General features: G+C 42.3%; 30 protein-coding genes, 1 tRNA gene and 2 pseudogenes. 18 read left to right on the top strand and 15 right to left on the bottom strand.

Annotated features, from left to right (window positions below; genetic code table 11):
• Positions 1-109: 109 nt before the first annotated feature.
• Positions 110-1,600: pseudogene (locus H6G32_RS20800) on the bottom strand (sensor histidine kinase); the annotation flags it as partial.
• A gap of 332 nt (positions 1,601-1,932) precedes the next feature.
• Here H6G32_RS20800 and tmk point away from each other — a divergent pair.
• From tmk to H6G32_RS20755, 8 genes are all read left to right on the top strand, one after another.
• Entirely contained in the window at positions 1,933-2,571 is a 639-nt protein-coding gene (tmk, locus tag H6G32_RS20795; protein ID WP_190461689.1) for a dTMP kinase, read from the top strand.
• A 32-nt stretch (positions 2,572-2,603) separates the two neighbouring features.
• On the top strand, positions 2,604-3,560 hold the full coding sequence (locus H6G32_RS20790; protein WP_190461687.1) for a DNA polymerase III subunit delta': 957 nt from the start codon (positions 2,604-2,606) through the stop codon (positions 3,558-3,560).
• A 1,021-nt stretch (positions 3,561-4,581) separates the two neighbouring features.
• The gene (locus H6G32_RS20785) at positions 4,582-6,153 is read left to right on the top strand and encodes a class I SAM-dependent DNA methyltransferase (protein WP_190461686.1); all 1,572 of its coding nucleotides are present in this window, start codon (positions 4,582-4,584) and stop codon (positions 6,151-6,153) included.
• On the top strand, positions 6,146-7,432 hold the full coding sequence (locus tag H6G32_RS20780) for a restriction endonuclease subunit S (RefSeq protein WP_190461684.1): 1,287 nt from the start codon (positions 6,146-6,148) through the stop codon (positions 7,430-7,432). The genes H6G32_RS20785 and H6G32_RS20780 overlap by 8 nt, the downstream gene beginning before the upstream one ends.
• A 212-nt stretch (positions 7,433-7,644) precedes the next feature.
• On the top strand, positions 7,645-8,085 hold the full coding sequence (locus tag H6G32_RS20775) for a type II toxin-antitoxin system VapC family toxin (protein WP_199328191.1): 441 nt from the start codon (positions 7,645-7,647) through the stop codon (positions 8,083-8,085).
• Positions 8,075-8,470 carry a DUF2283 domain-containing protein gene (locus H6G32_RS26480; RefSeq protein ID WP_199328190.1) on the top strand — a complete coding sequence of 132 codons (396 nt, stop codon included), beginning with the start codon at positions 8,075-8,077 and terminating at the stop codon, positions 8,468-8,470. The genes H6G32_RS20775 and H6G32_RS26480 overlap by 11 nt, the downstream gene beginning before the upstream one ends.
• A 15-nt stretch (positions 8,471-8,485) precedes the next feature.
• A complete protein-coding gene (locus H6G32_RS20760) occupies positions 8,486-11,593 on the top strand; it encodes a type I restriction endonuclease subunit R (RefSeq protein ID WP_190461683.1) in 3,108 nt (1,035 codons plus the stop codon).
• Between the two features lie 281 nt (positions 11,594-11,874).
• Positions 11,875-13,215 (top strand): pentapeptide repeat-containing protein, encoded by a 1,341-nt coding sequence (locus tag H6G32_RS20755; RefSeq protein WP_190461681.1) that lies wholly within the window; start codon positions 11,875-11,877, stop codon positions 13,213-13,215.
• Between the two features lie 100 nt (positions 13,216-13,315).
• Here H6G32_RS20755 and H6G32_RS20750 read toward each other — a convergent pair whose 3' ends face one another.
• From H6G32_RS20750 to H6G32_RS20730, 5 genes are all read right to left on the bottom strand, one after another.
• Positions 13,316-13,918, bottom strand: a complete 603-nt coding sequence (locus H6G32_RS20750; protein WP_190461679.1) for a cytochrome c oxidase subunit 3 — start codon at positions 13,916-13,918, stop codon at positions 13,316-13,318.
• 74 nt (positions 13,919-13,992) lie between these two features.
• The gene (gene ctaD / locus H6G32_RS20745; protein WP_190461677.1) at positions 13,993-15,660 is read right to left on the bottom strand and encodes a cytochrome c oxidase subunit I; all 1,668 of its coding nucleotides are present in this window, start codon (positions 15,658-15,660) and stop codon (positions 13,993-13,995) included.
• A 121-nt stretch (positions 15,661-15,781) separates the two neighbouring features.
• The gene (locus H6G32_RS20740) at positions 15,782-16,696 is read right to left on the bottom strand and encodes a cytochrome c oxidase subunit II (RefSeq protein WP_190461675.1); all 915 of its coding nucleotides are present in this window, start codon (positions 16,694-16,696) and stop codon (positions 15,782-15,784) included.
• Positions 16,697-16,790: 94 nt separating this feature from the next.
• Positions 16,791-17,408: a DUF2231 domain-containing protein gene (locus H6G32_RS20735; RefSeq protein ID WP_190461673.1), complete on the bottom strand. Its 618-nt coding sequence runs from the start codon at positions 17,406-17,408 to the stop codon at positions 16,791-16,793.
• Positions 17,405-17,905, bottom strand: a complete 501-nt coding sequence (locus H6G32_RS20730; RefSeq protein WP_190461671.1) for a DUF2231 domain-containing protein — start codon at positions 17,903-17,905, stop codon at positions 17,405-17,407. The genes H6G32_RS20735 and H6G32_RS20730 overlap by 4 nt, the downstream gene beginning before the upstream one ends.
• A gap of 1,210 nt (positions 17,906-19,115) precedes the next feature.
• Between H6G32_RS20730 and ovoA the strand changes: the two genes are divergently transcribed.
• From ovoA to H6G32_RS20705, 5 genes and pseudogenes are all read left to right on the top strand, one after another.
• On the top strand, positions 19,116-20,474 hold the full coding sequence (ovoA, locus tag H6G32_RS20725) for a 5-histidylcysteine sulfoxide synthase (RefSeq protein WP_190461669.1): 1,359 nt from the start codon (positions 19,116-19,118) through the stop codon (positions 20,472-20,474).
• Between the two features lie 84 nt (positions 20,475-20,558).
• Positions 20,559-21,537, top strand: a pseudogene (egtD, locus tag H6G32_RS20720) (L-histidine N(alpha)-methyltransferase).
• A 35-nt stretch (positions 21,538-21,572) separates the two neighbouring features.
• Positions 21,573-22,691, top strand: coding sequence for a mechanosensitive ion channel family protein (locus tag H6G32_RS20715; protein WP_190461668.1), 1,119 nt, complete (start codon positions 21,573-21,575; stop codon positions 22,689-22,691).
• A gap of 103 nt (positions 22,692-22,794) precedes the next feature.
• Positions 22,795-23,736 carry a phytanoyl-CoA dioxygenase family protein gene (locus H6G32_RS20710; protein ID WP_190461666.1) on the top strand — a complete coding sequence of 314 codons (942 nt, stop codon included), beginning with the start codon at positions 22,795-22,797 and terminating at the stop codon, positions 23,734-23,736.
• A 114-nt stretch (positions 23,737-23,850) separates the two neighbouring features.
• Positions 23,851-24,345: a DUF427 domain-containing protein gene (locus H6G32_RS20705; RefSeq protein ID WP_190461691.1), complete on the top strand. Its 495-nt coding sequence runs from the start codon at positions 23,851-23,853 to the stop codon at positions 24,343-24,345.
• A 204-nt stretch (positions 24,346-24,549) separates the two neighbouring features.
• On the opposite strand, the gene H6G32_RS20700 is transcribed toward H6G32_RS20705, so the two are convergent.
• The 4 genes from H6G32_RS20700 to H6G32_RS20685 form a co-directional block, all read right to left on the bottom strand.
• Positions 24,550-26,076, bottom strand: a complete 1,527-nt coding sequence (locus tag H6G32_RS20700) for a glycine betaine ABC transporter substrate-binding protein (RefSeq protein WP_190461664.1) — start codon at positions 26,074-26,076, stop codon at positions 24,550-24,552.
• A gap of 420 nt (positions 26,077-26,496) precedes the next feature.
• Positions 26,497-27,255 (bottom strand): ATP-binding cassette domain-containing protein, encoded by a 759-nt coding sequence (locus H6G32_RS20695; protein ID WP_190461662.1) that lies wholly within the window; start codon positions 27,253-27,255, stop codon positions 26,497-26,499.
• A gap of 369 nt (positions 27,256-27,624) precedes the next feature.
• A complete protein-coding gene (locus H6G32_RS20690; protein ID WP_190461660.1) occupies positions 27,625-28,113 on the bottom strand; it encodes a response regulator in 489 nt (162 codons plus the stop codon).
• Positions 28,106-33,820, bottom strand: coding sequence for an AAA family ATPase (locus tag H6G32_RS20685; protein WP_190461658.1), 5,715 nt, complete (start codon positions 33,818-33,820; stop codon positions 28,106-28,108). Before H6G32_RS20685 ends, H6G32_RS20690 begins: the two co-directional genes overlap by 8 nt.
• A gap of 603 nt (positions 33,821-34,423) precedes the next feature.
• On the opposite strand from H6G32_RS20685, the gene H6G32_RS20680 reads away from it, so the two are divergent.
• Positions 34,424-37,390, top strand: a complete 2,967-nt coding sequence (locus H6G32_RS20680) for a response regulator (RefSeq protein WP_190461656.1) — start codon at positions 34,424-34,426, stop codon at positions 37,388-37,390.
• Between the two features lie 251 nt (positions 37,391-37,641).
• Here H6G32_RS20680 and H6G32_RS20675 read toward each other — a convergent pair.
• From H6G32_RS20675 to H6G32_RS20665, 3 genes are all read right to left on the bottom strand, one after another.
• Positions 37,642-37,713, bottom strand: a tRNA-Gly gene (locus H6G32_RS20675).
• Between the two features lie 42 nt (positions 37,714-37,755).
• Positions 37,756-40,956 carry an efflux RND transporter permease subunit gene (locus H6G32_RS20670; protein WP_190461654.1) on the bottom strand — a complete coding sequence of 1,067 codons (3,201 nt, stop codon included), beginning with the start codon at positions 40,954-40,956 and terminating at the stop codon, positions 37,756-37,758.
• A gap of 45 nt (positions 40,957-41,001) precedes the next feature.
• A complete protein-coding gene (locus H6G32_RS20665; protein WP_190461652.1) occupies positions 41,002-42,495 on the bottom strand; it encodes an efflux RND transporter periplasmic adaptor subunit in 1,494 nt (497 codons plus the stop codon).
• 750 nt (positions 42,496-43,245) lie between these two features.
• Here H6G32_RS20665 and H6G32_RS20660 point away from each other — a divergent pair.
• The 4 genes from H6G32_RS20660 to H6G32_RS20645 all read left to right on the top strand — a co-directional run bounded on the left by H6G32_RS20660 (position 43,246) and on the right by H6G32_RS20645 (position 47,538).
• Positions 43,246-44,343 (top strand): RNA-guided endonuclease InsQ/TnpB family protein, encoded by a 1,098-nt coding sequence (locus H6G32_RS20660; protein ID WP_190461650.1) that lies wholly within the window; start codon positions 43,246-43,248, stop codon positions 44,341-44,343.
• Between the two features lie 522 nt (positions 44,344-44,865).
• On the top strand, positions 44,866-45,741 hold the full coding sequence (locus tag H6G32_RS20655; RefSeq protein ID WP_190461647.1) for an Npun_R2479 family HD domain-containing metalloprotein: 876 nt from the start codon (positions 44,866-44,868) through the stop codon (positions 45,739-45,741).
• Between the two features lie 87 nt (positions 45,742-45,828).
• Entirely contained in the window at positions 45,829-46,944 is a 1,116-nt protein-coding gene (locus tag H6G32_RS20650) for an ABC transporter permease (RefSeq protein WP_190461646.1), read from the top strand.
• Positions 46,945-46,977: 33 nt separating this feature from the next.
• Entirely contained in the window at positions 46,978-47,538 is a 561-nt protein-coding gene (locus H6G32_RS20645) for a Uma2 family endonuclease (RefSeq protein ID WP_190461644.1), read from the top strand.
• 279 nt (positions 47,539-47,817) lie between these two features.
• Here H6G32_RS20645 and H6G32_RS20640 read toward each other — a convergent pair whose 3' ends face one another.
• Together H6G32_RS20640 and H6G32_RS20635 are read right to left on the bottom strand one after the other, a co-directional pair.
• On the bottom strand, positions 47,818-48,843 hold the full coding sequence (locus H6G32_RS20640; protein ID WP_190461642.1) for an ABC transporter permease: 1,026 nt from the start codon (positions 48,841-48,843) through the stop codon (positions 47,818-47,820).
• Positions 48,844-48,942: 99 nt separating this feature from the next.
• Positions 48,943-50,595, bottom strand: a complete 1,653-nt coding sequence (locus H6G32_RS20635) for an ABC transporter substrate-binding protein (protein WP_190461640.1) — start codon at positions 50,593-50,595, stop codon at positions 48,943-48,945.
• Positions 50,596-50,975: the final 380 nt, after the last annotated feature.

Below are 50,975 nucleotides of genomic sequence, written 5' to 3'. Positions count from 1 at the left end.
AACATTCTCTCATTTAAAATGGATGTTTGAATGGTTTATCCGACACACTACCTTTGATTTTCCCACCCTTCAGATGTACGGAGCTTTTTCAAAAATCAAATATTAGTCCTATAGATAAGCCCAACCCCGTACCTTTACCCACTGGTTTAGTAGTGAAAAAGGGGTTAAATAATTGCTGTTGCACAGTTTCTGTCATCCCAGAACCATTATCAGCAATGCGAATAATTACTTGACTGTCGGCAGTAAGTTCTGTTGAAATATGAATCTGCGGTTTATTAGTGCTCAGTTGTGTACTGACAAAGAATTCTTCTAAAGCATCAATGGCATTGGCCAGAATATTCATCAACACCTGATTGAGTTGTCCGGCGTAGCATTCTACTAGGGGTAAGTTGCCGTACTCTTTAATTACCTTGATTTCTTGATTATTGGGATTGGATTTGAGACGACTTGCCAAAATCATCAAGGTGCTATCAATACCATCATGGATATCCACGGCTTTGATTTCTGCCTCATCCAAGCGGGAAAAGTTACGCAGAGATAGGACAATTTCTTTAATTCTTTCGGCGCCAATTTTCATCGAAGTGAGAGATTTGGGCAAGTCGGCGATCAGAAAATTTAAGTCGATGGCTTCTGTCTGGGTTTGAATTTCTGGGGTTGGCTGGGGATAGTGCTGCTGGTAAAGATGCAATAGTTGGATTAAACCTTGGATGTATTCAGTTGTCGGGGTAAGGTTGCCATAGATAAAGTTGACTGGGTTATTAATTTCATGGGCCACACCTGCTACCAATTGCCCCAGGCTAGACATTTTTTCGCTTTGCACCAGTTGGGTAGCTAGTTGCTGGGCTTCTTGGCGCAATTGAGCTTCAGACTGTCGCAAGATTTCCTCTGCTTGTTTGCGTTGGGTGATGTCGTGAACAATGACGACGTATTCTTGAAAATCTTGGTCTTTGCGGTCGGAGATGGAAACTTCCAGGGTTCTGATTTTATCAAATTTGTCGAGTAGGGTGTGTTCGCTTCGCTTGGCCCAATGTTCTGGATAGTTGACTAATTGGGGAAGCCATTGTTGTAGGTGATTTTCTAATAACGCCAATGGGTTGACACCAAAGAAAGATTCGGTTGCTGGATTTGCTTGGCGAATGATGCCTTGGTCATCTACGACTAAAATGCCATCTTGGGCAACGTTAAACAGGTGTTCAGCTGCTTCTCTTGCTTCTGTTAGTGCTACTACTTGGGGTAAACTTGTCCAGCAGGCGATCGCTACTCCCACAAATGCTACTATCATCAGCAGCACCACAACTAAATTCTCACCCCCCGCATTTGCCGCTTTGTTAAGCTTGACACCAAATAACCAGCCCACCCCAACTGCACTGCACAGCAAAAAAATCAGGATACTCACCTGAATCATAACTGGGTCTTTAATAATTACCAAAGAGCGCGAACGATATCGTCGCATCCACCAACTGAGATGGAACGGAGGAAAAGCTAGACGGCGGATTACCTGATCAATTCCTATCATGCCAATGGGAAATAGCAGCCCAATGATCAAGTTTTCCCAACCCCAGGCAAATCCACCTACAAGCAGTACTACAACTTCTAACACCTACAGCAGGTATCCAGACGAAAATAGCTTGTGAACCGAGAGCCGCATGAATTGCTGGCACTAAAGCTGTCCAGGAAATATGAGCTGTCAGACCAAAGCCCCAACTTTCAACAGCACTCAGGCTTCTAGTCAGGCGTGGGTAAGAAGGCTGGCTAAGAGAAACATGAGCGGGATGGGACATAATTGGCAATGCTGGGATATTGTAAGCTCATTTTATTAGAGTTCCCATGGCAGCAACTTTCTGAACAGCAACTTTCATCAAAGAGTGTTTGTTAGCTGATAGCCTAATGAAGCGTTAGTGAAAAAATCTATTGAAACTTTATTAAACAAGTATGGGTGGCAAATTAATTGTATTTGAAGGGGTGGAAGGCTGCGGTAAAACTACTCAAATGCAGCTTTGTTGTCAGTGGTTGCAAAGTTTGGGCGTCTGTGTGGTTGTAACTCGTGAACCAGGGGGGACAGAGTTGGGATTGCATCTGCGGCGTTTATTGCTAGAAAAATCAGAGGACAAACCGATTGCAGAGATGACAGAATTGTTATTGTATGCTGCTGATAGAGCGCAACACGTTGAACAAGAACTCAAGCCGAATTTGGCAGATGGGAAATATATTTTGTGCGATCGCTATACTGACTCTACCATTGCCTACCAAGGTTATGGCCGGGGCTTGAGTATGGAGATAATTAACCAGCTTAATTATATTGCCACTGGCGGTAAGACAAGTGATCTAACCATCTGGCTAGATGTAGATGTAGAGGTGGGACTGGCCCGCAAACGTGGTGGTGAAGTCGCACTAGACAGAATTGAACAAGAGACAATTGCCTTTCATCAGCGGGTTCAGCAAGGATATGCAGAGTTAGCGGCATCCCATCCAGGGCGGATTTTTCGGGTAGATGGCAGTTTGAGTCAAGATCAAGTGCAACAGATGATTAAGGAAATTTTAGGCGATCGCCTTCTATCTTCTGTGAGATAGGTTAACATCATGGGTCAACCTATAATTGACTCATGAGTGTTGACACATTTGCTCCCCTTGTTGGACAAAAACAAGCCGTAGAATTACTGACGCAGGCTGTGAGGCAAAACCGGGTGGCCCCAGCCTATATGTTTGTTGGGCCTGATGGTGTGGGGAGGAGTTTAGCAGCACGATGCTTTATAGAATTGCTATTTTTTGACCAGCAGCGCGACTTTAACACTCTACGCAACCGTGTGCGTCAAGGAAACCACCCCTCTTTATTATGGGTGCAACCAACATATCAATATCAAGGAAATCGACTAACAGCAGCAGAAGCAGCAGAAAAAGGGGTTAAGCGCAAAGCACCCCCTGTAATTCGTTTAGAACAAATTCGGCAAATTACCGAGTTTCTAGGACGTCCCCCTTTGGAAGCGCCGCGAAATGTGGTGGTATTAGAACAAGCGGAAACAATGGCGGAAGCAGCAGCAAATGCCTTGCTGAAGACTTTAGAAGAACCGGGACAGGCGACTTTGATTTTAATAGCACCGAACCCTGAGTCTGTGTTACCAACTTTGGTTTCTCGCTGTCAACGGATTCCTTTTTATCGCTTAGATGTGGCTTCTGTGGCCCAGGTACTTACACAAAGCGGAAATCAGGAGATTTTGCAGCATCCAGCGGTGTTAAATTTAGCGGCTGGTAGTCCGGGGAGTGCGATCGCATCTTACCAACAATTACAAACCATTTCCCCTGAATTACTTCAACAATTAACCAAAGCACCCACATCCTACCGCAGCGCCTTAGAATTAGCCAAAAAAATTGATAAAGATTTAGACACAGAAGCACAACTCTGGTTAATCGATTATCTCCAGCAATCTTACTGGCAACAAACCCATCAATCCACCATAATTAACGAACTAGACAAAGCTCGTAAATACTTACTTACTTATGCCCAACCGCGCCTCGTTTGGGAATGTACATTAATGGCACTATGTCAAATATCCCGTGGTTAGTGATTTGTATATTGGCGTTAATGCGTCAGGGTAAGCATTCTACCCGTAGGGTGCGTTCCCTAACGCACAGATTAAGATTTTCGGCGTTGCTGATTAAAAATATAAATATGTGTCACGCAAAGGCGCAAAGGCGCAAATAATCAAGCTTAAAAAGGTTGAATTTCGCAATTTCATATTGTAATTCAGCAACGCCAGATTTTCAATTTATCTGTAGGGTGCGTTCCCTAACGCACGAATTAAGATTGTCAATTTACCTGTAGGGTGCGTTCCCTAACCCAGAGATTAAGATTTTCAATTTACCTGTAGGGTGCGTCAGACTCGATAATCCGGTAACTATCAACAGATTGTTGATATTTGACGCACCCTACTAATGTTCCAGTTGCGGAAGTACTGAAATTGTGGCAATGTCTAATTTTTAGTAGTACAAAAAAAACTACTAACATCTTTTTTCAGGGATTTGCATAAAGATTTAATTTAGCTGTGATAAGTATACAGAGAACTCTAGCAATAGCAAGTCGTGACCTCTCTTTCAGCCGTTAAATGTTTTTCTCTGGAAAAAGATTAAACAGCTTAATAAGCAAAGGTCAATTTTTTGCTATCTATGGGTTATTTTTATTATTAAAAAACACTAATTAGTTTATCTAAAAATTATAATTTTGCGGTATTTACTGGAGTGTATTTACTGAAAGCCTAAGTAAAGTTTCATAACTTATTTGTGTTCATTACTCATAATTACCACTATTGTTTTGTGTTATATAACACTTATTAAATTAAGCCTTGAGGCAGATGACAATCAAACTTTTGGTGGTCAAATAGCCGGAAATTGACATTTTTGGCCGTCACCCCTGGCTATGGAGAAGATTTACCCTGAGCGAAGCCGAAGGGTAAAAAAATAAGCTGCCGGGCTTGGGTAAACAGAGACAGAATTTGCAACAGAAATACCTCAATTAATCGGAGGTAAATTTGTTTGTGGCGGGTATGTTTGCGAACTGCTAACCGTTGGTAAAAGTGGAGTAACTAAGTGGCAACAAAAGAGACTAAAACTTCGGCTTCGCTCAGTTCTAAGGCAAACGGTAATGGTAGCAAGTTGGGGTTTGAAGAGAAATTATGGCAAACTGCCGATAAGTTGCGGGGTCACTTAGATGCTGCTGAATATAAACACGTGGTTTTGGGGTTGATATTTCTTAAATACATATCAGACGCTTTTAACGAACTCTACGAGAAATTGTCCCAGGACGAATACGCAGAACCTGAAGACAGGGACGAATACAGCGCTGAGAATATCTTTTATGTTCCCAAAGTTGCGCGGTGGTTGCATTTCCAGAGTAACGCCAAAAACCCACTAATTGGGCAGTTAATTGATGAGGGGATGGATGCAATTGAGAAAGAAAACGCTTCTTTGAAAGGGGTATTACCGAAAGAATATGGTAAACCTGCTTTAGATAAACGGTTGCTGGGGGAGTTGATAGACCTAATTGGGACTATTGGGTTAGGAGATGCGGAAAGTCGCAAAAATGATGTTCTCGGAAGAGTTTATGAGTATTTTTTAGGACAATTTGCCAATGCAGAGGGGAAGAAGGGGGGACAGTTTTACACTCCTCCGGCGGTGGTGAAGGTGTTAGTTGAAATGTTGGAACCCTACAAAGGGCGAGTTTATGACCCCTGCTGTGGTTCTGGCGGAATGTTTGTGCAGTCGGAGAAGTTTATAAAAGCACATGAAGGCAAGATTGGGGATATTTCTATTTATGGCCAAGAGTCTAACCCCACGACTTGGAAATTGTGCAAAATCAATTTAGCCATTAGGGGTATTGATGGCAATTTGGGGGCAAAAAATGCTGATAGTTTTCGCAATGATTTACATAAAGATTTAAAAGCAGATTATATTCTGGCGAATCCCCCTTTTAATATGAGCGATTGGGGAGGGGAAGGATTACGAGAAGATGGGCGTTGGACTTACGGCACAACCTCGGCAGGTAATGCCAATTATGCTTGGATTCAACATATCATCAGCCATTTAGCACCTCATGGTTATGCGGGGTTTGTATTGGCTAATGGTTCCATGAGTTCTAATCAATCTGGTGAAGGGGAGATTAGAAAGGCTTTAATTGATGCTGATTTAGTTGATTGCATGGTGGCGTTACCAGGGCAGTTATTTTATAACACGCAAATTCCCGCTTGTTTATGGTTTTTGACTCGGAATAAATCAGGGGGTAAGTTCCGCAAGCGCCGAGGGGAAACTTTATTTATTGATGGGCGCAAGTTGGGGGTTTTAATTGATAGGGTTCATCGGGATTTGACGGAGGAGGAGATAAAAAGAATTGCCGAAACTTATCATAATTGGCGGGGAACTGGGAAGGAAAAATATATAGATGTTCCTGGTTTTTGTAAAGGTGCAAGTTTTGCAGAAATTCAGGGACATGGTTATGTGTTAACACCGGGGCGGTATGTGGGGGCTGAGGAGGTGGAGGAGGATGATGAGCCGTTTGAGGAAAAGATGGAACGGTTAACGCAGAAGTTAGAGGAGCAGTTTAGGAAGTCGGCACAGTTGGAGAGGGAGATTAGAGCAAATTTACGGGGGTTGGGATATGAATAATAATTTTCCTCATAGTTGGCAACAAATAGCGTTAGAAAGTTGTATGGAGGCCATAATTGATTATCGCGGCAAAACACCCCAAAAAACCTCCTTTGGAATTCCCTTAATTACAGCAAAAATTGTAAAAGGTGGGCGAATTAATGACATAGAAGAATATATTGCAGTTAAAGACTATGATTCTTGGATGCGTCGCGGTATTCCTAAACTGGGTGATATTGTTATGACTACTGAAGCACCACTTGGAGAGGTTGCACAATTAGATAATGCAAAAGTTGCACTTGCTCAACGATTAATAACGCTTCGTGGTGATTCAAAACTTTTAGATAATAATTATTTAAAATTTTTAATGCAGTCAGCATTTGTTCAAAATCAACTTCATGCTAGAGCTACAGGAACAACTGTTCTAGGTATTAAACAGAGTGAGTTACGTAAAATTTATTTAATTGTTCCCCCCCTCAACGAACAAAAAGCGATCGCACAAATCCTCTCCTCTCTGGATGACAAAATCGAACTGAACCAACAGATGAACGAAACCCTAGAAGCAATGGCTAGGGCAATGTTTAAGTCGTGGTTTGTAAATTTTGACCCTGTACGCGCCAAGATGGAAGGGAGACAACCCGCAGGTATGGATGCAGCAACGGCGGATTTATTCCCTGATGAGTTTGAGGAGTCGTCTTTGGGTTTAATTCCGAAGGGGTGGAGGGTTGGAACGATTGAAACTGAATGCAAGTTAGTAATGGGACAATCACCAAAGTCAGAATTTTACAATACAACTGGTGATGGATTACCATTTCATCAAGGAGTTACTAACTTTGGAGCACGTTTTCCTACTCACAAAAATTTCTGTACTGTCTGCGAGAGAATCGCAAATAAAGGAGATATTCTCTTTAGTGTTCGCGCTCCTGTTGGTCGAATTAATATTGCTGATAAACAGCTTATTATAGGTCGTGGTCTTGCAGCAATTAGGCATAATCAAGACTATCAATCATTCCTGTTGTATCATTTAGCTCATACCTTTAAAGAAGAAGATTCTATAGGTACTGGCACAATATTTGCATCTGTAACTAGGAAAGACTTACAGGAAGTGAAATTAATTATTCCTACAGATTTAATTATTAAATTTTTTGACGCACAAATTCAAGTTCTAGATAATAGAATTTCTCATAATGGGCAAGAATCTCGTACACTTACCGCTATTCGAGATAGTCTATTACCAAAATTGATATCAGGACAAATCCGGGTTAATGAAGCAGAAAAAACTATAGAGAAAGTAGCGTAATTACTTCACTAATGAACCTCATTAATAAATGCCTTAAGAGACTTAATCGTTAAAATTTTTGATGCACAGATTCAAGTTATAGATCATAGAATTCCTGAAGATGAGCTAGAGTCTAATATACTTGCCACTATCGGAGATATCCTATTACCTAAATTGAAAACAGGAAAAATATGCATTAAAGAAGCAGGGAGGATAATTGAGGATAAATTATAATGAGAGTATATCTTGACACTAGCGTCTACAATCGCCCCTTTGATGACCAAACGCAAGCCAAAGTCTTTTTAGAAACACAAGCAGTGTTGATAATTTTACAAATGGTTGAAGATAAAGACATTGAATTAGTCAGTTCTCCTATTTTAGAATATGAAAATAGCCGTAATAGTCAAATATTACAACAATATAGTATGAACCGATATTTAAAAATGGCTACTCTAACACAACCTAAAACCACAACAGTACAAGAACGAGCAGAAAAACTAGAAATGGATGGAATTAAAGCCTTAGATGCTCTTCACGTTGCTTGTGCAGAAATGAGTAAATGTGATTATTTTATTACTTGTGATAAACGATTAATCAATCGTTGTCAAACTTTAGCTATAGTAAAAACAGTTAACCCGATTGATTTTATTCTAGAGGTGGAAAATGAAAATTAAAGTTCCTAATGACCAACAAATGCTTCAAGAAGTATTAATGATATTAATGAATCATTTAGAACCTACTAAATTTCTCCGATTTGTGGCAGCCTATAATCTAGGAAAAGGTAATTATTTAGAATTTAAAGATAAACAATTTGAAAATGAAACAGTAGCTAGTTTATCCCAAAAAATAGATGCTGAACAAAACCTTGAATCTAATAATTATACAAATGCCCAATATAACGCTGATATTGATGAATTAAAAATTCGTTGGAGTCATGCAGAAATCAAAGAAAGTGATTCTGTAAGTCCTGGTGTGACTCTTGATTATGACACAGAAGGTAATGTTATAGGAATTGAAATTCTCAATGCTTCCCAAAAAATTAAAAACTTTAACCGCTAGAATAAAATTTAAAATATGCAGAATTTCGCAGAATCCACAGTCGAACAAGCCACCCTAGACTGGCTAGAAGAACTCGGATACACCCCCCTTAATGGTGCTGAAATCGCCCCCGACATACCCCACAGCGAACGCCAAGAGTATAACGATGTTGTCCTTATTAATCGCTTGCAAACCGCCTTAGAAATTATTAACCCCCAGATTCCCTTTGACACAATCCAAGACGCAATTAAAAAAATTACCCGCACCGAAACCCCCGTCTTAGAAGAAAATAACCGCCGCTTTCATCAATACCTCACAGAAGGGGTAGATGTTGAATACCAACAAAACGGACAAACTCATTATAAAAAACTTTGGTTAATTGATTTTAATGAAATTGATAACAACGATTGGTTAGCAGTTAATCAATTTACCGTCATTGAAAATAAAAATAATCGCCGCCCTGATGTCATCATCTTTATTAATGGTTTACCCATCGCTGTAATTGAACTCAAAAACGCTGCTAAAGAATACGCCACCATCAAAGGTGCATTTAATCAACTGCAAACTTATAAAAAAGATATCCCCTGTTTATTCCCCTATAACGAAATTCTCGTCATCTCCGATGTTGTTAATGCCAGAGTCGGAACCTTAACCGCAGATTGGGAACGGTTTATGCCTTGGCGTTCAGTTGATGGTGAAAATATCTTTCCTAAAGGACAATCAGAACTAGAAACTATTATCAAAGGCATCTTTAATAAAACTACTATATTAGATATTCTCCAATACTTTATCGTTTTTGAAGTTGACCAAGACACGATTATTAAAAAAATCGCCGGCTATCACCAATACCACGCTGTTAATAAAGCCATTACTGCTACCATCAAAGCCACCCGTTTAAATGGTGATCAAAAAGTTGGCGTAGTTTGGCATACTCAAGGCAGCGGTAAAAGCCTAACTATGGCCTTCTATGCAGGGAAACTCATTCAAGAACCAGACATGAGAAACCCCACCCTGGTTATCCTCACCGATAGAAACGACCTTGACGACCAATTATTTAATACCTTCTCATCCTGCGCTGATTTATTACGCCAAACCCCTGTTCAAGCAGAAAATAGGGAAAGTTTAACAGCATTACTCCAAGTTGCAGCGGGGGGAATTGTTTTTACCACCATCCAAAAATTTGCCCCTGAGACAGGTAACGAATATCCGGAACTTTCCCCCAGACGCAATATTGTTTTAATAGCCGATGAGGCACACAGAAGCCAATACGGTTTAAAAGCCAAAGTCGTTCAAAAAGATGATGAGGCTTATATTAAATACGGTTACGCTAAATATTTAAGAGAAGCCCTCCCTAATGCCTCTTTTGTGGGGTTCACTGGTACACCCATTACCCAAACTGATAAAAATACTGCTGCCCTGTTTGGTAATTATATCGATATTTACGATATTCAACGGGCTGTGGAAGATGAAGCCACGGTCAAAATTTATTATGAGGGACGACTGGCTAAACTAGATTTGGAACCAACAGAGCGTCCGAAAATTGACCTGGAATTTGAGGAAATCACTGAAGACGAAGAACTCACCAGCAAGGAAAAGCTCAAAAGCAGATGGGCAAGATTAGAAGCTTTGGTGGGTGCAGAAAAACGCATTGCTCAAATTGCTAAAGATATCGTCGCACATTTCGAGAATCGCACCGCAGCACCGGAACTCAGAGATGGTAAGGGGATGATTGTTTGTATGAGTCGCAGGATTTGTGCAGACTTGTATAATGCCATCATTCAACTTAAACCAGAATGGCACAGTGAGGACGATAGCCAAGGGTTTCTCAAGGTGGTGATGACTGGTTCCGCAGCTGATGAAGCAAAAATGCAACCCCACATCCGCAGTAAAAAACGCCGCAAAGATTTAGCTAAACGCTTCAAAAAAGCTGATGATTCTTTTAAATTAGTCATAGTCCGGGATATGTGGTTAACCGGCTTTGATGCCCCAAGTCTGCACACTCTGTATGTAGATAAACCGATGCAGGGACACAATTTGATGCAAGCGATCGCTAGGGTAAATCGCGTCTTTAAAGACAAGCCAGGGGGGTTGGTGGTTGACTACCTGGGCATTGCTGAACAACTCAAGGAGGCACTCAAAGACTACACCGAAAGCGATAGAGGGGAAACAGGCATTCCCACAGAACTTGCTTTAGCTGTGTTGCAAGAAAAATATGAAGTGGTGCAAGGGATGTATCACGGCTTCAACTACCAGAAGTTCTTTACAGGTAAGCCCACAGAACGAGTATCAATGATTCCCGCTGCCCTGAATCATATCTTAGGGCTGGAGGACGGTAAACAACGCTATATCAAGGCTGTAACTGAATTATCCCAGGCTTTTGCCTTAGTTAGCAGTACCGATGAGGCGATCGCTATTCGGGATGAAGTGGGATTTTTTCAAGCTATCAAAGCATCAATGGTGAAACATACCACAATTAACGGCAAAAGTCCAGAAGATGTTGATGCAGCAGTGCGTCAAATTGTCTCGAAAGCGATCGCTAGTGACCAAGTAATAGACATCTTTGCCTCCGCTGGACTGAACAAACCAAATATCGCTGTCCTCTCCGATGAATTTCTCGAAGAAGTGCGGGGTTTACCCTACCGGAACGTGGCATTAGAAGCCTTACAAAAATTAATCAATGACCAAATCAAAGCCAGTTCTCGCAAAAATTTGATTCAATCTCGTTCTTTTCGAGAAATGTTAGAAAACACCATCAAAAGATACCAAAATCGTGCTATTGAAACCGCCCAAGTCATCAACGAATTCATTGAACTAGTCAAAGCCATGAGGGAGGCACAGAAACGGGGTGAAAACTTAGGACTAACTGAAGATGAAACTGCTTTTTATGATGCCCTGGAGGTGAATGACAGCGCCGTTATCAGCCTGGGAGATGACACCCTGAAAGCGATCGCTCGTGATTTGGTAAAAGCCATCCGTTCTAATTTAACCATTGATTGGACGGTGAAGGAAAATGTCCGGGCTAAATTACGTGTGACAATTAAACGATTACTCAAAAAATATGGCTATCCACCCGATAAACAGGAGAAAGCAACGGCAACAGTTTTGGAACAAGCGGAGTTGTTATGCAAAGACTGGGTAGCTTAGATGACGGCATTCTTAAGGGAAATGTCACACTTGGAAGTTCAAAAATGCAATGGTGCAACCACCTACCTCACTCGCCGTATGCACCACCCAATACAAGCTAGGAAATCTACCAACAGAAGCAATATAGCAGTCCTAAATCATTTGTGAACACAAAGATACCCGACTTCTCTAAGAAGTCGGGTATCTGACTCACTTTATGTTCACAAATCAAATAGGATTGCTATAGCAATCAAAACATTAACATAAAAGAAAACTTAACCCAGTAAATACAAATTCTCTCTATGAACCATGACTTCTCTAATCAAAAACTCAGAGGGCGTTCTTTCAAAGGTCAAAACCTAGAAGGTGCAAACTTTACTTATGCAGATATTAGAGGTGCAGATTTTACTCAAGCTAATCTAACAGGTGCAGACTTTAGCCATGCCACAGCGGGACTACAAAAGCGTTGGGCTACTTTTTTACTCTGTACTTCCTTCTTGATATCTGGAGTTTCAGGATTTTTATCACCCTTCGTTGGAGTATTGATAATATATCTTATATTTTTTAATATTTCAGTCCAGGACGTGGTTATAGGCTGGACTATTTTAATAATAGTAATTGTTACTTCTATAAGTATCCTTCGCCAAGGATTAAATTCAGCCGGAGCCGTAGCCGTAGCCGTAGCCGTAGCCGTAGCCGGAGTCTTCGCCGGAGCCGGAGTCTTAGCCGGAGTCTTAGCCGTAGCCTTAGCTGGAGCCGTAGCCGTAGCCGTAGCCGTAGCCGTAGCCGTAGCCGGAGCCGTAGCCGTAGCCGGAGCCTTCTTCGGAGTCTTCAGCGGAGCCGGAGCCTTAGCCGTAGTCTTAGCCTTAGCCTTCTTCGGAATCTTCACCGGAGCCGGAGCCTTACTCTTAGCCTTAGCCGGACCCGGAGCCGAAGCCGGAGCCTTCACTGGAGCCGTAGCCGTAGCCTTAGCCTTAGCAGTACTGAGCGTCTACATTGCTTGGAAAGCGATGAGAGGAGATGAAAAATATTCTTTGGTTCGGAATATCGCTGTTGCTTTTGCAGCTTTTGGTGGTACAAGCTTTCGCGACGCAACTCTAACGGATGTTAATTTTATGGGGACTTTATTAAAAAACACAGATTTTAGAAAAGCTAATCTGACTCGTACCTGTTTCCACAAAACTCAAGAACTTGACCTTGTTCGCCCTGGTGTTAGCTATCTTCAGAACTCACAAGTACGCCAAGTGTTAATTACAGGTCAGGGACAAGGTAAAAACTTTGACCGTCAAGACCTGCGAGGTGTCAATTTTAAAAAAGCTAACCTAGCAGACGCCAGTTTTGTTGGTGCTGACCTCAGTGAAGCTAATTTACAAGATGCTGATTTATCTGGAGTAAAGTTAGTAAAGGCACAACTCAACAGCACGGATTTTACAGGTGCTACCCTGACAGGGGCATATATAAAAGATTGGGGGATTACCAGTGATACTAAATTTGATGGGGTGAGGTGTGAGTACGTTTATATGCAACTCCCCACCAAAGAGAACCCTGACCCCCTCCGCAAACCTGACAACAATGAAGAGGTATTTGCTGATGGAGAATTTGGAGACTTCATCAAACCAATTTTCGACACCCTCGACCTCTAGCATAACCAAGGTGTTGACCCCCATGCGATCGCTATTTTATTATTATTTAATATCAATAAAAAAATAAATCTTAAGGTGGGCATTGCCCACCCTAAAACACTTACTGCCAAACGTAGATGAGGAGAAACAAAACAATCCAAATGACATCAACAAAGTGCCAAAACAACGAAGTTGCATTAACGCCGTAGTGGCTTGTTTCGTAATTACCGGGAATGAAAGAACGCACCAAAATCATTAACTGCAACAACACACCGGTGAGAACGTGCAAACCGTGAAATCCTGTTAACAGATAAAACATTCCACCGAATGTCCCAGAAGTGAAGCCAAATTCTAGATGACTCCATTCAATCATCTGCCCAAGTAAAAAGTAGCTGCCCATCGCCATTGTTGCCAACAGATACAGACGAAACCCCTTTAAATTGTGGCGTTGTAGTTCCCGTTCTGCTAAATAAATCACAAAGCTACTGGCGACAAGAATAACTGTGTTGATTGCCGGTTCTTTAATTTCTAATCCTGAAACACCAGCCGGCAGCCAGTTAGGAGTTGTGGTTTTGTAGATGATATATCCAGCGAAGAAGCTGAGGAAAATCACGCTTTCAGAAAGTAGGAAGACGATGAAGCCAAACATTTTATTGCCTTCTTCATCATGTTCATGTTCACCACTTGCATGATGTAATTCATCGGGAATTAGAGAACTGTCCATTGGGGGAATTTTCCTTGTTTTGAAACGCAAAGTCACGCTAAGAGAAGCGCAGAGGGTACGCAGAGAACATTTCTTTATGAGTGACTTTCAAGGTTGGCTGTTAAGGGTTCAGATTTACCATAGCCGTAGGGTTCGCTGAGAATGATGGGGATTTCTTCAAAGTTCTCTACAGGGGGTGGAGAAGAAACTAACCATTCCAAACCAATTGCCCGCCAAGGGTTACTAGGTGCTTTCTCTCCTTGCATCCAAGAAATCACCATATTGAAAATGAAGGGCAAAGTTGACATCCCCAAAAGGAAGCCGCCGATGCTAGCGATGATATTCCAAAATGCGTATTCTGGAGCGTAGGAAGAAACTCGGCGTAACATCCCTTGTAAGCCTAAGGGATGCATGGGCAAAAAGTTGAGGTTTGTGCCGATGAATGCTAACCAAAAATGCATTTTTCCCCAGCCTTCTAAATACATCCGCCCTGTCATTTTGGGGAACCAGTGATAGATGGCTGCATATAAGCCCATGGTCACGGTACCGTAAAGGACATAGTGGAAGTGTCCAACTACGAAGTAGGTGTTGTTAACGTGAACGTCAACCGGCACAGATGAAAGCATAATTCCTGTGATACCGGCGAAGACGAACATTACTAAACCACCCAAAGCGAATAACATGGGGGTATCTAGTCGCAGTTTTCCGCCCCAGATAGTCGCCACCCAAGCAAATACTTTAATGCCTGTGGGAACTGAGACAAACATTGTTGTCAGCATGAAAATCAACCGCATCCAGCCAGGAGTGCCGCTAACATACATGTGGTGTACCCAAACAATGCCGCTGACTACGGCAATCAACATGGATGAAATGGCAACGACTTTGTAGCCAAATAGGGGTTTGCGGGAGTAAACCGGGAATATTTCTGAGAATATGCCGAAGATGGGCAGGATAATCACATAAACGGCGGGGTGGGAGTAGAACCAAAAGTAATGCTGGAACATTACTGGATTTCCTCCCTTGGAGGGATCAAAAAAGCCAGTACCGGCGGTTAAATCAAGGAGTAACATGACTGCGCCAGCTGTCAGCGCCGGTAGTCCGAAAAGTTGAATTATTTGAGCGCTAAATACTGCCCAAACAAATAGGGGCATTTTGAAGAAACCCATGCCTGGGGCACGCATTTTGACGATTGTCGTCACAAAGTTGACTGCCCCCATAATTGAGGACACGCCGGAGATTGCCACCGCTAATAGCCAGAGAACTTGACCATTAATCAAGTTACCTGTGGGGTTTTGTAAGCTTACTGGTGGATAAGACCACCAACCTGCTTGGGCTGGGCCACCAGGTACTAAGAAGCTACCCATTAACAAAATTCCCACTACCGGCACCATCCAAAAGGCGACGGCATTTAAGCGGGGAAATGCCATATCTCGCGCCCCAATCATTAAGGGTACTAGATAGTTAGCTAAACCAACTAATGAGGGAAATGTCCACAAAAACAGCATGATGGTGCCGTGCATGGTGAACATTCCGTTATAAACGGTACGGTCTATTAAGTCGGATTCGGGGGTAATCAGTTCTCCCCGAATCACCATCGCGAACATACCGCCGATGAGAAAGAAGAGGAATGAGGTAACGAGGTATTGGATACCAATTACTTTGTGGTCAATGCTAAAGCCGAAGTAGTCTTTCCAGTTGTTTGGAGGTGCATGGTGGGGTTTTTCACCATCAATACTCAGGCTTTCAATAGGAATATTAGTCATCGAATTTTGGATTTTGGGTTACTGATTTTAGATTGGCGAAAAAAGAGGTAGTCAATTTTAGATTTTGAATTTTGGATTTTGGATTTTTTTATTCCAAAATCTAAAATCGGCAGTCCAAAATCTAAAATTGGTTGACCAGGGTAGGTGCGGCAGGTGGAACTGTTACCCAACCTGTTTTTACTTTCTGGCTGGCTGCTTGGGCATATTCAGCAGCTGCTTGATTGTTTGCGGGAGTTAGCTTTTGGGTTGCAGCTTTTGCTAACCACTGCTGGTAATCTTCAGGTGATTGGACAACCACATCCGCTTGCATGGTGGCAAAATAGGTGCCGCTATATTGGGAGTCGGTGAGGTGATATTGACCGGGGCGGATGGGTGTGAATTCAAAATCAATCGTTTGATTGGGAATTATGTCTTGTTTGAGGCGGAATGCGGGGATGTAGAAGCCGTGCAGTACGTCTGCTGATTGCAGGGCTAAACGCACTCTGCGATCGCTTGGGAGATGCAATTCTGTACTGGTAACGTTGCTCTCTGGGTAGTGGAAAACCCAAGCCCACTGTTTAGCCAGTACGTCAATTTTTTCTACAGGTTCGCTTACAGCTGCCTCTTTGGAGGCTGCTAATGCTGTTTGTGTGGCTATGGGATTATGAACATGGAGATGTTCCGCTGGCCCTTGAATTCCCATTTGGTCATAGACTTGATAGCTATAGCTAGCAATCCACAGCACTAACATGATGGGAATGGCTGTCCAGACAACTTCTAGGGTGATATTACCTTCAATTGGGGGGCCGTCGCTGAGGTCATCTTCAGCCGCGCGATGGAAAATCAGGGAATAGGTGAGAGTAGCTGTCACTCCTAGAAAGATGAAGGCACCTAAGGTGACTAAGAAACTCAGCAAATCATCAATTAGTACAGATTCAGCTGCTGCTTGGGGGGGAAGCCAGGAATAAGCCTGCTGGCCAATCCAGTAGCTAAGACCAGAGATGGCGATCGCACCTACAATCAAGGTGGCAATATTTAAAGTCTTTCGGAGTGTCATAGTAGTCGTTGGTAATTGGTGAAGAGGTGATTGGGAAAAAGGTGATTGGGAAAAAGGAAAAAACTCTTACCCATTACCCATTACCCATTACCCATTACCTGAGATTTGTATTGATATCTTTGCCCAATCGCAGCAAACTATCTGCTGTGTTGTGGACGCCAAACTCAGCTGCTAATTGCGCTCCTAGTGTGCCGTGAATGTACATAACCAACATCACAGTCACCCCTACAAGCAGATAACTCCACTGCACTTGTCTATCTACTTGGTTGCTGATGTCCCGACTCCATACAAAGCGCTGCCATCCTCTCCAGACAGTCATACCAACAATCACTGCTAATAAGAAAACGCCGATTACACCATGCCAAATCATGGTTTCCATTGCCTGAAATCCCCAGGCACTCTTAACATCAGCTGGTGGAGTAGCCAGCAACATTTCATAAAAACCAGCCGCCACCGTGAAAAATGTAATGATGGATGCGGCTAACATGTTGTACCAGCCAACTTCAAAGAAATAGACCCGTTCAACAGAAATTGCCAGAAACTTGAAAACCCATTTGTCCAAGGGGAAAAGAACACCAACAATATCGAAGAGAATCCCAATAATAAACAAACCCAAAGTCAAATGGACTAAGTTGGGATGAATGGGAATAGTGTAAGGCAGTCCATTAGCGCCTAGTTGGCTACTCAATTGATCAATTAGTTCTGAATTCATGGCAAAAGACCGTCCTTAATTGCTTCCACAACTGGCACGGTATGCAGTCCATACACCCATACAAGTTGATCGCCGAGATATACTTGCATACTGACGATTAGGGTTAAAACGAAACCCGCTGCCATATAGTGAATTGGTAATTGGTGTGGGTTGCGGGTACGAAGTACATAGCGCCAAGCTGTAATCGCCGCGAGAATTCCCGAAAGCGACCAACCAATCAGAGTATGTTGATTTAGTACTGCTTTTGCTAAGTCGTAAGGTTCTGCTAAACCCGCTTCAAATTGACCGAAAATAACGGCAACAAAAACGGCGAGTGTCGCCACACACATATTCCACCAACCCACTTCAAAAAGCTGAGTTCTGCCAGTGAAATAGCCTATTAAATCGCAGAAAAATGCAAACAACACCATCGCAATTACGAAGTGGACAACGATGGGATGAAGGGTATCTGGGTAAGGTAAATTGTGGTCGTTTAACGACGTAAAAAGACTCTGCATGGCTTTCTCCTAGACATTTTTACTACTCCTAGACAGGAATTCAATAATCGATATAACCCCGCTAATATCACTACTAGCATTCACACCAAACTAGATTCTGTTCAATATCTGCGCGTTGTGACTCAATTCAGCAAGTGTCAGCTTTTGGTGACTAAATGGGGCGAACTTGCTGCAATTTATAGTGAATGATTTTGGTTCATTTTTTTCCTCATGCCAATAGTCTGCAACAGCAATTTTTGATGTGGCTGAACAAAATTACTGTTGATTGTTTGATTTACTAGCCCTATCTTTTAGCTTAAGTAAACTTTTGTGAATTGTCAAAAAATAAAGGTTAAGCCTTTAGAATTAGTTAGTTAGCAAAAAAAGAAATTTCAAAATGTAACTATTTTTGCTTTCTTTAAATATTATTAAATAAAAAAAATAATTTTAATGCCAAATATTTAACATTAATAAATTAAACCTTTGTAATTTAAATTACAGAAGTTTTAGGTTTGTTTGTGCAATTCCGAGAGCTTATTGTACAAACCTGTAAGGGAAACCACCTGGCTGCCCAAGCTTAGTCGATAGACAACTTGTTAAGGGGGAACTTCTATCCGCAAGGTAGAAGCTCCCGTTATATCCTTGCAGCTATAACGGGAGAGGTTCATATCGCTCTTTTGTCACTCTCGGAACACAAAAATCGAAGCGAGATTTTGCAACTATGATTTAATCAATGTTTGGAGCTTTATTTTTTTTTAGAAAAGAAAATTCATAGCCAAAAGGCGAAAACTAAAGCCCCGTAAACCTTTCAGCTATTACATTAGCTCAAAGTGGCACAAGAGGGATACAGCAGTTTTCGGTTAATTAGACCACTGTAGAGACAAGTCATGCTTGGACTCTACACGGGGAAAGAGTTTCTCTTGTGTGGTTCATTTACCTGAAAATAGCTGTAAATCATTAATCTGTTTCAAATCAGATATGCATGGCTTGTCCATTTTTGGGCGTCATTCAAACAGTTTTTTAACTTTTATTCAAAACTCTTGACCAAAACCATATTTTCACCAGATGATTGCTATTTGCCATACAATTCTTATCTTAATTTTGTTGTGCTTAAAATGCCAAATTTTGAGAAATTTGGTTAAATATTGCAAAATATCAGCGAGACGTGGCAGTTAAAGGTATAAATAAAGAAAGTGCATGATTACTCTGGGTACAACATTCAATTAATGTCATGGGTATAGTTACAACAATAAATAAACTGAGATGCGATCAAGCCCCCTCACTGGATCATTGTAGTCCCCAAAGCCTGCTCAACTACTTTGAAAATTCATGGGAACTTGAAGAAATACTCATGAAAAGTTTGGTCGGGGAAGAAACTTTCTATCTCAACCCTGATCCTTTAAGAAACCGTCTAATTTTTTATCTTGGTCACACATCTGTTTTTTACATCAACAAGTTAATAAGCGTTGGTTTAATAAAAGAGCGGATTAATTCACAATACGAAACCCTATTTGAAATTGGAGTTGATCCAGAAACGCCGACAGAACTTGATGCAGCTATCCAAGGAGTTAACTGGCCTGATGTAGAAGAAGTTTGGCAATATCGAGACAAGGCACGGGAGGCAATCACAGCAGTTATTCAAAACACTTGCCTACATCTCCCTATTGATCAACAGCATCCTTTCTGGGCTTTGCTGATGGGAATAGAACACAGTCGCATTCACTTTGAAACCTCTTCCATGCTGCTGCGTCAATTGCCTGTCGATCGCCTCAAACGCCCCCAAGGATGGAATTACGCACCTAGCAATGGTGACATTCCCAAAAATCAAAAGCGGGCGATTCCAGGTGGTGTGGTGAGTCTGGGAAAACCCAAGGATGATCTTACTTACGGCTGGGATAGTGAATATGGCGATCGCCAAGTTGAAGTTAAACCGTTTTTAGCTAGTCAGTGTCTAGTCACTAACGAAGAATTTCTAGAATTTGTGCAGCAAGATGGCTACAACAATCCAGACTACTGGAATGCTGAATCTTGGGCATGGAAACAACTCTACAACGTCCAATATCCCAAATTTTGGCTACCCATCCCAGATGGCTACCGCTATCGAGCTACATTCGATGAAATGGACTTACCCCTAGACTGGCCTGTAGAAGTCAACTACTACGAAGCGATCGCATTTTGCACTTGGAAAGGTAGAGAAACACGCTTGATGACCGAAGCCGAATGGAATCAAGCCTTACTCACATCCGAGGGAAGCCACTTATCAACTAACCACAATCTCAACTTACAATTCATTTCCCCCAGTCCAGTAGGAATGTTCAAACCAGCTAACAGCACTTCCGGTCTTTATGACCTGCGCGGGAATGTCTGGGAATGGCTAGCAGACACCTTTAACCCCCTACCAGGATTTCAACCCCATCCACTCTACAAAGACCAATCAGCACCCTTTTTTGATAGCAGACATCAAATGATGCTCGGTGGTTCTTGGGCTACTAACGGTTCAATGGCATTACCGTCCTATCGTAACTGGTTTCGTCCCTACTTTTATCAGCACGTCGGTTTTAGAACTGTTCAGGATTTGAGTCCTGTGTAATTTACAGTCTTTTACGCCCAGAGTCGCTCCATAAAATTAAAGAGTCAGGATTTTCCAAGATCAAACAATAGAAGGAATTAAAAAATGCTCATTAAACCTTTGACAATTCTTGATGATCACTATCAAGATTTAAACAATGATGGTGCAGATGTTATTCAAGGACTAACCCAAACACCAAAGAAGTTACCCGCCAAATATTTTTATGATGATCATGGTTCTGAACTATTTGAACAAATCTGTGAGTTACCCGAATATTACCCCACACGCACAGAAGCCTGGATTTTGAGCCAATACGCTGATGAAATTGCTCAAATAACGGGTTGCTCTGAACTAGTAGAATTAGGTAGTGGTAGTTCTACCAAAACTCGCCTTTTATTAGACGCATATCAAAAAATTGCCGATTCCTGTAGATATTTACCCATTGATGTCAGTGGGGGAATTCTCAAAACCAGCGTCCTCCAGCTACAAAAAAAATATCCTGATTTCTCAATTCATGGATTACTAGGAACTTATGAACAAGCCTTAACTCACCTAGAATCTAACTATTTGCAATCACGGATGCTGTTTTTCTTGGGAAGTTCTATGGGGAATTTTTCCTTACAAGAGTGTGATAAATTTTTAAGCCAAATTGCTCACACTTTAAAACCAGGAGATTACTTTCTATTCGGCATTGATTTACAAAAACCAACAGCAATTTTAGAAGCAGCCTATAATGACAGTCAACAAGTAACCGCTGCTTTTAATTTGAATATGCTCTCTCATTTAAATTGGCGTTTTCAAGGCAATTTCGATCTCAATTTATTTACCCATCAAGCAATTTATAATCAAGCTGATACCCAAATTGAAATGTATCTCCATTGCCAAGAAAGCCATTGCGTATCCCTAGACATTCTCAATTTAAAAAGTTTCTTTTCAAGCAGGAGAAAGCATTCTCACCGAAATTTCTCGTAAGTTCGATTTAGCAACTATGCAAAAACAACTTGCAGCCCAAGGACTTAAAACCGTGAAAACTTGGACTGATTCCCAACAGTGGTTTGGGTTAATTCTTTGCCAAGCTCAATAACTTTTCCAATTAACTTAACTACATCTTACTCCACTATGGAAGCAGTTTGGAACACGCTGAAGAATATCAATTACTCCGGCATCCCCATCGCCAAAATCCTTGTTATTATTCTTATACTGACGCTGACACAGGCTTTAAGGCGGTTTCTTGTTGCCGGAATCATCAAAACCATTGAGGGCTTCACTAGCAAAACCGAAACTAAACTCGACGATGAGTTGATCACAATTATCAAACCATCCTTAAGCTGGATGATTCTCATCGGTGGACTGTGGCTAGTCAAGGAGATTTTGGCAGAAAATATTGGGCTGCAATTAAGCGAAACAATCACTAAAATTCTCAACTTAATCGTTGTTTTCATAGTAGCTTATGTTGTATATCGCGCCTCTTCAATCTTGGGGCAGATAATTGCTAACATGTTGCTGCATACAGACACTGAGCTTGATGAATTGCTCAGACCATTGATGCCGAAAATATTTCAATCGGCAGCAATTATCGTCATCACAATTAAGGTAAGTGAAATATTTTTAGGACAATCAGCCGCTGCCCTTGTTGGTTTATTAGGTGGTGCTGGTATCACTATAGGGCTGCTGCTCAAAGATATTGTTTATGACTGGTTTTGTACTCTAATTATCTACTCTGATAATCTCTATAAAGAAGGTGACTGGGTAGGAATATCAGGAGTAGATGGGTTTGTGCAAATCCAAAGTATTGGATTTAGAACTACAACACTGCATCTAGCTAAATGGGGTTCTATTCTGAAAATGCCCAACTCTCGCATGATTTCTGGAATTGTAGAAAATTGGTCACAAAATCCTGGTAAAGAGTTAAAATGGGGACTGAATTTAATTCTCAGTATTGACGGAATTTCTGCACAACAAACTGCCAGAATTTGCGATAATATTCAAGAACTACCAAAACATATTTCTGGTTTTTCGCCATCTTGTACAGTGCGCTTCAAAAAAATAGAACAGAATGCCCGCGTGATTGAAATTATGGCTTTTGTTAATGATGACAATCTTTACTTTGATGCAGAAAAGAAATTAAATCTAGCAATACTAGAAGTCTTGGAGAAAGAGGGCATCGATTTTTTGTCTATACAACTAGAAGCCGACCTAGAAAGCTATAAACCGAGCAGACAAACAGCCAACAATTAATGACAAAAGCTCCAATTTTAATTTAAGGCTTTCCTTTGGTGCAACAGGAAAGAATCCAACTGCTGCATCATACTAATATCAGCAAACAATCAAAGGAACAATCATGACAGAAGATACAATTTTAAGAAAAGCCATCCCATTAGAAGATTTAATTTCAGTTCTCCCCCAGCTAGAAGATATTAATTATTGGCTGAATCTTAACCCAAATTCCACTATTTCTGATCATCCCTTTGCGGATTTTTCAACCCTTCCTAAAACTGATGATAAAATACTAGATAAGTATGCTTTACAACTGCGAGAAGAAGGCTATTTTCAAACAAATCCGTTAATTCCTATTGCTACGCTTCAGGAAATGAACGAGTGTATTAATCAGGTAAGAAAAGCTGGCTTACCTCCAATGTTTGCCCTCGTCTATGATGTTTTTTATCAAGCATTTGGCTACTTTGACTCAACTTTGTCGGGAATTCTTGGCTCAAATTATAAGCTAGTTCCGAATTTCTGGGTTTACTATATAGATGCTGTTGATACAGGCAAGGGATTTGAACCTCATCGTGATGCAGAGTATGCAAATACTATAGATACTAACGGTATGCCTACAGTGCTTACTATTTGGATTACTATTACTGATGCTACTCCCTTGAATTCATGTATGTATATACTACCCTTAAACCGAGATCCTCAATATGCTGATGCTATTACAGATTTGAAAACACCAGCAAATCAATTTGCATTGGAAGATATTCGAGCCTTACCGACAAAAGCGGGGATTCTTTCTTGTTGGAATCAGTATGTCTTTCACTGGGGTAGTCGCAGTAGTAAACGCGCTCCAGAACCGCGAATTAGCTATGCTGCTTATTGCCAAAGAGGAGATATTGCACCTGTAGATGATGTGATGATTGATATCCCATCAGTAGTTGATTTTTCAACAAGGTTAGGTTTAATTTGTAGAGGTTTATATCGCTATTCTTATGCGAGTTTTCAACACTCAGAAAAAGCTCAACCTGTGCTAGAATTTTTTCACAAGCATAAGGCAAATCTCAAATAGAAATTATACAACTCTCTCATTCAAAGACTGTTTTAGCGTGCGTCAGATAGGATAAATATGTTCATGGTAAAATGCATCCTATCGATACTAATTTAGACTGAACATTTTATGGCTATGCAACCAAATCCTATCCCCCCACAACCAGGTCAAGAATCAGTTTGGGATTATCCCCGTCCGGCTCGTTTAGAAGATACTAATAAACATTTAAAGATAATTTTTAATGGTATTGTTTTAGCAGAAACTAACAAAGCTAAAAGAGTTTTAGAAACTAGTCATCCTCCTGGATATTATATTCCTGCTGAAGACATTAAATTAGAATATTTAATAGCCACACCCAAAAAAACTTGGTGTGAATGGAAAGGTGTATGTCAATACTATGATGTATCGGTGGGTGATAAATATATCAATTATGCGGCTTGGCGATATATTCAACCAACTGCTGATTTTGTTTCAATTCAAGAATACTATAGTTTTTATGCAAGTTTAATGGATGCTTGCTATGTGAATGATGAGCTAGTTTTAGCTCAAACTGGCGATTTCTATGGGGGATGGATTACTTCTGATATTGTCGGGCCATTTAAGGGCGAACCAGGGACAAAATGGTGGTAACTATAAAAAACTAGATTCCCGACTTCTTTAAGAAGTCGGGAATCTTTATTGTAGGGTGTGTTACGGCTGACCTAACGCACCGAAAACCAAAAAATGTACCGTACTTTCTGGTCTAACATATCATACATCTTATTAGTTAAATACTAAGAGTTTAATGCTCTTTCAGACTCCCAACTTATTAGAGATGTTGGGAATTTTTCATAGTTAAGATTTAGACTTAAGCCACTCACGCACCACATCTTCAACTGGACGAGATTGATTATCAACTTGATAATTCATTTTTTGGATTTCTTCAGTGGAAATTAAACCAGCTAATTGATTAATTGCTTCCCCTAACTCTGGATATTTTTTCAGAATTCCTTGATTAAAGATAGGGACAGCTTCATAAGGTGGGAAATATTTCTTGTCATCTGCTAAAATGACTAAATTTAGAACAGGAATTAAGCCATCTGTAGAATTGGCTGCTATCAAATCTACTTTCTTTTCCTTTAAGGCTTGATACATCAATCCTAACTCCATTTGTCGGGGAGATTTGGCAAATTTTAAGCCATAAGTCTTTGCTAACCCTGGATAACCATCTGCTCGTTCTAGAAATTCATATCCAAATCCTGCTTGCATTTGAGGAGTATATTTAGCTGCTTCGGAAAGGGTTTTAATCTGCAAACGTTTAGCATCTTCACCCCGAATAATCATCGCAAAGGTGTTGTTAAATCCTAAAGGCTGCATGACTTGTAAGTTAAATTTCTGTTCGTAGTCTTGTTTGACTTGTTGATATACTATTTGAGGGTTACTGATAGATTGCTGTTTCAAGACTGCTGTAAACGCCGTTCCTGTGTATTCCACATAGCCTGCAATTTGACCTGTTTTCACAGCTTCATGACAGATAAAAGTTCCCCCTAAATTGAAGCGGCGATCAACTTTTAATTTAGTGTGAAATTCAATTTGTTGAGCTAGTAATTCTCCTAATATATATTGTTCTGTGAAATTTTTTGAGCCGATAACAATTCTTGGCGCTGTTTGCCGAAATGTAAAGGCTATTAATCCCACAATTAGTAAGGTTAATATGCCTAAAGAAATTGCAAGTTGACGATTAACTTTTCCCTTTTTGTCTCTTTGCAGTGTCAACCGTTTTTCTACCCATCCCAAGCCCAAATCTGCCCCTAAGGCGATAAAAGCGGCGGGTATGGCTCCGGCTAGAATTAATTGATTATTAACCGTAGAAATGCCCCGAAAAATAAATACCCCCAACCCACCGCCACCAATAGCCGCTGCAATAGTGGCAATTCCCACAGAGATAACTGTTGCTACCCTGACTCCTGCCAAAATCACCCCTGAGGCTAGGGGAATTTCTACCTGAAATAGCAATTGCCAGTCTGTCATTCCCATTCCCCTTCCTGCTTCTCGAATTGCTGGATCGACGGTATTAATGCCGATATAGGTATTACGAATTAGGGGAAGTAAAGCATAGAGAGTCAAGGCGACAATGGCAGGAATTTTGCCAATTCCTCCCAGAAATGGCACAGAGATGAGAAAGCCAAAGATAGCTAAACTGGGAATGGTTTGCAGGGCATTAGCTAAACCGAGAATGGGTTGGGCGAGTTTTGGTTGACGAGTGATGACAATGCCTAGAGGAATGCCGATGGAGATGGCCACTAGCATGGCGATCGCCACTAATACTAAATGTTCCCCGGTGCGGAGAAGGATTTCTGGGGCGTATTGGATTAAAAACAAGGTTAAATCCTTAAAGTGAACTACCCCAACCTATAGACGGACGGGGCTTTCCAATTCATCGGGAATAGCCTCTAGGACTCCGTAGTTCTATTGGTCTGACATTCCCTCCAAAGGCAGAAGTCCTTCTAAGACCCAAATCTTTTTCTTGCAACACTTACCTAGTTAGCTTAGTTTTCGCTTGGGGCATTGCTGGTCAAGATACTCGCCATTTTATCAGAAAAATTGGTGATTCCGCACTACGTGCCGAAGAGCGAGCATACCAACATTATCTGATGTATGAGGAAAGGCAAATATTTCTGGCATTAAGTTACTATAATATGTATATAGATGTAAGACCAATTCGAGGACGCAAATCCAAGATGCGGCAATCTTCCGTGAAGTTGGAAGCCCACACTGACCTGACGGTAAAGTGTGGGTAGTTCACGCGCTTTTTTCCCAAGCATTTAAACAAGCTATAAAAGCCTTGGCCTCTGGATGTTGAGATTGGAGGAATTCTGCCTTCGTTCCGAGAACGACTAAATTTCCTTCATACATCAACCCAATTCGAGTAGCTAGGAAGAAAGCTTCTTGAATGTCGTGGGTGACAAAGATAACTGTTTTTCCCAGTTGCCTTTGCAAGTGGTGGAACTGTTGTTGTAATTCTAGGCGAGTGATGGGGTCGAGTGCCCCAAAAGGCTCATCCATCAATAATATGGGCGGGTCGGCAGCTAATGCCCTAGCCACACCCACCCGCTGACGCTGACCGCCAGATAGTTGATTTGGATAACGGTGGGCAAATGTTTCCGGATCTAAATCAACTAAGTGTAACATTTCATAGACTCGCGCTTCAATCCGCTGTTGTGTCCACTTTTCTAAAGAGGGGACAAGTCCAACATTTTCGCCGACGCTAATGTGGGGAAACAAGCCTATGTCCTGGATCACGTAGCCGATGCGCCGCCGCAGTTGAATGGCATCCCAATCAGTCGTAGGGCGATTGTTGACTAAAACTTGCCCTTGAGTGGGTGTGAGGAGGTGATTGATTAATTTTAAGGTGGTGGTTTTGCCGCTACCACTGCGTCCTAGTAAGACGAGGGCTTCCCCTTGGTAGATGGTGAGATTCAAGTGGGATAACAGGGGACGGCGATTGATCTGGAAGCTGACATCCCGAAACTCAACGGCAATTTCTGGTGCTGGGGACATGAGAGTTTGGTTAAACAAATAAAGATTGGCTTGTCGTCAAGCGATCGCCTATTTCAGATTCACAAATTTTCAAAGTGGGCGATGAGACTTGATCCAATTTACTAGCCCCATCTTTTAGCTTAAGTAAACTTTTGCAAATTGTCAAAAAAATAAAGATTAAGCCTTTAGAATTAGATGATTAAGTTAGCAAAAACAGTAATTTGAGATTTAACCATTTTTGCTGATCTTTAAATATTTTTAAGTAAAAATAATAATAATATGAAGTCTCTAACATTAATGGGTTTACCGTTTAACCCTGTGGTGGTTGATCCACTACTAATGACTAGGCTTTCAAACTTTGAGTAAGTTTGAGTAGGTTTGGTTGAGCGGTTAGTAAATTTTGTCAATCGGTAGTCGGTTAAACAAGACCCAATAAAACCCAAGCTGCTGGACTGCATGGTTGAATTGTTCAAAATCGACAGGTTTGACGATGTAGCTATTCACCCCCAGTTGGTAACTCTCGATCACATCACGATCTTCGGCAGAAGAGGTCAGCACCACAACTGGAATGGTTTGAGTGCGTGGGTCAGACTTAAGTTGCCGTAAAACTTCCAATCCATTCACCTTTGGCAGTTTCAAATCCAGCAAAATGACTTTGGGTTGATTCGTCATGGTACGGTGGGCATAGTTTCCGCGACAAAAGAGAAAATCGAGGGCTTCTGCTCCATCTTGGAGCCATTGGACGTGATTTCCAATTCTGCCGCGACGTAATGCTCGCATAGCTAGTTCTGCATCAGCAGGATTATCTTCAACTAACACAATAGAAATCGGTTGCTCAAAAGATGTATCAGTGGGCTGATCAATGGGTTGGTCAGTCATTGGTTATTATATTGGGAAGGGTGAAATAAAAAGTTGCGCCTTGATCGACCGCTGCTTGGGCCCAAATGCGCCCACCGTGACGTTGAATAATCCGTTGAACGATCGCTAGTCCAATACCTGTACCTTCAAATTCTTGTTCGCGGTGCAGACGTTGGAAAACTCCAAACAGATTATTGGCATACTGCATATCAAATCCTGACCCATTATCTCTGACAAAGTACACTCCTTCACCATCCATAACCTCATAACCCACTTCAATATGGGCAACGGATTTGTAGCGGGTGTACTTGATTGCATTTGATAACAGGTTAATCCAGACTTGTGTTAACAGGGAAAGGTCAGCTTGACAGATGGGTAAATTAGCGATCGCAAATTCAATCTGACGACCAGACCATTCTGGGGTCAAATCACGCAGCACCTGTTGAATCAACTCATTAACTAACACAGGCTGCTTGGACATTTCCTTCCTATCCAAACGGGATAAATTCAACAAATCATCAATCAACTCACCCATGCGTTTGGCATTATCCCGGACAACTTTTAAGTAACGATTGGCTTCGGCATCAAGCTGCTTACTGTAGTCTTCTTGGATCATTCTCGAAAAGCCATCAATCGCCCTTAAAGGTGCCCGCAAATCATGAGAAACAGAGTAGGAAAAAGTCTCCAATGCTTTGTTAGCAGCTTGTAATTGGGCAGTCCGCTGGATCACCCGTTCTTCCAATTCTGCATTAAGTTGTAGGACTTCTGCCTCTACCGCTTTGAGGGTGCTGATATCCCGCATAATAGTAGAAACATATTCCACACTGCCATCCCTTGCTTTGTGAGCAATGATCATTTGAGAAACCGGTATTTCTCTGCCATCACTGCTCAACAAAGCAGTTTCACCAACCCAGATACCATCTTGTATAGCTGCCGGAATTCCTTGATTTTGGACAATTTCTAATGCCCATTGGGGATGGCATTTGGAGATAATCACGTTAGAGAGGTCTGCATCCAGCGGTATACCTGACAGTTTCTTGGCTTGAGCATTATTCCAGAAAATATTGCCTTCAGGAGTACACATGCCAATATAATCAGTGGATGCTTCTATGATGGCGATCATGCGATCGCGGTCTTTTTCTGCCCTTTGGCGATCGGTAATTTCAGCCCTTAAAGATGCATTCAGTTCTGCCTGATGCTTTAATAGACGAGCATTGTCAATAGAAATAGCTGCCTGAGTAGAAAGTAAATGCAGGATTTCAATTCGCTCTGGCGTAAATGCATTAGTGGTGAGATTGTTTTCTAAAAAGACGATTCCAGTCAGTTTTCCCTGGTTCAACAGGGGCGCACAAAGAATTGATTTCGATTGGTGCTGCACAATCCAAGGGTCAGATTGAAAGTTGCCTGATTGAGCAGCATTGTCGAGGATGATGCTTTCTTGAGTGCGAGCCACATAATTAATCAGGGCAGTTGGCAAGTAAGTAGTGCCATCTGTTGAGATTAAGTCCAGGGGAATTGATTGCAAAACGGCTATTTTCTGATCACCAATCGACCCAATCGCCTCAATCCGCCATTCGTCTTGTGTTGGCAAAATTAAGTACCCTGTTTGCGCCCCGGCATTCTCAATTAAGATGGTCATCAGTTTTGCCAGGAGTTTATCTAACACAATTTCACTGGCGATTGCCTGGGATGCTTTCAACACCGTTTCTAGATCAAGTGCTTCTAACTTAGTTGCAGCGGATTGTCTAGTGTCAACCTTACCTGTGCTAGTCATTGGTGACCGCAGTTCTAGCAGTTGGGGATAGCGTCTTTGCAAATCCTGAACTTTAGCCATTGCCCCCCACCTTAAATAACCATACCTCGCCTCTTGCAGATAGGCTTTGGCGATTGTCATCCGGTTTTTTGCCAAATGAAACTTTGCTGCTAATTCGTTGGCTAGAGCTTCTTCCTGGAGGTATTCGTTTTCTCTTGCCAAGGCGATCGCGCGATCGTAGGCATCCATTGCTGCCGCTACCTCACCCAACACCCGATACCGTTCTGCTTCTACCAAGTGCCACTTGTGTAGATAATTCATCGGGGCATGGTGCGCCCAATTTTGCATTTTTTCCTGATTTTCTGCTACCTGTTGCAGCAACTCTGACTGTTTTGAGGGATCTGTCTCTGCATACACCGCCAGTCGGGCTAGAGAATCGTAGAACCGAAACATAGCAACCAACGCCGATCCGGTCATGGCACGCATATATTCTTGTGCGAGAACAGCATTTGTAATCGCCCCCTTTGCATCGTCAAACAGGTAACACAGAAATAATTTATTCAGGTAACAATAGAACAAACCTCCGTGAAAATTGGTTTGTTGCATCTGGGGTAGCCGAGTTGCTTCATCATAAGCTTGACCCGATAAAATACCAGGTGCAGGAACCTTCTGAATCAAGTTCAAAACAGTTTGCCAGCAAATATCTATGAAATGAATGCCAGCTGAATGCTGGATTTGTTTCACTGCCTGGGCATAACTGGTCAAATGAAGTTGTAGTTCAGACAGGGGTTGACCTACTGCAAATGCATAACTACAGAAATGCATGGCAGCGTAGCCAGCAAACTCGAAATCGCCCTGCTCAATCCCAACTTGATAGCAATCCTGGAGTGGCTTAAGACTTTCTCTCAAGTGTGTTTTCCAAACATTAATCTGGTCGCTAACCGGGAATAAGGTTCTGGCTTGAATGGGTTTGGCATCTAAGCGCTCCAGCAGAACTAACGCCAGTTGACCAAATTGATAGCCTGCATCAATCTCAAATACAACTCCACAGAGAATAATCCCATAGGCGGCATAGGCAAAGGGAGCCAACATCATATTTCCGTACTCAACCAGCAAATCCACCATCTTGAGTACAGTCAGCAGAAATAGGGGAGGTACTGCCAAATAAGCTGATGCACACATACTTGTCAACAGCTGCATTGCCGCCAGCACCTCTGGCTCAGACATGATTGGCAGGTCAACCAAATCTTCAATGGCTCTGTTTGCTAATTTTGAGGCAGTTGCCGAGATTGCTTGTTGCACATCCTCAAAAGTTGGCTGGTTGGGGAGATGAACTCCTAATTTTTCTAGTAAGTGTAAACCAATCTCAATCGCCTCTAGCAATTTGCTTTGAGCAACATAAGTCTGAATCTTGACATCGTAGACTTTTAAGCTGGCTAGTAGGGTTTTGGCATGATCAAGTACTTGTTGGCACAGTGGCTCTACTTGCTCGAAATTACCGCTAAGATAGGCCGCTTCTGCCGTGGCACTATACAGGGTAAGGGTAAAATCATAGTTAGTTTGCCAGCTATCTGTTGTCAGCAGATCCAAACCAGTTTGCAAATATCGCCAGGCAGCTTCATAAGCAGCTGATGCCTTGGCTTTTTCCCCTGCCATGAAGTTTAACCGAGACAAATTATCCTGCTCGGATTGAGTTTTTATCAGTTTTCTGCCCAGGTTCAGTTGGTTGGTGATATCAAAAATTTTGTATTCTAGCTGTTCGGGGGCAGTGATATGCCACAAACACTGTCCCACTTGCCAATGAGTCTTGATTTGCTCGGCTTTCGGAAGGAGAGAATAGGCGGCTTGTTGAATGCGATCGTGAACAAATTTATATTCAATTGTCGGTCTGCCAGGCAGTGGTACATTGAACACCACTGATTTGTGGGCATTGCTCATGGGCAAAATCAACCCTTGGGCGATCGCCACTCCCAAAATCTGGGCGGTTTCTCGAAGCGATAGTTCAGCGGCATAAGCTAGCGTTTCTAGATTAAAAGAGTTGCCAATGCAGGCAGATAGCCTCAACACTTGCTGCGTCTTAGGGTTGAGCTTCTGAATCTTGCTGGCCATTAAATCGACCACATTATCGGTAATGCCCTGATTCTGAATTTGCTCTATCGACCATTGCCATTTTTTGGTTTGGCGCTCAAATTTCAGTAGCCCTTCGGTGTAGAGAGATTTCAAAAATTCATTCATGAAAAAGGGATTACCACCAGTTTTTAGTTGCACCAGTTCGGCTAAGAGCAGGGTATCCTCTGGTTGGCAGTGCAATGTATCGGCAATCAGCTGATTGATATCAGGTAAGTTCAATGCTGCCAGAGAAAGTTGGTTTACCACTCCTCCACTCTGCCGGATTTCATCCACCGTTTGGATCAGGGGATGAGCGGCATTTACTTCATTATCCCGGTATGCCCCAATCAACAACAACGATTGTTTTTCGGTGGTGGTAGCTAACAGTTGAATCAGCTTCAGCGAAGCATTATCTGCCCACTGAAGATCATCCAAAAAGATGACGAGGGGATGTTCTGACTGAGTAAAGACGCGAATGAAATTTTGAAAGACTTGATTAAAGCGATTTTGGGCTTCTGTCGGCGGCAGAACAGGTACATCTGGTTGATTTCCCACAATCAATTCCAATGCTGGAATTACTTGAGTTATCACTAGACTGTTAGATCCCAGCGCCACTAAGAGCTTTTCTCGCCACTGACTCAACCGTGCTTCATCTTCAGTCAATAATTGTTTGATTAGCGATTCCAAGGCTTGGGCGATCGCAAAGTAAGGGATATCACGCTGATACTGGTCAAATTTGCCCGAAACAAAATAGCCCCGTTGTTGTGTAATCGGCTTATAAATTTCCTGCACCAATACTGACTTGCCAATACCAGAATACCCAGCAACGAGCATCATCTCGACTTGGGAGGAAGACACAGGGACATTTTCACTCTCTAGGTTTTTGCATCTCCCCATCTTTGCGTCATCTTTACCTGCTACTCTGTCAAACGCTGCTAATAAGGTCTCAACCTCCTTTTTTCTACCATAAAGTTTTTCAGGGATATAAAACTGATCGGAAATATCTTGTTGTGCTAAGGTAAAAGACTCTATTCGTCCCGTTTGTTGTAACTGAATCAGACATTGTTCTAAATCATTTATAATTCCCCCAGCACTTTGATACCGCTCCTCCGCTGTTTTAGCTAACAATTTCAGGATAATTTCTGAAACCATCATAGGAATTTCTGGATCGATAACATGAGGTGGAATCGCTTCTAGAGCCAGATGATGATGAATTAACTCTAGGGGATCGCTGGATTCAAATGGCAGTCGATGAGTTAACAATTGATAGAAGGTCGCACCCAAAGAGTAAAAATCAGTTCGATAGTCCAGAGAACGGTTCATCCTGCCTGTTTGCTCTGGAGATATGTAAGCCAGGGTTCCCTCTAATACTGTTGGACTTTTGAGAGTTAAGGTCTCCCGCGATAGGGCAGTTGAAATACCAAAATCAATAATTTTAAGTTGTTGTGTTTTTGGATTAAAAACAATATTGGATGGATTAATATCCTTATGAATTATTTTGGCGCTATGAATCTCATTTAAACTTTTAGCTATTTGAATAGCTAACTTGAGAAAATCTGTTAACATAAACCTGCTTTTAGCTATGATCTTTGCTAAAGACTTCGCTCCAAAATCCTCCATGATGATAATTAAATTACTTTGATATTGCTGCAAATCGTAACATTTGATCACACCTTCCAGTGACAAGCTGTGGGTAATTTCGTATTCGAGTTTATATCGGGTCATTTCCTCTGGTGTGGGGTATTCTTTCTTCAAAATCTTGAAGATTACAGGCAAAGAATCCCGTTTACGAATTCCCCGATAGACATATGAATTAGCACTTTCGTGGATTTTTTTCTGAATTTGATAACCCGGAATTGTAATCATAGTTCAACCACCTTCAATAGGTACACTAATGCAGAAAGCCGGGTTGACTCTAAACCTATATTCTACAATAGCCGAACTCCTGATTAACCCATTGATCTACACTGGAAGCATTATCAAGTTAAGTTAACTGAGCGGGGTATCTAACAAAAGACTATCTCTCCCTTGAGCGCAGTCAGAAGATGAGCCAGCCATTTGAACGCCACTCCTGAGCTTCATCTCTTAGCAATATTCATTTTACTCTGTCCACAGTATCTCAGTGTCTTTAGAGATGAGTGTGTCAAAAACACAATTTCTTCAATAGCTAGATATTTTGACTAACATAGATATTAAATTATTTGATTAACAAGTGTGAGTATCGTAATCATTTTGTCTGACCAAAATATTGCCCTACTCCCATCAGAAGTGAACATTTCTTAATCATACGGGCTAAGTCATGAGCAAATAGGTCTATAACCTCTTCGCTGTCTAGCTCGTCAATTTTTAACTCCCCTGGTTTGTTTTTAGCGATGCCTAGGTTGGGCTACGCCTACGCTGTGCCAGTTGCATAAGTCCTGAAAATGTTAGTTGGGGGATACTCAAAAGTTACCAAAGAGCTTGTTAAGTATGAGTCAACCATTGAACGTGCTGATTGTGGAAGATTCAGAGGCTGATGCTATGTTAGTTCTCCGTGAACTACATCGCGGTGGTTTCAACCCCATCTGGGAGCGTGTCCAAACAGCCCAAGAACTAAGCGTAGCCCTCAATCGCTGCAGCTGGGATGTCATCCTTTCAGATTATCGATTACCTGGATTTAATGCGCCTGCGGCTTTAGAAATAGTCAAGCAGAGTCAAAAAGATATTCCTTTCATTCTCATTTCTGGCATTATCGGCGAAGTATCTGCTGTGGAAATGATGAAAGCGGGCGCTCATGACTATGTGATGAAAGACAACTTAAACCGATTGCCAGAGGCAGTGCGTCGAGAAATGCGGGACGCACAGGTGCGAGCAGAGCGTAAGCAAGCCCAAGCAGAACTAGAAAGCCAAAGAATATTCCTGCGGCAAGTCTTCGATGTTGTTCCTAATAGTATTTTTGTCAAGGATACCCAAGGTCGTTTTGTCACCATTAACCAAGCAGGAGCCATGGCCTATGGAGTAAAGGTAGAGGAAATCATTGGCAAGGAGGAAAAAGATTTGACAAATGTGGCCTTAGAACAAACGCAGCATCATCTTGTTAATAACCAAGAGGTAATGCAGATTGGGCAACGACAAATTTATCCCTGTCAAGCTATCGTCAACAAACAAGGGGAAGTCCGTTGGTACAAAACTATTGTAGAACCTTTTGTGGATACTCAGGGGGTGGTGCAGGGAGTCATCGGTTCGGGAACAGATATTAGTGATATTAAACAGGCACAAGCAGCATTACAGCATAGCCAAAAGTTACTTCAAACATTAGCGTCTAATATACCTGGAATGATTTACACCTTTGTACAGCATTCTGATAGTTCTGCTGGTTTTGAGTACGTCAGTTTTGGCTGTCAAGACCTGCTAGAGTTAACACCAGAGGAAGTTTTAAAAAATGCCTCTCTTTACTTTGCACAAATTCATATTGATGACCGTGCCGGATATTATGCCGCTGCCAAGCAGAGCGCTCAAACTTTAAAACCGTTGTCTTACGAGTGGCGAATAGTTACACCCTCTGGCAAACTCAAGTGGGTACAGGTAAACGCTCGTCCAGAGTATCGAGAAAATGGGGATATTGTCTGGCATGGTGTTTTATTGGATGTAAGCGATCGCCAACTTGCCGAACTCGAACGAGAACAATTGCTAGCCCGTGAACGCCACTACGTCAAACAATTGCAGGGATTAACCACAGCAGCACTGACGATCAATTTTGCCCTTTCTGTTGAACAACTGTTGCAAGTAATCACCGATCAGGCGGCATCAATCATTGGTACTCACCAGTCTATCACCAGCATGACGATTGATGAGAATTGGGCACAGGCAATTACCGCCATCTACTTGTCTGATAAGTATGCGGCTTGGCGGAATTACGATAAAAAGCCCGATGGATCTGGCATCTATGCCTGTGTGTGTCACCTGAATCGCCCGATGCGGATGACTCAAAGCGAACTAGAGGCACATCCGCGATGGCGAGGCTTTGGCAAAGAGGCAGAAAACCATCCTCCGATGCGAGGCTGGCTTGCTGTCCCTCTTGTAGGGCGAGATGGACAAAACATTGGCTTGATTCAGCTTTCAGACAAATATGAGGGTGAGTTTACTGAAGCCGATGAAGCCATCCTGGTGCAATTAGCACAGATGGCATCAGTCGCCGTGGAAAATGCCCAGTTATACAAAGCAGAACAGCAAGCACGGTGGGCAGCAGAAGCCTCCCGAGAAGAAGCCCAAGCGGCAAACCGGATTAAGGATGAATTTTTAGCGGTGCTGTCCCATGAATTGCGATCGCCCCTCAACCCTATCTTAGGTTGGTCAAGGCTGCTGCAAACCGGCTCTCTTGATGAGGCCAAGACAAAGATAGCCCTGGCAACCATTGAGCGCAATGCCAAACTGCAAGCTGAACTGATTGAAGATTTGCTGGATGTTTCCCGGATTCTGCGGGGCAAGCTCAGTCTCACGAGCAGCCCGATTAATCTAGCATCAACAATTAAAGCGGCGATCGAAACTGTGCGACTTGCAACAGAAGCCAAGTCTATTCGGATAGAGACCATGCTAGATTCTGAAGTCGGACTTGTTTCTGGTGACTCAACCCGCTTGCAGCAGGTGATGTGGAACTTGCTCTCCAATACCGTTAAATTTACACCCCCTGGGGGTCGGGTTGAGGTGCGATTAGAAAAGGCTGACAATCAAGCTCAAATCACCATTAGCGACAGCGGCATGGGCATTTCTCCTGAATTTCTACCTCATGTGTTTGATTATTTTCGTCAAGCAGATAGCACTACCACTCGTCAGTTTGGTGGACTGGGTTTGGGTCTGGCCATCGTGCGTCACTTAGTTGAGCTGCACGGTGGCACTATTGAGGCAGAGAGCCAGGGTGAAGGAATGGGAGCCACATTCACGGTTAAGCTTCCACTGATCCCATCTGTGCCAACTCTAAATCAAGATTCTCAATTGTCAGAACCATCTCTTGATTTGAAGGGTATCCATGTTTTAGTGGTGGATGATGAGACGGATACACGAGACTTTGTTGCTTTTCTATTGGAACAGGCAGGGGCAAGGGTGATCGCATCTGCCTCCGCTCTTGAAGCATTTACAGTTTTAACTCAATCCCAACCCGATGTTCTCCTGAGCGACATCGGGATGCCGGAAATGGATGGCTATATGCTGATGCGGCAGATCAGAGCCTTACCACCAGAGCAGGGCGGACAGATTCCCGCGATCGCTCTGACTGCCTACGCCGGAGATTTCAATCACCAACAAGCGCTACAAGCAGGCTTTCAACAGCATATTGCCAAACCTATTGAACCAGAGGGATTGATACGGGCAATCTCTACGCTTTTAGGGTGTCCACCGAGATCCGGATACCGTTGGCGAATTCCGAAAATATCTAAACTGAACGGGTTAGTTCAGCAATGAAACGATTATTCGATAACTATAAATTTGGCGATCGCTTTTTATCCTCGTACCAATTTATCTCGTGTCCGGTTAAAGACTGATCATTAAGAACGCAGTTCTTGCAGGGGTAAAGCCTGTTTTTGCACAGATGTAGGAATCATAACTAATTAGCCGTACATGATATTACAGCAGTTTTCAGCAACTAGGCGGCGCTATAGGGGCACAGTAATATTCCCTAGCGATCGCCTATTTCACATTCACAAATTCACTAAAGCGGGCGATGGGACTCGAACCCACGACATTCTGCATGGGAAGCAGACATTCTACCACTGAATTACACCCGCAAGGTGCTGTTAGCTCAGTCAAGGCTAACAAGCATTATATCATTATTTGCTAATTGTGGAAACAGGCTTTTCGCTGGCAGGTGGCGGATTGATTACTTCTGGCTCAACTACTGGGGGACGAGGACGCTTTTTGCCAAAACCATCACGGAAGATCCCCAAAATCCAATTCTGCAAGTTATCAATATAGCTAAATATCACAGGCACAACCACCAGCGTTAACAGCGTTGACGTTGTGAAACCTCCCATAATCGCGATTCCCATTGGTTGGCGGACTTCTGAACCGATACCAATTCCCAAGGCTAGGGGTAAGATACCCACAATTGTCGCTAGAGAAGTCATCATAATTGGGCGCAGCCGCGACACACCAGCTTCTACTAGTGCTTGTCGTTGAGTTTTACCTTCCTGCATATTGATGATTGTATAGTCAACCAAGAGAATTGAGTTCTTGGTCACAATCCCCAAGAGCAGCACAATCCCAATCAGGGCATAGATTCCCAAAGGTTTTTGCATCACCATCAAAGCTACCAGTGCCCCACCTAAAGAAAAAGGTAAGGCTGCCATAATCGACAAGGGATGGAGAAAGTTGTTATATAGCAAGACGAGAATTGCATAGATACACATCAGTGCTAGGGCTAGGGCAAGACCAAAGCGACTGAAAATGTCTTGCATAATTTTGGCACCACCGGAAGATTGCTGTGCTACTCCTGGAGGTAGGTTTTGCATCACCGGCAGTTTGTTGACTGCTTGGACGCCTTCACCCAAGGAAATACCTTGTAAATTGCCTTCTACAGCAACTTGACGGGCGCGATCATAACGGTTAATTGTTGCTGGGCCACTACCAAAGCGGATATCTGCCACCGCCCCTAGGGGTACTAAGTCGCCGTTAGTACTGGGGACTTGGAGATTTTTAATCGTGTTGATGTCTGCGCGTGCTTTGGGGTCGATTTGCACTCGAATCGGAATTTGGCGATCAGGTAAATTGTATTTAGCCAGGTTCGCTTCTGTGTCGCCAATAGTAGCAAGGGAGGCTGTACGGGCTATGGATCTGACTGTTACCCCCAAATCTGCTGCTCGTTGGGGATTGGGAATAACTAATATTTCTGGTTTTACTAAACTCGCACTGGAGGCGACTTCTACTAAACCAGGTATGGAACGCATTTGCCTTTCTAGGGCATCTGCGGCTTGATTCAAGGCTTGGGGATTTTCACTTCTGAGGACTATGGATAAATCTTTGTTACTACCACCTGGACCCTGACTTTGAAAACTGATTCTGGCTCCTGGTATTTGCCCAAATAGGGGGCGTATTTCTTCCTGAAACTCTTTTTGAGATACTTTCCGTTCTTCTTTGGGTTTGAGACTAATCACCAAGGAGGCAGAATTAATCTCCTCTGTGGCTAGCACCCCGGTAACATTGGGATTTTGGCTGATGGTATTCGTTAACTGTGTGACTACCTTATTGACGTCTGTCAAGGTGGAACCTGGGGGTACTTCCACAGTCATGTTAGAAATGCCAAAGTCGCCGTCATCGACGAAACCCTTGGGAATCAAGGGTACTAGCATCAGACTGGCAACAAAGAAGGCGATCGCGATCGCTATTGTCGTTAATCTGTGGCGTAATGCCCACTGAAGAAGGGATTTATAAGGTTGAAAGCGGCGAGGCTTGACAGTGTTGAGTGTTGAGTTTTGAGTACTACCTGGAAGTGTAAATTTGAGATTAAATAAGCGGATGACTTTGGGTTTTTTTGGCTTGTGGGTTATCTCCTTATCCTTCATCAGATAAGCCCCCATCATCGGCGTTACCATCCGAGCCACAAAGGTTGAAAAAATCGTGGAAACGGCAACAGTAACGCCAAAAGGTTGAAAAAACTGCCCCGGAACGCCACCCATAAAAGCAACGGGCAGAAATACGGCAATAATAGTTGCTGAAGAGGCAATTACAGCTAGTCCCACTTCATCAGAAGAGTCAAAAGCTGCTTCCCATGCAGATTTTCCCATGGCCATGTGCCGTTCCATGTTTTCAATTTCCACCACGGCATCATCTACCAAGTTACCCACTGCCAATGCTAAGGCTAACAAGGTCATGTTATTGAGAGTGTAACCAAGGGCCTGTTGCACCGCAAAGGTGGGAATCATGGACAAAGGCAGGGCGACTGCGGTAATTAATGTGGCCCGCCAGTCCCGTAAAAACAAGAGAATCACGATTACCGCCAACACCGAAGCCTGAATTAATTCATCAATGGTGCTTTGGTAGGATTGACGGACAACATCGGCTCTAGTAAAAATTAAATCCAGTTTCACATCTGCGGGGAGTGTTTTTTCCAGTTCTTTGACTGCTGCTTTCACCCCTTCTTCTACAGTCACCAAGACGCTGCCAGTGCTGCGTAACACTTGGAAAGCCACCACCGGCTGATTATTCAAGCGGGCAGCTTGACGCACGTCGCCATATTTATCTTCTACGGTTCCCAAGCTGGACAAGGGTACAGAACTACCTCCAGGGAGTTGGATTTCATAGGTTTGCAAAACATCTACACTCTTGGCACTGCCTAGGGTGCGGATGGTTTGTTCACTACCGCCTATTTCAGCGCGTCCCCCTGGTAAGTTAATGTTCAAATTCCGGATTTGGTCATTGACTTGGGTAGCAGTGATGCCTAGAGATTGTAAGCGGTCTGGATCGAGGTTAATCCGAATTTCTCGGTCAACACCACCCACACGCTTAATCTGGGCTACACCCTTGACTGCTAATAAGGCGCGGCTGATGGTTTGGTCTACGAGGTTGCTTAATTCTTCTACAGAACGCTGGGCAGATTTGACTGCGTAGGTGATGACTGGTCCACCGGCAAATTCCAGACGTTGGATAATTGGTTCGTTGATTTCTTGGGGTAGGTTTTGGCGAATTTGGGAGACAGCGTTGCGGACATCATTAGTGGCGCGATCGCTATCAGTGCCTAAGATAAAATTAATCACCGTCCTGGAGTTGCCATCGGTTACCGTGGAAGTCATGTTATCGATATTGCCCAACCCAGCCACGGCATCCTCTACTTTCTTTGTGACTTGGGATTCAAGTTCCGCCGGGCCTGCCCCTTGTTGTGTTACTGTCACAGTCACCGTAGGCACATCAATATTAGGGTTGATATCAATCCCCAAAGAGACAAAGGAGAACCAACCAATTACCGTCAAGATTAAAAATATAACTATTGTAGGAACAGGTTTTTTAATCGCCCAAGCAGAGATATTAAAGGACATGGCAGCATTTTAAATGTGAGATTTTGGTTTGATTGTCATCAGAAATTATTGATTGACCACTCGGACGCGATCGCCATCTTTGACATAACCAGCACCGTCAACTACTACGCGATCGCTCAATTCTAACCCGCTCTTAATTGCCACCCGATCCCCGTTGATAGATTCTCCTACTTCTACTTTTTGGGCGCGAACTTCTCTTACTTCTACCCTGGGATCGGGGTCTAAGTCTTCACCCGACTGGGTGAATACAATTACACTCTCATCTGCTTGAGATAGCACAGCTTTCTGTGGTACAGTCATCCCCATGGTTCTACCAGTAGTAATTTCTGCCCTGGCAAACATCCCAGGTTTCAACAAATTTGTTGATGGCAAATCAATTTTCACTATTGCCTGACGATTTTTATCATTAACCAGTGGTTCAATTTCTCTCACCCGTCCCTGCAAGTCCACACGCTGATCAGCATCGGCAGTAATTTGCACCAGGCCGCCGACTTTCACCTGTGTAAGGTCAAGATTGGTCACCTCTGCCTGAAGTTCTAACTGCCCATTCTGGATAATCGAAAACAGTTTTTGTGAACCGCCAATCACATTCCCTATCTGGGTTTGCGGCGCCACACCTGTCACATCCCCGACTCTAGCAAGTTTCTCGGCAATAATTCCCGAAGCAGGGGCACGCACCACAGTTTGAGCTAACTGCGCTTGTAGCTGTTCCACCTTCGCAGCACTGTTGCGGACATCGGCTTTGGCTTTATTAACAACGGCTTGGGCGTTGCCAATATTTGCCTTAGCGCTGCCGACATTCGCTTGAGCACTACGGACATTCTCTTCCCCTACATGCACAGTTTCTATGGCAGTTTTTACAGTGTAGGAGCGAGTATCCAGTTCTTGATCACTAATTGCTCCAGAGCTTGCCAGTTCTTTATAGCGCCGAAAATTCTTTTGTGCTTCTTCTAATCTCGCCTTAGCTTGAGCTAAATCGGCTCTTCTTTGCTGGACTATTGCCAGACTTGCAGCTACAGATGCCTGTTTGGATTCTACATCTGCTTGCCTGGATACCACATCAGCTTGCTTGGATTCGACATCTGCTTTTGCTTGGCTAATTTGGGTTTGCAGAACAGAATCATCCAAAATCGCCAACACTTGACCTTTGTTGACAAAGCTTCCCTCTTTCACATTGTTGGGGATACTTTTGATTTGTAAGCCGTTTGTCTGGGCCAAGACTGGAATCAAATCACGGGCGGCTATGTTACCTGTGGTGTTGAGAGTTAGGGAAACACGGGCAGTTTCTACTGGAGCAACGGTGACTGTCAACGATGGGGTAGGCTTTTGTGTCGATTTATCCCCAGCAGCGTTTTGTTTACCAGCTAGAAGACGACTTACTAAACCCCCTCCCAAAAAGGCGATCGCAATCCCCAACCCAGCACCCAACAACAACGGTTTTAACCAAGGGCGGGTTGATTTTCTTTGCCAGCTTGCATCCTCAATCATCACAGGTTCTGCCACCTCAACCTCTGACAAGCTTTCATCGCCCTTTGTCATATCTTTACTCCGCGAATTTTAATTACCACGATTGGTATTTTCTTAAGAAAGATTGAAATTTGTTACCATACATCAACTATGACGCATTTTATTGGCAGATGAAACCGCTAACCCGCGGTACACAGCCCGAAAAAAAGTTACCGCTTACTAATCTAGCAAGAGCCGCAGAAGTATATATTTTTACAGAAATTTTGAATTACCCTCACTATATCAAATAGCAAATGACATCAAAGCCAGATTGTCAATAGAAATAAAATAAAAAGTTTATGAAGATCATATACATTTATTTCATGGATGCCACCAGCACCCATGTCTCTTGCTATACTGAATTACTGAATTTTGTCATTCGCCTCATAACCACTCAAAAGCTTTGACCAGTCTAGGAAGCTATCAGCTATTGAGCCATTAAGACATCAGTCCAGCTAGCACCCACACTTATACCTAAACTACAAAGAAGGAGGGAGCTATTTACTAGTAACCAATAAACTAGACAAAGCTAGACATATATAGAAAAACTTTGACTACCTCTTATTTTCTTTTGTCTTGCCTTTGATTAAATTACTATTAGCTTTTAACTCTATTCGCTTTTCTTCTAGGGATTAACAGAGCAACAGGAGAGCATGAAAGTGATTATCTAAGTTTAAGAAATATTTTTTTTGGCTATGGTGCTAAATATTCATACATCTAATGTATAATATTAACTAAAGTACAGTGTTGAATTCATTCAATACTTCCGCCAGATCAGTAACCATGCTTTTATCCATTAAAACAAAACTCAAGCTAACTAAAACCCAAGAACTATTAATGTGTAAACACGCTGGGATAGCTAGGTTTACTTTTAACTGGGGAATAGCCACTTGGAAAGATTTGTACAAAGATGGATTAAAGCCTGACAAGTATCTTCTGAAAAAGTTCTTTAATAACTATGTTAAACCTGAATTCACATGGATTAAAGAAAAAGGTATTTGTCAGAAAATCACTCAATATGCTTTTGATAACTTGGGTGAAGCATTCAAGAGATTTTTCCAAGGACTTGCTAAATATCCTAGCTTCAAAAAAAAAGGGAGAAACGATAGTTTTACTATTGACAACAGTGGTAAACCAATTCCTGTAGGTGGTAAATCAATAAAATTACCTACTATTGGATGGGTAAAAACTTATGAGCTATTACCACATACTACCTGTAAAAGTATTACTATTTCTAGAACTGCTGATACTTGGTATCTTGCTTTTAGCTATGAGCAACAACATGAAGCAAGTTTAAAACAGTATGATGTTGTCGGTGTAGACTTAGGAGTAAAAGAATTAGCTACTTTAAGTACAGGCGTCGTTTTTCCTAATCCTAAACATTACCAAGAAAATCTCTCCAAATTGCAAAAATTGTCTCGCGCTTTGGCTAAGAAGTCTAAAGGTTCTCGCAATAGGCTTAAAAGCAAAATAAGGTTAGCTAGACATCATGGAAAAATAGCCAACCTGAGAAAAGACACTCTCCACAAAATCACTACCTATTTATGCAAAAACCACGCAAAAATAGTAGTAGAAGATTTAAATGTTTTAGGTATGTTGAAAAATGAAAAATTAGCTCAAGTAATAGCTGACTGCGGATTTTATGAGTTTAAACGTCAGCTAGAATATAAAGCTAAAAAGTTTGGTGCTGAAATCATAATTGCTGATAGATGGTATCCATCTAGTAAAACCTGTTCTCGTTGTGGACATCAGAAAGAAAAACTTTCTTTGTCTGAAAGAACTTATCACTGTGAACACTGCGGTTTTGAGATGGATAGGGATCTAAATGCAGCAATTAATTTATCACGTTTGGCTACAGCGTGTAAGCTTACTGAGGGATAACCGCTCCCATGCTCCCATTGAAGTAAGAAGTAAATGTCTAGACTTGTCTAGGATTTATATAGCAGTCAATTACTAAACTAATTAGTTGCACAAGACAATATCTTATTTTTGGGTATTTTCCACAAAAGATGACAAATCAATTTCTAGGAAACATCATTTTTGGTTCTACCAGTGATTTCACAGGATGTCTCCAGCATTGCCAACTCATCCTTCATCGAGTAAAAACTTAGCTTTTTGTTCAGCTTACTTATTTCTGTAAGCCAATATAATGCACTATTAGATAGCACCCAGGACTTAGCGTGGCAGTTGCTACCCTCCAGTCAGCCACCCTCCAGAGGTAAATCAAAAAGGACTAAAGCCCAAAATTGAAACAATCAAGCAGCCATTCCCCAACCAGATTAAACCTCAATCTCCCTGGATAAATGAGTTGTTATCTAAGGTTTATCAGTGTGCTAATTTCAGCAAAGACGATCCTGATGATGAAATTTTGAACCAAATTAATATCTACCTGAGTATACCAGTATGTTCAATGCCACTGAAGTTCTAATTGATGCTTTTGTAAATCAAATTCGAGAAGGTTACAGTCGTACTTATGGGTGCTTAAAAACCGAATATCAAGACATTATCGCCTGGGCTGGTAACATGGCTTTGGAAAACATTGCTAATAGTGATGCACTATATCACAATGTTGAACACTCAGTCCTCGTTGCCCTTGTAGGACAAGAAATCTTACGCGGTAAACACATTCGGGAAGGTGGTGTTTCTAGTGAAGATTGGCTGCATTTTATTATTTCCTTAGTCTGTCACGATATCGGTTATGTCAAAGGAGTTTGCCGACAAGACAGAGAAACCGAAGACGTCTATGCCACAGGTCAAAATGGCAAAATGATTGCTCTACCTCCGGGGGCTTCTGATGCCAGTCTGACGCCATATCATGTAGATAGGGCCAAGCTGTTTATAGATGAGCGTTTTGGCGGTCACAAGTTAATTGATGGTGAAGCGATTAAGAGCAACATTGAATTAACTCGGTTTCCCGTACCAACGGCAGAAGATCATCAAGATACCAAAAATTTTGCCGGGTTAGTGCGTGCGGCTGATTTGATTGGGCAATTAAGTGACCCGCGTTACTTGAAAAAAATCACTTCTTTATTCTACGAGTTTGAAGAAACTGGCATGAATAAAGTTTTGGGCTATCAAAATCCTGCCGATTTACGCAAGAATTATGCCAAGTTTTACTGGCATGGCGTCTATCCATATATTAAAGATGGATTGCGCTACCTATCTCTGACACAACAAGGAAAACAAATTGTCGCTAACCTTTACTCAAATGTGTTTGTTGTGGAACATGAAAAACAGTTTGAAGAACAGCGGTATTTAGTTGAGCAATTTCATGCTTAGTCATTAGTCATTGGTCATGAGTTATTAGTCGTTAGTTATGACCAATGTCTTGTTACTCTTATAATGAAGAATTCTTGACCGAAAACTATGGATTGGTGGTATCGACTAAAGAAAAATCCATTGGCACGATTTGGGGCAATTTTACTGCTGGTGTTCTATTGTGCAGTAATTGCGGCGGATTTTGTCGCCCCTTATGACCCTTATGCCTCACAGGCAAATGGTTCGCTACTGCCCCCAACTCAAATTCACTGGGTTTCTCAGTCAGGACAATTTATCGGCCCCCATGTTTATCCGACAACTCAGGGAGACACAAATCTAGAAACAGGCGATCGCCAACTAATTGTAGACTACAAAAAGCCCTCACCCCTGCGTTTATTTGTCTCCGGGCCAAAATACCGCTTATTGCAAATGAGTTTACCACTACCGCCCAAGTGGAATGAAGTCACCATTTTTCCTGGCATCCCCCTAGATTGGCATTTATTTGGCACCACTAGCGAAGCAAAAATCAACATCTTGGGTACTGATGACCAAGGACGCGACCAATTCAGCCGTCTGGTGTATGGTGGTCGCATCAGTATGTTTATCGGTATTTTCGGCGTTGCCATTTCCTTTCCCCTCGGTTTGTTGATGGGTGGCATTTCTGGCTATTTCGGCGGTGTGATAGATAGCATCATCATGCGCTTGGCAGAAGTGATGATGACCTTCCCTGGCATTTATCTGTTGGTAACATTGGGCGCAGTCTTACCTCCTGGTTTAACCAGTACCCAGCGCTTTATCTTAATTGTGGTAATTACTTCAGTAATTGGCTGGGCAGGTTTAGCAAGAGTAATTCGCGGACAGGTGCTATCAATTAAAGAGCGAGAATTTGTGCAAGCAGCAAGGGCAATGGGCGGAAAACCACTGTATATCATCCTCCGCCATGTTTTGCCCCAAACCGCCAGTTATGTAATTATCTCAGCTACCTTGTCTGTTCCCAGCTTCATCGGTTCAGAAGCGATACTCAGTCTTATCGGCTTAGGGATTCAACAACCAGATCCCTCTTGGGGCAATATGCTTACTCTGGCAAGCAATGCTTCTATTATAGTGCTGCAACCTTGGCTGATCTGGCCGCCAGTGGTGCTAATTATCCTCACAGTACTGTCATTCAACCTACTAGGTGATGGGCTGCGAGATGCCCTCGACCCCCGCAGTTTAAGAAGATAGACTTACCGTCATCTACTTTATAAACAAAGTCTCATGACCGTAACTACCTATAAATGGACGATTGAACGCTATCACCGGGCAATAGAAGCAGGGATCTTTGACGACCAGCCTATAGAACTATTGCGCGGAAACCTCATTGTTATGCCTCCAGAACGGGAACCGCACGCCTACTACAATACTGAAGCTGCTGATTATCTCCGTACGCTTCTGGGTACAAGGGCAAAAATCCGCGATGCCAAACCCATCACCCTACCCAACGACTCAGAACCCGCCCCCGATGTCGCCATTGTCAAACCTTTAGGCGAAGTCTACTTAGAACACCATCCTTACCCAGAGGACATTTTCTGGATTATCGAGTTCTCCAACACTACCCTCAGCAAAGATTTAGGCGAGAAAAAAGATATCTACGCTGAAGCAGGTATTGCTGAATATTGGGTTGTTAACCTCAAAACTCCGCAGTTGAAAGTATTTCGAGACTTAAAAGATAGGCAATACACAACGGAACTGACACTAACTACGGGCAGCATCTCCCCCCTAGCTTTTCCCGATATCTTCATTCAAGTTCAGCGGCTGATGGGTTTGTCAAAAGTATAATCGATTACTTCGGAAGATAAGAAAGTGCGATCGCTAGTTTACAACAGTTTTCATCTATTTGAACCACATCTCTGGTAGGGGCACAGCAATGCTGCAAAAACTGCAAAAACCATCTGATTTGATAACACTGAGTTGGACAGATTTCAAGCCTTAAAGTTAGTTTCTACTATTCGGAAAACACGTACTCCCGTTTTGAGTTGTTCTTTAGTAGGGCTTCTTAACCCGCGTAGGCGGGTTTTGCCTGTGTAGCTGTGACTTCCAGTCGCCAAGATCCTTTAATTAATAACGAATTCTTGGATCTACATAAGCATTTAAAATATCAATTAAAATGCTGGCACTCACAACTATTGCCCCGAAAAAGACTAAAACCCCCTGTACAGTAGGATAATCTCGGTCTGAGATGGCTTGATATAGTCGATTCGCTAACCCAGGCCAGGAAAACGTTACCTCAGTTAAAATCGCCCCACCCAGCAGAGAAGCAAAAGTTAACCCCAACACCGTAATTACGGGGATTAAGGCATTCTTTAAAGCATGGGAGACTAAAATCTTATTTTCAGAAATTCCTCTCGCTCTAGCCGCTTCTACATAATCCGCTTGTAGGGTTTGCTCTAAATTGACGCGCACAATTCGCTCAAAAATACTGCTGAGTAATATTCCCAAGGTGAGACTCGGAAGGGCAAGATGATGCAAAGATGTGAAAAACTGGCTGATGTTACCACTCAACAGACTATCAATTGTATACAACCCAGTGATAGTAGAGGGAGCAGGAAGATTTGGCGGAAAGCGGTTGGAATTGGGGAACCAACCTAGTTGGACAGAGAAAACCAACTGCAACAGCATACCCGCCCAAAACATCGGGATTGCGTAGGTGATAACGCCAAACAACCGCCCACCCACATCAAGATATGTTCCAGGACGAGACGCGGACACAGTACCAACTGTAACACCAACGAGAAGTGCGATCGCCATACTAAAAACTGCTAACTCCACCGTAGCCGGGAAATATTGCCCAATTATCTCCCCAACATTCTGCCCCCGACTCGTTAAAGAAGTGCCCAAATCAAAGCGCAGGATGTTTCCCAAGTAATTTAAATACTGTAACCATACAGGCAGGTCTAAACCCAGTTGTTTTCTTAATTCTTCCTTGGCACTTTCTGGTGCACGTCCACCGAGAATTGCATCAGCTGGATCTCCCGGTGTTGCTCTGAGTAACAGAAAAACTATCGTAATGATAGTTAATAGCTGAAGTGGCGCCAGCAGCAACCGAGAGACAATGTAATATTGTAAGGCTTTAGAACGAGACATATTCAAAACTCAAAATTCAAAAATTAAGTGTCAATGGTCAAAAGTTAATATTAATGACAAATGACAAATGACCAATGACCAATGACCAATGACCAATGACTACTTTTTAATAGTCCTGTAAATCAGGTTTTGGGTCGGGTCAAGTTGTACATTGCTCACACCTTTTTGGGCAAATACAAAGTCTTTGTTTTGCCATAAAGGAATATAAGGTAAATCAGTTGCTACTTGCCCTTGAATATCAGTAAATATTTTCTTTCTAGCTTCGGGGTTTTGTTCTTTGCGTTCCTGATCAATTAGCTTATTTACAGCTTCGCTATAGTAAAACGAACCCTGACCCTGACTTCCACCATCTTCGCATCCCTTTGCCACCGAGCCTTTTGAACAAGACAAAAATGGTTGCACGTAGTTATCTGGATCTAAAAAGTCTGGATACCAATCCAGCAAAGTTGCTGGATATAAACCTTTGGGCCCTTCTTTATAAAAGGTAGCAGATTCTGCGGGTTTGACTTCAAATTCTAGCATTCCATCCAACTTTGTATCAGCCAAAGCTTTAATTGTTTGCGCTGCTAAACTGCGAGTCGGTGAACTTGAAGGATACCAAATTTGTATCTTTGCCGGATTTTCTTTGGAGAAACCAGCAGCAGTTAAGGATTTTTTAGCCTGCTCAATGTTACCATCACCATATTTTTCTTTAAATAATGGCTGGGAAACATCAAAGGTGGTGGGAATCATGCTGTAAAGTGGATCTGCTTGACCAAATAGAGCTCGTTCCATAATTAGAGGACGATCTATTAAGAAGGCGATCGCACTCCGAACCTCTGGTTTATCCAAAGGCTTTTGATTCCGGTTCAACACCATGTAACTGACTACGCTACCTTTAGCGCTGATTGCCTGCCATTTATCATCTTTTGACTCTTTAGTCAAGCTGCGAATTTGATCAGGTTCCAGAGACAGGTAAACTACATCCACAGCACCAGTACGGAAGGCATTAAACAAATTAACTGGACTGGTTTGGATTTGCACGTTAACGCCTTTATTGGCTGGTTTTTCCCCCCAATACTGATCAAACACGTCAAATCGCAGTGAATCAGTGCCATACTGGGCTAACTTGTAAGGGCCAGTCCCCACAAAGATATTCGGCTTAAATTTCCCAGCGCCCAATTCGTAAGCTTTAGGTGAAACTGCACACACTCCAGAAAAAGCCAACAGAGAAGGAAAGGCCGCAAAGGGCTTTTTCAGCTTGATGGTTAACTCATTATCGCCAGTAGCTTTTACCGATGCCACCGTATCCGATAGTAAGAAAGAGGGTTTACCTTTATTTTCGATAAAGCGCTGGATGCTAAACTCCATTGCTTTGGCGTTGAAAGGAGTTCCATCATGAAAAACCACGCCCTGACGTAGGGGAATAGTGTAAGTTAAACCATCCTGACTCACTTTAGGTAATGCTGTCGCCAGTTGGGGCTTAATTTCTGTACTTCCTGGTTCGTAGGTGTAAAGGCGATCGCTCATATTAAATACTAAACCCAAAGATGCCAATTCATAGGCATCAGCTGGATCAAGGGTTCTGGGCTTTGCAGTCGTACCCACAGTAATGCGACCATCACCTTGAGGAGTATTGACAGAACCAGATACCGGGGTAGTTGTATTTGGGCGAGGACTGCAACTAACAATCAAAAATAAACATAGACAGAAAAAAGATAGGAATTTTGAAATCCGACTCCACTGTCTCACGGACAAAGAAAACCAAGTCATAGAATCAAATTTTATTTAATCAGCGGTCAGTAATCTTACTATATATGTGACTTATATGCTTAATTTTTCATAATTCATTAAGTTCTGGCAATACTTTGTGTTAAGTAGCCAGGCATAAATAAACATAACTGTGGCAGTAATGGGCAAAACCTATTGTAGATTATTCTCTCCAACACACAGTATTTACATTTAATAACGTTTACTTAGACCTCTAAGTCACAAATATAGGAATAATATTTGATTTTTGAAAAAAAATAAGAGATAATACGGAGAGAGCATACAAGTCTAAAACAGAACAATGATAAAGCAGTATTTAGAACAAGAGATACCTGCGGTGGGTGGAGTCATCGGCGAACTACAGGAATTTATAGCTCAAAATC

This window comes from Cylindrospermum sp. FACHB-282 (assembly GCF_014697195.1).
Lineage (GTDB): Bacteria > Cyanobacteriota > Cyanobacteriia > Cyanobacteriales > Nostocaceae > Cylindrospermum.
The sequence above is the reverse complement of the archived record's forward strand: the minus strand, read 5'-3'. Positions and strand labels throughout refer to the sequence as shown.

Coding starts and splice junctions, on each gene's coding strand:
- H6G32_RS20775 (WP_199328191.1), top strand. CDS start 7,645: ATGAGAGTATATCTTGACACTAGCGTCTACAATCGCCCCTTTGATGAC.
- H6G32_RS20690 (WP_190461660.1), bottom strand. CDS start 28,113: ATGACTGACCAACCCATTGATCAGCCCACTGATACATCTTTTGAGCAA.
- H6G32_RS26480 (WP_199328190.1), top strand. CDS start 8,075: ATGAAAATTAAAGTTCCTAATGACCAACAAATGCTTCAAGAAGTATTA.
- H6G32_RS20780 (WP_190461684.1), top strand. CDS start 6,146: ATGAATAATAATTTTCCTCATAGTTGGCAACAAATAGCGTTAGAAAGT.
- H6G32_RS20650 (WP_190461646.1), top strand. CDS start 45,829: ATGGATTGGTGGTATCGACTAAAGAAAAATCCATTGGCACGATTTGGG.
- H6G32_RS20750 (WP_190461679.1), bottom strand. CDS start 13,918: ATGGACAGTTCTCTAATTCCCGATGAATTACATCATGCAAGTGGTGAA.
- H6G32_RS20660 (WP_190461650.1), top strand. CDS start 43,246: ATGCTTTTATCCATTAAAACAAAACTCAAGCTAACTAAAACCCAAGAA.
- H6G32_RS20670 (WP_190461654.1), bottom strand. CDS start 40,956: ATGTCCTTTAATATCTCTGCTTGGGCGATTAAAAAACCTGTTCCTACA.
- H6G32_RS20755 (WP_190461681.1), top strand. CDS start 11,875: ATGAACCATGACTTCTCTAATCAAAAACTCAGAGGGCGTTCTTTCAAA.
- H6G32_RS20680 (WP_190461656.1), top strand. CDS start 34,424: ATGAGTCAACCATTGAACGTGCTGATTGTGGAAGATTCAGAGGCTGAT.
- H6G32_RS20760 (WP_190461683.1), top strand. CDS start 8,486: ATGCAGAATTTCGCAGAATCCACAGTCGAACAAGCCACCCTAGACTGG.
- H6G32_RS20665 (WP_190461652.1), bottom strand. CDS start 42,495: ATGACAAAGGGCGATGAAAGCTTGTCAGAGGTTGAGGTGGCAGAACCT.
- H6G32_RS20735 (WP_190461673.1), bottom strand. CDS start 17,408: ATGAATTCAGAACTAATTGATCAATTGAGTAGCCAACTAGGCGCTAAT.
- H6G32_RS20740 (WP_190461675.1), bottom strand. CDS start 16,696: ATGACACTCCGAAAGACTTTAAATATTGCCACCTTGATTGTAGGTGCG.
- H6G32_RS20655 (WP_190461647.1), top strand. CDS start 44,866: ATGTTCAATGCCACTGAAGTTCTAATTGATGCTTTTGTAAATCAAATT.
- H6G32_RS20705 (WP_190461691.1), top strand. CDS start 23,851: ATGCAACCAAATCCTATCCCCCCACAACCAGGTCAAGAATCAGTTTGG.
- H6G32_RS20695 (WP_190461662.1), bottom strand. CDS start 27,255: ATGTCCCCAGCACCAGAAATTGCCGTTGAGTTTCGGGATGTCAGCTTC.
- H6G32_RS20685 (WP_190461658.1), bottom strand. CDS start 33,820: ATGATTACAATTCCGGGTTATCAAATTCAGAAAAAAATCCACGAAAGT.
- H6G32_RS20645 (WP_190461644.1), top strand. CDS start 46,978: ATGACCGTAACTACCTATAAATGGACGATTGAACGCTATCACCGGGCA.
- H6G32_RS20640 (WP_190461642.1), bottom strand. CDS start 48,843: ATGTCTCGTTCTAAAGCCTTACAATATTACATTGTCTCTCGGTTGCTG.
- H6G32_RS20635 (WP_190461640.1), bottom strand. CDS start 50,595: ATGACTTGGTTTTCTTTGTCCGTGAGACAGTGGAGTCGGATTTCAAAA.
- H6G32_RS20730 (WP_190461671.1), bottom strand. CDS start 17,905: ATGCAGAGTCTTTTTACGTCGTTAAACGACCACAATTTACCTTACCCA.
- H6G32_RS20710 (WP_190461666.1), top strand. CDS start 22,795: ATGACAGAAGATACAATTTTAAGAAAAGCCATCCCATTAGAAGATTTA.
- H6G32_RS20790 (WP_190461687.1), top strand. CDS start 2,604: ATGAGTGTTGACACATTTGCTCCCCTTGTTGGACAAAAACAAGCCGTA.
- H6G32_RS20715 (WP_190461668.1), top strand. CDS start 21,573: ATGGAAGCAGTTTGGAACACGCTGAAGAATATCAATTACTCCGGCATC.
- tmk (WP_190461689.1), top strand. CDS start 1,933: ATGGGTGGCAAATTAATTGTATTTGAAGGGGTGGAAGGCTGCGGTAAA.
- ctaD (WP_190461677.1), bottom strand. CDS start 15,660: ATGACTAATATTCCTATTGAAAGCCTGAGTATTGATGGTGAAAAACCC.
- ovoA (WP_190461669.1), top strand. CDS start 19,116: ATGGGTATAGTTACAACAATAAATAAACTGAGATGCGATCAAGCCCCC.